The 54,193-nt window shown below is 71.3% G+C and carries 47 protein-coding genes, 1 tRNA gene, 1 pseudogene and 1 riboswitch (1 of these 50 cut by a window edge); of the genes and pseudogenes, 24 read left to right on the top strand and 25 right to left on the bottom strand.

The features are described from left to right. Positions 1 to 369: 369 nt before the first annotated feature. Positions 370 to 2,340: a glycosyl hydrolase family 28-related protein gene (locus ABZ434_RS24180; RefSeq protein ID WP_359140510.1), complete on the bottom strand. Its 1,971-nt coding sequence runs from the start codon at positions 2,338 to 2,340 to the stop codon at positions 370 to 372. Between the two features lie 435 nt (positions 2,341 to 2,775). Here ABZ434_RS24180 and ABZ434_RS24175 point away from each other — a divergent pair. Both ABZ434_RS24175 and ABZ434_RS24170 read left to right on the top strand, forming a co-directional pair. After that, positions 2,776 to 3,155, top strand: a pseudogene (locus ABZ434_RS24175) (hypothetical protein); the annotation flags it as partial. Between the two features lie 139 nt (positions 3,156 to 3,294). Then, entirely contained in the window at positions 3,295 to 5,094 is a 1,800-nt protein-coding gene (locus ABZ434_RS24170; protein WP_359140507.1) for a DUF4157 domain-containing protein, read from the top strand. 171 nt (positions 5,095 to 5,265) lie between these two features. On the opposite strand, the gene ABZ434_RS24165 is transcribed toward ABZ434_RS24170, so the two are convergent. Together ABZ434_RS24165 and ABZ434_RS24160 are read right to left on the bottom strand one after the other, a co-directional pair. Then, positions 5,266 to 5,481, bottom strand: a complete 216-nt coding sequence (locus tag ABZ434_RS24165) for a DUF6243 family protein (protein WP_359140504.1) — start codon at positions 5,479 to 5,481, stop codon at positions 5,266 to 5,268. Positions 5,482 to 5,789: 308 nt separating this feature from the next. Further along, positions 5,790 to 7,472, bottom strand: a complete 1,683-nt coding sequence (locus tag ABZ434_RS24160) for a CocE/NonD family hydrolase (RefSeq protein ID WP_359140501.1) — start codon at positions 7,470 to 7,472, stop codon at positions 5,790 to 5,792. A gap of 104 nt (positions 7,473 to 7,576) precedes the next feature. Between ABZ434_RS24160 and ABZ434_RS24155 the strand changes: the two genes are divergently transcribed. Continuing rightward, positions 7,577 to 8,293: a TetR/AcrR family transcriptional regulator gene (locus ABZ434_RS24155; RefSeq protein WP_359140498.1), complete on the top strand. Its 717-nt coding sequence runs from the start codon at positions 7,577 to 7,579 to the stop codon at positions 8,291 to 8,293. Positions 8,294 to 8,434: 141 nt separating this feature from the next. Here ABZ434_RS24155 and groL read toward each other — a convergent pair whose 3' ends face one another. The 4 genes from groL to thrC all read right to left on the bottom strand — a co-directional run bounded on the left by groL (position 8,435) and on the right by thrC (position 12,697). Beyond that, complete coding sequence (groL, locus tag ABZ434_RS24150; protein ID WP_123524516.1) at positions 8,435 to 10,060, bottom strand: chaperonin GroEL; 1,626 nt, start codon at positions 10,058 to 10,060, stop codon at positions 8,435 to 8,437. A 362-nt stretch (positions 10,061 to 10,422) separates the two neighbouring features. Further along, the gene (locus ABZ434_RS24145) at positions 10,423 to 10,629 is read right to left on the bottom strand and encodes a cold-shock protein (RefSeq protein WP_003967346.1); all 207 of its coding nucleotides are present in this window, start codon (positions 10,627 to 10,629) and stop codon (positions 10,423 to 10,425) included. Positions 10,630 to 11,074: 445 nt separating this feature from the next. Then, positions 11,075 to 11,353 (bottom strand): MoaD/ThiS family protein, encoded by a 279-nt coding sequence (locus ABZ434_RS24140; protein ID WP_219573635.1) that lies wholly within the window; start codon positions 11,351 to 11,353, stop codon positions 11,075 to 11,077. Between the two features lie 39 nt (positions 11,354 to 11,392). Then, positions 11,393 to 12,697, bottom strand: coding sequence for a threonine synthase (thrC, locus tag ABZ434_RS24135; protein ID WP_359140493.1), 1,305 nt, complete (start codon positions 12,695 to 12,697; stop codon positions 11,393 to 11,395). A gap of 17 nt (positions 12,698 to 12,714) precedes the next feature. Then, positions 12,715 to 12,841, bottom strand: a riboswitch (SAM riboswitch). A 153-nt stretch (positions 12,842 to 12,994) separates the two neighbouring features. Here thrC and ABZ434_RS24130 point away from each other — a divergent pair. Further along, complete coding sequence (locus tag ABZ434_RS24130; RefSeq protein ID WP_359140490.1) at positions 12,995 to 13,942, top strand: glucosyl-3-phosphoglycerate synthase; 948 nt, start codon at positions 12,995 to 12,997, stop codon at positions 13,940 to 13,942. 107 nt (positions 13,943 to 14,049) lie between these two features. Beyond that, positions 14,050 to 15,441 carry a trehalose-6-phosphate synthase gene (locus tag ABZ434_RS24125; protein ID WP_359140487.1) on the top strand — a complete coding sequence of 464 codons (1,392 nt, stop codon included), beginning with the start codon at positions 14,050 to 14,052 and terminating at the stop codon, positions 15,439 to 15,441. Here the strand turns inward: ABZ434_RS24125 and otsB are convergent. The 3 genes from otsB to ABZ434_RS24110 all read right to left on the bottom strand — a co-directional run bounded on the left by otsB (position 15,418) and on the right by ABZ434_RS24110 (position 17,908). Then, on the bottom strand, positions 15,418 to 16,272 hold the full coding sequence (gene otsB / locus ABZ434_RS24120) for a trehalose-phosphatase (protein ID WP_359140484.1): 855 nt from the start codon (positions 16,270 to 16,272) through the stop codon (positions 15,418 to 15,420). The two genes, ABZ434_RS24125 and otsB, sit on opposite strands and share 24 nt — an antisense overlap. A gap of 116 nt (positions 16,273 to 16,388) precedes the next feature. Beyond that, positions 16,389 to 16,658 carry a DUF3263 domain-containing protein gene (locus ABZ434_RS24115; RefSeq protein WP_359140482.1) on the bottom strand — a complete coding sequence of 90 codons (270 nt, stop codon included), beginning with the start codon at positions 16,656 to 16,658 and terminating at the stop codon, positions 16,389 to 16,391. A 32-nt stretch (positions 16,659 to 16,690) separates the two neighbouring features. Next, a complete protein-coding gene (locus ABZ434_RS24110; RefSeq protein WP_359140531.1) occupies positions 16,691 to 17,908 on the bottom strand; it encodes an extracellular solute-binding protein in 1,218 nt (405 codons plus the stop codon). A gap of 353 nt (positions 17,909 to 18,261) precedes the next feature. On the opposite strand from ABZ434_RS24110, the gene ABZ434_RS24105 reads away from it, so the two are divergent. From ABZ434_RS24105 to ABZ434_RS24085, 5 genes are all read left to right on the top strand, one after another. Beyond that, on the top strand, positions 18,262 to 19,170 hold the full coding sequence (locus tag ABZ434_RS24105; RefSeq protein WP_359140479.1) for a sugar isomerase: 909 nt from the start codon (positions 18,262 to 18,264) through the stop codon (positions 19,168 to 19,170). Positions 19,171 to 19,291: 121 nt separating this feature from the next. Next, positions 19,292 to 20,224, top strand: coding sequence for an ROK family protein (locus ABZ434_RS24100; RefSeq protein WP_359140476.1), 933 nt, complete (start codon positions 19,292 to 19,294; stop codon positions 20,222 to 20,224). Further along, positions 20,224 to 21,378, top strand: coding sequence for an N-acetylglucosamine-6-phosphate deacetylase (gene nagA / locus ABZ434_RS24095; RefSeq protein WP_359140473.1), 1,155 nt, complete (start codon positions 20,224 to 20,226; stop codon positions 21,376 to 21,378). The genes ABZ434_RS24100 and nagA overlap by 1 nt, the downstream gene beginning before the upstream one ends. A gap of 174 nt (positions 21,379 to 21,552) precedes the next feature. Continuing rightward, entirely contained in the window at positions 21,553 to 22,494 is a 942-nt protein-coding gene (locus ABZ434_RS24090) for a 1-phosphofructokinase family hexose kinase (protein WP_359140470.1), read from the top strand. Positions 22,495 to 22,550: 56 nt separating this feature from the next. After that, entirely contained in the window at positions 22,551 to 23,414 is an 864-nt protein-coding gene (locus tag ABZ434_RS24085) for a class II fructose-bisphosphate aldolase (protein WP_359140467.1), read from the top strand. Positions 23,415 to 23,523: 109 nt separating this feature from the next. Here ABZ434_RS24085 and ABZ434_RS24080 read toward each other — a convergent pair whose 3' ends face one another. After that, a complete protein-coding gene (locus tag ABZ434_RS24080; RefSeq protein ID WP_359140464.1) occupies positions 23,524 to 24,513 on the bottom strand; it encodes a CBM35 domain-containing protein in 990 nt (329 codons plus the stop codon). Positions 24,514 to 24,677: 164 nt separating this feature from the next. Continuing rightward, positions 24,678 to 26,327, bottom strand: a complete 1,650-nt coding sequence (gene cdgB, locus ABZ434_RS24075) for a diguanylate cyclase CdgB (protein WP_359140461.1) — start codon at positions 26,325 to 26,327, stop codon at positions 24,678 to 24,680. 373 nt (positions 26,328 to 26,700) lie between these two features. Between cdgB and ABZ434_RS24070 the strand changes: the two genes are divergently transcribed. Next, positions 26,701 to 27,207, top strand: coding sequence for a flavin reductase family protein (locus ABZ434_RS24070; protein ID WP_359140458.1), 507 nt, complete (start codon positions 26,701 to 26,703; stop codon positions 27,205 to 27,207). Positions 27,208 to 27,356: 149 nt separating this feature from the next. On the opposite strand, the gene arfB is transcribed toward ABZ434_RS24070, so the two are convergent. Further along, positions 27,357 to 27,782, bottom strand: a complete 426-nt coding sequence (gene arfB, locus ABZ434_RS24065) for an alternative ribosome rescue aminoacyl-tRNA hydrolase ArfB (RefSeq protein WP_326737765.1) — start codon at positions 27,780 to 27,782, stop codon at positions 27,357 to 27,359. A gap of 201 nt (positions 27,783 to 27,983) precedes the next feature. Between arfB and ABZ434_RS24060 the strand changes: the two genes are divergently transcribed. Both ABZ434_RS24060 and ABZ434_RS24055 read left to right on the top strand, forming a co-directional pair. Beyond that, complete coding sequence (locus ABZ434_RS24060; RefSeq protein ID WP_328895462.1) at positions 27,984 to 28,559, top strand: TerD family protein; 576 nt, start codon at positions 27,984 to 27,986, stop codon at positions 28,557 to 28,559. 277 nt (positions 28,560 to 28,836) lie between these two features. Continuing rightward, entirely contained in the window at positions 28,837 to 30,420 is a 1,584-nt protein-coding gene (locus ABZ434_RS24055; RefSeq protein ID WP_359140454.1) for a M4 family metallopeptidase, read from the top strand. 27 nt (positions 30,421 to 30,447) lie between these two features. On the opposite strand, the gene ABZ434_RS24050 is transcribed toward ABZ434_RS24055, so the two are convergent. The 3 genes from ABZ434_RS24050 to ABZ434_RS24040 form a co-directional block, all read right to left on the bottom strand. Then, on the bottom strand, positions 30,448 to 31,824 hold the full coding sequence (locus ABZ434_RS24050) for a M1 family metallopeptidase (protein ID WP_359140528.1): 1,377 nt from the start codon (positions 31,822 to 31,824) through the stop codon (positions 30,448 to 30,450). Between the two features lie 391 nt (positions 31,825 to 32,215). Beyond that, positions 32,216 to 32,812 (bottom strand): ankyrin repeat domain-containing protein, encoded by a 597-nt coding sequence (locus tag ABZ434_RS24045; protein ID WP_359140451.1) that lies wholly within the window; start codon positions 32,810 to 32,812, stop codon positions 32,216 to 32,218. 26 nt (positions 32,813 to 32,838) lie between these two features. Beyond that, positions 32,839 to 33,396: a heme-binding protein gene (locus ABZ434_RS24040; RefSeq protein ID WP_359140448.1), complete on the bottom strand. Its 558-nt coding sequence runs from the start codon at positions 33,394 to 33,396 to the stop codon at positions 32,839 to 32,841. Between the two features lie 260 nt (positions 33,397 to 33,656). On the opposite strand from ABZ434_RS24040, the gene ABZ434_RS24035 reads away from it, so the two are divergent. The 3 genes from ABZ434_RS24035 to ABZ434_RS24025 all read left to right on the top strand — a co-directional run bounded on the left by ABZ434_RS24035 (position 33,657) and on the right by ABZ434_RS24025 (position 36,095). Next, positions 33,657 to 34,880: a sensor histidine kinase gene (locus ABZ434_RS24035; RefSeq protein WP_359140525.1), complete on the top strand. Its 1,224-nt coding sequence runs from the start codon at positions 33,657 to 33,659 to the stop codon at positions 34,878 to 34,880. After that, a complete protein-coding gene (locus ABZ434_RS24030; RefSeq protein ID WP_359140445.1) occupies positions 34,877 to 35,515 on the top strand; it encodes a response regulator transcription factor in 639 nt (212 codons plus the stop codon). The genes ABZ434_RS24035 and ABZ434_RS24030 overlap by 4 nt, the downstream gene beginning before the upstream one ends. An 82-nt stretch (positions 35,516 to 35,597) precedes the next feature. Then, positions 35,598 to 36,095, top strand: a complete 498-nt coding sequence (locus ABZ434_RS24025; RefSeq protein ID WP_148019387.1) for a hypothetical protein — start codon at positions 35,598 to 35,600, stop codon at positions 36,093 to 36,095. A gap of 16 nt (positions 36,096 to 36,111) precedes the next feature. On the opposite strand, the gene ABZ434_RS24020 is transcribed toward ABZ434_RS24025, so the two are convergent. Then, positions 36,112 to 36,801 carry a pentapeptide repeat-containing protein gene (locus ABZ434_RS24020; RefSeq protein WP_359140441.1) on the bottom strand — a complete coding sequence of 230 codons (690 nt, stop codon included), beginning with the start codon at positions 36,799 to 36,801 and terminating at the stop codon, positions 36,112 to 36,114. A 110-nt stretch (positions 36,802 to 36,911) separates the two neighbouring features. On the opposite strand from ABZ434_RS24020, the gene ABZ434_RS24015 reads away from it, so the two are divergent. Both ABZ434_RS24015 and ABZ434_RS24010 read left to right on the top strand, forming a co-directional pair. Next, positions 36,912 to 38,111 carry an NAD(P)-binding protein gene (locus ABZ434_RS24015; RefSeq protein ID WP_359140438.1) on the top strand — a complete coding sequence of 400 codons (1,200 nt, stop codon included), beginning with the start codon at positions 36,912 to 36,914 and terminating at the stop codon, positions 38,109 to 38,111. A 46-nt stretch (positions 38,112 to 38,157) separates the two neighbouring features. Then, a complete protein-coding gene (locus ABZ434_RS24010) occupies positions 38,158 to 39,159 on the top strand; it encodes a zinc-binding dehydrogenase (RefSeq protein ID WP_359140436.1) in 1,002 nt (333 codons plus the stop codon). A 12-nt stretch (positions 39,160 to 39,171) separates the two neighbouring features. Here the strand turns inward: ABZ434_RS24010 and ABZ434_RS24005 are convergent, their stop codons facing one another. Further along, positions 39,172 to 39,645, bottom strand: a complete 474-nt coding sequence (locus tag ABZ434_RS24005) for a GNAT family N-acetyltransferase (RefSeq protein WP_359140433.1) — start codon at positions 39,643 to 39,645, stop codon at positions 39,172 to 39,174. 31 nt (positions 39,646 to 39,676) lie between these two features. Then, positions 39,677 to 40,579, bottom strand: coding sequence for an aminoglycoside phosphotransferase family protein (locus ABZ434_RS24000; RefSeq protein WP_359140431.1), 903 nt, complete (start codon positions 40,577 to 40,579; stop codon positions 39,677 to 39,679). Between the two features lie 33 nt (positions 40,580 to 40,612). Between ABZ434_RS24000 and ABZ434_RS23995 the strand changes: the two genes are divergently transcribed. Together ABZ434_RS23995 and ABZ434_RS23990 are read left to right on the top strand one after the other, a co-directional pair. Continuing rightward, entirely contained in the window at positions 40,613 to 41,287 is a 675-nt protein-coding gene (locus tag ABZ434_RS23995) for a rhomboid-like protein (RefSeq protein ID WP_359140522.1), read from the top strand. Positions 41,288 to 41,332: 45 nt separating this feature from the next. Beyond that, positions 41,333 to 42,733, top strand: a complete 1,401-nt coding sequence (locus tag ABZ434_RS23990) for an FAD-dependent oxidoreductase (RefSeq protein ID WP_359140428.1) — start codon at positions 41,333 to 41,335, stop codon at positions 42,731 to 42,733. Between the two features lie 110 nt (positions 42,734 to 42,843). Here ABZ434_RS23990 and ABZ434_RS23985 read toward each other — a convergent pair whose 3' ends face one another. The 4 genes from ABZ434_RS23985 to ABZ434_RS23970 all read right to left on the bottom strand — a co-directional run bounded on the left by ABZ434_RS23985 (position 42,844) and on the right by ABZ434_RS23970 (position 47,516). After that, positions 42,844 to 44,607, bottom strand: coding sequence for a thiamine pyrophosphate-dependent enzyme (locus ABZ434_RS23985; protein WP_359140425.1), 1,764 nt, complete (start codon positions 44,605 to 44,607; stop codon positions 42,844 to 42,846). 13 nt (positions 44,608 to 44,620) lie between these two features. Then, the gene (locus ABZ434_RS23980; protein ID WP_359140422.1) at positions 44,621 to 46,204 is read right to left on the bottom strand and encodes an FMN-binding glutamate synthase family protein; all 1,584 of its coding nucleotides are present in this window, start codon (positions 46,202 to 46,204) and stop codon (positions 44,621 to 44,623) included. A gap of 139 nt (positions 46,205 to 46,343) precedes the next feature. After that, positions 46,344 to 47,330, bottom strand: coding sequence for a transcriptional regulator (locus ABZ434_RS23975; RefSeq protein ID WP_359140419.1), 987 nt, complete (start codon positions 47,328 to 47,330; stop codon positions 46,344 to 46,346). Positions 47,331 to 47,443: 113 nt separating this feature from the next. After that, positions 47,444 to 47,516, bottom strand: a tRNA-Thr gene (locus tag ABZ434_RS23970). Positions 47,517 to 47,671: 155 nt separating this feature from the next. Between ABZ434_RS23970 and ABZ434_RS23965 the strand changes: the two genes are divergently transcribed. From ABZ434_RS23965 to ABZ434_RS23950, 4 genes are all read left to right on the top strand, one after another. Beyond that, complete coding sequence (locus tag ABZ434_RS23965) at positions 47,672 to 49,066, top strand: RNA-guided endonuclease TnpB family protein (protein ID WP_359140416.1); 1,395 nt, start codon at positions 47,672 to 47,674, stop codon at positions 49,064 to 49,066. A gap of 381 nt (positions 49,067 to 49,447) precedes the next feature. Next, positions 49,448 to 50,584 carry a sn-glycerol-3-phosphate ABC transporter ATP-binding protein UgpC gene (ugpC, locus tag ABZ434_RS23960; protein WP_359140413.1) on the top strand — a complete coding sequence of 379 codons (1,137 nt, stop codon included), beginning with the start codon at positions 49,448 to 49,450 and terminating at the stop codon, positions 50,582 to 50,584. 207 nt (positions 50,585 to 50,791) lie between these two features. Further along, the gene (locus ABZ434_RS23955) at positions 50,792 to 51,205 is read left to right on the top strand and encodes a hypothetical protein (RefSeq protein WP_359140410.1); all 414 of its coding nucleotides are present in this window, start codon (positions 50,792 to 50,794) and stop codon (positions 51,203 to 51,205) included. A 35-nt stretch (positions 51,206 to 51,240) separates the two neighbouring features. Next, a complete protein-coding gene (locus ABZ434_RS23950) occupies positions 51,241 to 51,951 on the top strand; it encodes a nucleotidyltransferase family protein (protein ID WP_359140408.1) in 711 nt (236 codons plus the stop codon). Between the two features lie 99 nt (positions 51,952 to 52,050). Here the strand turns inward: ABZ434_RS23950 and ABZ434_RS23945 are convergent, their stop codons facing one another. Both ABZ434_RS23945 and rlmB read right to left on the bottom strand, forming a co-directional pair. Beyond that, a complete protein-coding gene (locus tag ABZ434_RS23945) occupies positions 52,051 to 53,667 on the bottom strand; it encodes a DoxX family membrane protein (protein ID WP_359140405.1) in 1,617 nt (538 codons plus the stop codon). Between the two features lie 210 nt (positions 53,668 to 53,877). Continuing rightward, on the bottom strand, positions 53,878 to 54,193 hold the end of the coding sequence (gene rlmB, locus ABZ434_RS23940; RefSeq protein ID WP_359140402.1) for a 23S rRNA (guanosine(2251)-2'-O)-methyltransferase RlmB. Its footprint extends 641 nt past the window's final position; only the last 316 of its 957 coding nucleotides appear in the window; the start codon falls outside the window, past its right edge; the stop codon is at positions 53,878 to 53,880.

The raw sequence follows: 54,193 nt of genomic DNA, 5'->3' as shown, positions 1-54,193 counted from the left end.
CCGCCACCTCCCGCACCGCCGCCGCACAGTCCGCCACCAGCCGGCGCTCCCCCGCATACACCAACCGCCCCGCCACCCCCCGCGCAGCCTCCACCATCCGCGCCGCCGCGGGGGGGGGGGGGGGGGGGCGCGCGCCCCCCCCCCCCCCCCCCACCCGCCCCCAGCCCCGCGCGGGGGGCGCCCCCCCCCCCGGCCGGGCCACCTCGGCGCGTGCGGGTGTGCGCGGGGCGGCCGGTGCTTCCCGGCCTCGGCGACCCGCGCGCGGCTGAACGGTGCGCGGGGACCTCGCAGGCCTCCCGCGCGCCGATCACGGCGAGACCGGCGCCCTGCACTGCCCGGCCCCTCGCGGGCGGTGGCGGCTTTCGGCTGTCACCACGCCCCCGGCGCCGGCGGCGGGACGACCGGCGGGCGGTCGTCGCAGGTGACCGTGTTGGGCAGCAGCCAGGGAGCGAGCCAGCCGCCGCCGTTGCCTCCCAGGTCCGTGAGGGAGAACTCCGAACCCGTCGCGGGGAAGTTGAACGAACCGCAGTTGTTGACGCCGACGGCGCCCACGTTGCGCGCGTCCACGTTCTCGAAGCTCGCCCCGCCCGCCGCGCGGGCGCTCAGCACCGAGGTGCCCGTACCGTCGACCCTGATGTCCTTGAAGTGGACGCCCTCGATGTCGTACCGGTCCTTCACGGCCCAGTCGGAGACGAGCATGACCGCGTTGTAGGTGCTGTCGAGGTAGTGGTCACCGGTGACCCGGATGTCCGCGGTGTCGATGCTCCTGTCCAGGGCGAAGATCCACAGGGCGCCGAGCCCGATCTTCCAGTTCAGCTCGTACGTACCGGCACGCACCGTCGTGTTGTCGTCGAGGTTCAGCTTTCCCGTGAACGGCTCGGCGCCGAAGCGGGAGCCGATGTGCAGAGCGCTGCCCTCGCGGACGGGGTCGGCGACCAGGTTGTTCGACACGGTGTTGTCGGTGCCGCCGTAGACCGCGATGCCGTTGGCGAGGACCGGGCTCTGGACGGTGTTGTGGTCGATGGTGTTGCGGGCGTTCGCCGTCCTCTCGGACCACATCGCCAGACCGTCGTCGCCGGAGTTGCGTACGAAGGTGTGGGTGATCCGCGAATCGGTCACCCCTGTATGGAAGTTGATGGCGTCGGCGATCTGGTCGACGATGATGTTGCCGCGGACCCGCAGGTTCTTCATCGGCCCGTCGAACCACATGCCGACCTTGGTGTGCCTGATGTGCAGGCCCTCGATGGTCGAGTCGCTCATCGCGCCGCCGATGCCGTTGACCTGGTCGGTGTCGATGCGTGTCCGTACGTCGCCCTCGATGGCGAAGCCGGACAGGTGGACGTTGCGACTGCCGCCGTCGGCCGCGTCCTTGCCGTAGAAGCCGACCCCGGTGTGGACGGACCCGTCGGCGGCCGGCTCGTCGAGCGTCACCTCGCGGCCCTTGATCTTCGTGTACCAGTTGCCCGCGCCGGTGATCGTGACGTCGTCGACGACGATGTGCCGGTCGACGCGGTACGTACCCGGCGGGATGTACACCGTGAGATGGGTGCGCCGGGCGAAGGCGATGGCCTTCTCGATCGCGTCCGCCGCGTCCCGCCGCCCGGTCGGATCGGCCCCGAAGGCAAGGACGTCGGCGGCAAGGAGTTCGACGTGCGGCCGGCCGACGAGCTCCGAGTCCAGCAGGTCGACGACCGTCCACGCGGCCCGGCTCCCGGCGGGAACGGTCAGTCGGACGGTGTCGCCCGCACGGTAGGTGCGGCCGAGCAGAAGGCGCTGCTCGTCGTAGAAGTGGCTGGGCCGGAAGGGCTTCTCGATCACCGGGGCGGGGCTCGTGGCGGCGGGTACGCAGGAGCACTCGGTGATCCACCAGTCGGGGTGGAGCAGTTCGGCGCCGGGGTCGTCGGAGAACGGGTACTGGTTGTACAACCAGGAGTACTGCGAGGTCAGCGTCATCGTGGAGCGCTTCTTGCCGTTCACCGCGACGTCCAGCGGTGCCGTGATCCCGCCGCCGCCCGGCGCGTCCGGGATGCTGTAGCGGACCGTGATCGCGTTGGCGGCGCTCGGGAGCGTGAACTCGACGTGCTCGCCCGGGGTGAGCTCGACCGCCTTACGGCCGGACGCCTCGGCGGGAAGCGTGTACGCGGTGCGGTCCGGGCCGATGACCGTGCCGTCGGTGGCCGCGTTCTCCGCCTCCTGCTCGGCGAACGCCACGCTCGCGCCCCGCCCCGCGACGAGCGCGGGGTCCAGGGCGGCCCGGGTGACGACGGGGGTGGGGGCGGCGGAGTGAGCACCCGCAGGCGTACCGGCCAGCACACCGAGGCCGACGGCGGCCGCGGTCATCGAGGCAACGGCAGCCGCGTACAGCCCCGTTCGGCTCTGCGGTCTTCGCAGCCGCGCTCCGGCACCGGTGAACTTCCGTGACATCGCAGGCCCGTTTCTCTGAGGAGGGTGAGGCGGGGGTGAACGACCGGGATGTCCCGGTGGGGCGGCCGCCGAGAAGGTGAGCCGACAGTAGGACCCGTACGCCTCGCCCCACAAGACATCTGCCAGAGAATATCGACGTGTTGTGATTCACCTGCGCAATCTCGTCGGTTTTTTGCGCGCACCCACTCGCGTCGTTGCGATGCCCCTCGCACCCACCGGGACAGCTGCCGACCACTGAGCTACCCGGTGCGCACCGGGCAGTCACGGGCATCCCGAGGGATGCCGGACACGCCTCCGCACACCTCGAACCGGCCCTCCTCGCCCGGCCCCGCACCCACACTCGACCATCCGATGGCAACCCCCGGATACGGCAAGCGTTCGGCCCCGGACCAACGCCCGCGCAACGGTTGCGACTTCGCCCGCCTCCTCCCCCGCGACGCGGCCATCGCCGCGTACATCGACGGGCTGTGCGACGGCGCCGACATCTCCGTGAAGACTCTCGCCAAGGCGCTCCCGTACGGGCAGTGCGCGCTGCGGACCACGTCGAACCGCCTCCAGAAAGCGGGCATCTGCGCCGGGGCAGCGAATGCGTCGCCACCGAGAAGGCCCTGCTCTGGGTCACCCGTACGTTCTTCTCCCGTACCGCGCGCGACGACGAGTGGTGAGCGGCGTTCACCCGGGGCGACGTACCGCCCACCCAACGGCCCACCCGTTCCAGGGCGTTCGTGCTGGGCCCAGGACCGGCGCCTCGCCATGACCCTTCGCCGCCCCCGTCGGGCAACGCTCTCTGCCCTCGGGGGACCTGTCCCCGCCCGGTATGTCCCGGGTATACAAGGAAGGTTCGCTCCGTCCAGCCCGGAAGGTCACCGGATGCGCCCGCACGCCTCCAAGCCCGCCCACGACGACGCCGGAACCGGTCGTCCGGTGGCGCGCAAGCCCGCTCCCGCACCGGAGAGGGCCGGGAGCGCCGGCCCCCAGGGGCTGCTGCCGCTTCCGCGCGCGGCCGGGAACGCGGCCGTGGTCCAGCTGCTGCGCCAAGCGGGCCACGCCGGAGCCGAGGAGACGCACCGGCACGGCACGGACTGCGGGCACGAGCAGGGCGGGCCGGTCTCGGTGCAGCGCTCGGCGGTACACGACGTACTGCGCTCCGCCGGACAGCCCTTGGACAACGGGACCCGTACGGACATGGAGGCCCGGTTCGGCGCCGACTTCACCGATGTACGTCTCCACACCGGCGGCGCGGCCCGTACCTCCGCCGCCGAGATCGGTGCTCGCGCGTACACCTCGGGGAACCACATCGTGCTGGGCGACGGCGGGGGCGACCGGCATACCCTGGCCCATGAGCTGACCCACGTCATCCAGCAGCGCCAGGGACCGGTGAGCGGCACCGACAACGGCGGCGGCCTCCGGGTCTCCGACCCCTCCGACCGGTTCGAGCGGGAGGCGGAGGAGCAGGCGACGCGCGTCCTGTCCCGCAGTGCCCCGGCCCGTGAATCGGCGGAGGCGACAGCCCCCGCGCCCGGCTCCGGTGCCCCATCGGTGCAGCGGATGCGCAGCGACAACCCCCACGCCGCCGGCGGCGCGCACAACGGGTGGGAACTGACCGCGCACCACGTCGTCGCCCACTCCCAGCTGAGCGGAGCGCTGGACTCCGTGGACGCCGAGAAACGGGCAGCCCTGCTCCGCCAGGCGGTGCCCCAGGTGATCACCGACACGATGCTGGCGAATCTGAAGGTCGAGATCCCGCCGCACATGAACCGGGACGACTTCCGCACCAGGCTGCGCACCGCACTGGTCAAGACGGGCGGGGGCGGCACAGCCGAATTCCTGGGGAACAACCTCAACGAGATCCGCTACGCCTTCTACGAATGGCAGGGCGGAAATCAGTTCCTGGGGCCCAACACCGGTCTCCGCGCGGAACCGACCGGCAGCGGAGAGGACACGGACTACGACGGCCGGAGCTTCTCCGCGCTCGGGGATGCCCAGTTCACGAGTCTCACCGCTCTGGGGGACGAGCTGAAGGCCGCGAACGCGGCCCAGGACAAGAAGAAGCAGGCACGGCTTCTGCGCGAGATCCTGAACATCACCGTGAACGCCACCCCGCGTCCCTTCGACGCCACCGCCTGGACCGAGGTGACCTCGGTGGGAGAGGTGGACCGGCTGGCCGGCGCCCTGGGCAGGGCGCACATGCGGGACTACACCTACTTCATGATGCGGATGGACGACATCGGGAGGGGGAGGTACACCGGGATCTCCCAGAACGAGGAGAAGACGAAGTTCTTCTACTACGGTCAGCCGATCCACCCCATGGAGATCAAGGGCTCCTTCATCTACGTCAAACTGAACACCGCGCAGGAAACAGTCGTCACGAAGGAGAAGGTGTCGCTCGCCGAACTCCTCCCCGAGGCCCGGCCCGTCGGCGGGTCCATGGAATTCGACCTGCCCGCCGACGGTCGCGTCGTCAATGGAGCTCTCACCCTGCCCGGGTACGCGGGATCGATCCCCGTCGAGGAAGTCACGCCCACCCGCTACCGGATCGGCCAGAACATCTATCGGAACCGGAAGGTCGACACCGACGCCGCGGGGATGAGACTTTCCGACTTCTGCGAGGAGGTCGGTGTCCCGACCTCCACCTTCCTGCCCCGCGTCCTGGTGGAGGCGCTGGCCTGAAGGGGCTGACGGCCGGCTACGGGCGCACCTTCGAATCTGCGGCTGCCCCGGCCGGCCGAGTTCCCGGCGGGACCGGCCGCGCCCCGGAGCCCCGGTACGGCGGAGGGCCCGGAACCGCGCGTCGCGGTCCGGGCCCATCCCCTGCGGTGCCACCCCTGCGGCGGCGGTGCGTCAGCTCTGTGCGGTGTCGTCGTCCGCCTGCCCGGTGCCCTCGGCCGCGCCCGTCTTCTCGCGCATCTTGCGCACCAGCTCCGCCTTCTGGTCGGCGGCACCCTTGCGGTCGAGGTTGCGGTGCGGACCGTTGTTCTGCCGCTCGGCGCGGGACAGCCGCTTGCGCTGGCCGCCGCCCATGCCCACGGGGTTGTTGATGTTCTTGCTCACGGTCATGGGTTCTCCCGGTCATGATGTGAAGTGATCTACGGATTCATCGGTGGTGAGGGGCGGCGACGTCGAAGGCCGTCAGCGGGGGCCCATCACGCTCTTCCTCGTAAATCGACGCTGGAAGAACATGACAAAGACGTTACCCGCTTCCGTCGGCCCCGCACACCATCCTTCTCGCCGCCCCCGCACCGGCCGGGCCCGCGGCGTGCGCGCGGGGTGAGCCGTCCCTCCGGAAACCCCAGTCGCCCACCGTGTCGTGGCACCGGTCGACTCCGTGGCTCAGGACGGCGTGCTCCATGGAAGGCCGCGCCCTCTCACTCCTCACCCTGCGGCAGCATGATCAAGGAATCCGCGTGGACGGTGACCCGCACCGGGACGAACTCCCGTGCCTCGACCCTGGACTCGCCCGTGCCGGGGTTCCGCGCATACCGCGGGTGCGCGCCCGCGCTGATCTGCCAGCGAATGCGGTGGCCCGCGGCGAAGCGGTACGCGGTGACGCTCATCGGGACCGTGACGTGGGCCGGATCCTCGCCTGCCGTAAGCACCCGGGCGAGTCCGTCACAGACGTTGGTGGAGCGGCCCGCCGCGTCCACGTCGCACAGCCGGGTGAAGACGTCCGCGTGCCCGGTGTCCGTGGACACGCTGATCCTCGCGGAGACGGCGCCCAGCACCGTGACGGGTGCGGTCAGGACCGGGCCGGTGAAGGTGAGGACGTCGTCGCGGGACTCCAGCGTGCCGTTGTTCCGGGCACCCGCCGTGGCGGAGAGCAGCGGACCGCCGAGGGAGGGGGCGGGGGCGGCGGGGTCGTGGCGGAAGGAGGCCAGGGGGGCGGCGTCCGTGGGCGGCTGCTCGGTGAGGTGGCCGTCGGCGGTCGGGAACCACGAGGTGGTGGCAGGGGTGAGGGGCCACGCGTCGAGGTCCTGCCATGCCGCGTCCGCGCCGCCCCTGTGGATGCGTACGGGGGTGGGGCGCAGCTCCGAGGGGTCGTCGCACAGGTGGGCGCGGAGCCAGGCCAGGCTCTCGGCGAACACCTCGGGCCAGCCCCTCGTCAGGGCGGAGGTGTGCGTCCACGGGCCGACGAGCAGGGCAGCCTCGCCGCCCGCCCGCCGCAGCCGTGCGTACTGCTGGAAGGTCTGGTCGACGAGGGCGTCGTGCCAGCCGGTGACGAGGGCGGTGGGGATGCCCGGCCGGTCGGCCGCCCCGCCTGCCGACGCGCCCCGCCAGTACGGGGCATCGGCGTCCGGGTGCGTCATCACGTCGTCGAGCCAGGGCACTTGCTGCCCGAGGGCGGCCGTGTACGCCCCCTTGAGCGGGCGCGCGTCGACGATGTCCTTCAGGTGGCGCCTCAGGCGCATCGTCGCCTTGACGAACGGCCTCATGCCGCGGTGCTGGTAGGTCATTCCGGCGCCCACGAGGAGCGCGTTCTCCAGGTGGAGCACGCCGTCCGTGTGGAAGAGGGCGTACGGGTCGTGCAGGCCGACCTGGACCACCATGGCCTTCAGCTCCGGCGGCGGGTCCAGGGCGAGCGCCCACTGGACGTAGCCGAGGTAGCTGGGTCCGACCGTGCCCAGGGTGCCGTCGAACCAGGGCTGTTCACGCAGCCAGTTCACCGTGGCGAGGCCGTCGACGGCCTCGTTGCGCCAGAGGTCGAAGGTGCCGCCCGAGCCGCCGGTGCCGCGGCAGCTCTGCAGGATCACGTGGAAGCCCTGTTCGGCGAAGAGCATGCCGTACTGGGGGGACCAGGGCACGCCCCGGCCGTAGGGCGAGCGCACGAGAAGGGTGGGGAAGTCACCCGCGTCACGGGGGAAGTAGTGGTCCGTGATCAGGGCGCTGCCGTCGGCGGCGGGGACGGTGAGGCCCGGCTCCCACCCGGCCTTGTGCCGTGCGGCGGGCAGCCCGCGCCAGGTGGCCCGCATCAGCCGTGCCGACAGCGGCGGCTTGGCCGACGGCAGGGTCCGGGCGGGCCTCGGCAGGGCGTCGTGCGTGGGTGATGTCATCGTTCGCCTCCGTCGCTCACTCATTCTCGTACCGTGTACGAGAATAGTCGATGCTTGGATGGACGGGACAGGAGCCGCAGCGTGACGAAGGGAACAGCAGGACCGTGACCCGTGACGAAGGGACCGGCGCCACCGGCGTCGACCCCCGCGAACTCTGGCTGGCCCCGGACCGGCCCCGCCGGGGGCGCAGGCCCGCCTTCAGCCGTGAGGCGATCACGGTGGCGGCCGTCGCCCTGGCCGACGCCGAGGGGATCGACGCGGTCACCATGCGGCGGGTCGCCGCGGAGGTGGGCGCCGGCGTCATGTCGCTCTACAGCTACGCCCCCGACAAGGAGACGCTGCTGGACCTGATGATCGACCACGTCAACGGCGAGCTCGCGACCCACGCCCCCCTCACCGGCGACTGGCGCGCCGACCTCAAGGGCATCGGGCACCTCCAGCGCGACCACATGTTGCGCCACCCCTGGCTGGCCACCGCCGTGCCCGCCCGCCGGACACTCGGCCCCCGCACCCTCGCCTTCCTGGAACACGCCCTGGCCGCCCTGCGCCCCAGCGGCCTCGACGGCGGCGCCCGGCTGGAGGTCTTCGCCCAGCTCACCGCGTTCGTGGCCGGACACGTGGCCCACGAGGTGGCGCAGGCCGAGGCCGCGCAGGACCCCGGCCGGGCCACGGCCGAGGCGCTCTACCTCGCCACCGTCGCCGCGGACGGCCACCACCCCGAGCTGGCCGAGGCCCTCGCCTCGGCCGGACGCCCGGTCACCCCCGACGCGACGTTCGCCCGCTTCCTGAACCGCCTGGTCGACGGCCTGGACGCGGACTGACCGCGCGGCCCCGCGCCCTACCAGGTGCGGCGCGGGCACGCGGGCCGTACGACGCGCGCACACGAACGACGCCGGCCCCCGGGGATCGCTCCCCGGGGGCCGGCGTCGTACAGCTGTGCAGGAACTACCGATCCGTCAGGATCAGAAGTCCATGTCACCGCCCGGCATGCCGCCCGGAGCGCCGCCGGCAGCGGCCTTCTCCGGCTTGTCGGCGATGACGGCCTCGGTGGTGAGGAAGAGCGCGGCGATGGACGCGGCGTTCTGCAGGGCGGAGCGCGTGACCTTCGCCGGGTCGAGAATGCCCTCGGCGATCATGTCGACGTACTCGCCGGTCGCGGCGTTGAGGCCGTGACCGATCGGCAGGTTGCGCACCTTCTCGACGACGACGCCACCCTCGAGACCACCGTTGACGGCGATCTGCTTGAGCGGGGCCTCCAGCGCCAGCTTGACGGCGTTGGCGCCGGTCGCCTCGTCACCCGAGAGCTCGAGCTTCTCGAAGACGGCCGAGGCCTGGAGCAGAGCCACGCCACCACCGGCGACGATGCCCTCCTCGACGGCGGCCTTGGCGTTGCGCACCGCGTCCTCGATGCGGTGCTTGCGCTCCTTGAGCTCGACCTCGGTCGCGGCACCGGCCTTGATGACGGCCACGCCGCCGGCCAGCTTCGCGAGGCGCTCCTGGAGCTTCTCGCGGTCGTAGTCCGAGTCGGAGTTCTCGATCTCGGCACGGATCTGGTTGACGCGGCCCTGAACCTGGTCGCTGTCACCGGCGCCGTCGACGATCGTCGTCTCGTCCTTGGTGATGACGACCTTGCGGGCGCGGCCGAGCAGGTCGAGACCGGCGTTCTCCAGCTTGAGGCCGACCTCTTCGGAGATGACGGTGCCACCGGTGAGGATGGCGATGTCGCCGAGCATGGCCTTGCGGCGGTCACCGAAGCCCGGAGCCTTGACGGCAACGGACTTGAAGGTGCCACGGATCTTGTTGACGACCAGGGTCGACAGGGCCTCGCCCTCGACGTCCTCGGCGATGATCAGCAGCGGCTTGCCGGACTGCATGACCTTCTCGAGCAGCGGAAGGAGGTCCTTCACGTTGCTGATCTTCGAGTTCACGATCAGGATGTACGGGTCGTCCAGGGACGACTCCATGCGCTCCATGTCCGTGGCGAAGTACGCCGAGATGTAGCCCTTGTCGAAGCGCATACCCTCGGTGAGCTCGAGCTCCAGACCGAAGGTCTGGGACTCCTCGACGGTGATGACGCCTTCCTTGCCGACCTTGTCCATGGCCTCGGCGATGAGCTCGCCGATCTGGGTGTCGGCGGCGGAGATGGAGGCCGTCGAAGCGATCTGCTCCTTGGTCTCCACGTCCTTGGCCTGCTCCAGGAGGGCGGCGGAGACGGCCTCGACGGCCTTCTCGATGCCCCGCTTGAGAGCCATCGGGTTCGCGCCCGCGGCCACGTTGCGAAGGCCCTCGCGGACGAGTGCCTGAGCGAGAACGGTGGCGGTGGTCGTACCGTCGCCGGCGACGTCGTCCGTCTTCTTGGCGACCTCCTTGACCAGCTCCGCACCGATCTTCTCGTACGGGTCCTCCAGCTCGATCTCCTTGGCGATGGAAACACCATCGTTGGTGATCGTGGGGGCGCCCCACTTCTTCTCAAGGACGACGTTGCGGCCCTTGGGGCCGAGGGTGACCTTGACGGCGTCGGCGAGCTGGTTCATGCCGCGCTCAAGACCGCGCCGGGCCTCCTCGTCGAAGGCGATGATCTTGGCCATATGAAGTGGTCCTCCCGGACAGGGGTGGATTTCTCCGGACCGAGAGGCGCCCGCGACGGACGGCCTGCGTGTCTGCCGGTTCCTTGCCCCGGCAGACCTGCGGGCCTCACCGGCCCGGTCCAAGTTTCTGTCACTCTCACCCAGAGAGTGCTAAGCCAATAATTAGCACTCGACCCCCGAGAGTGCAAGCGTCCACCTCGGAGTGTGGACAGCCGCGGGGGCCGTCCCGCCGAAGCGGGCCCAGGGTGCGCGGCACGTCCCCGCCGCGACGGCCCGGGACGCACGAAGGGCCCGTACCTCTCGGGTACGGGCCCTTCGTGCGTGAGTAGTGTCGTTGACCGACTGCGTCGTGGCCGGCGGGCTCAGCCGACGGCGAGCTTGACCATGTCCGCCTGCGGCCCCTTCTGGCCCTGCGAGATCTCGAATTCAACTCGCTGACCCTCTTCGAGGGTGCGGTACCCGTCCATCTGGATCGCGCTGTAGTGGACGAAAACATCCGCACCACCGTCGACCGCGATGAAGCCGTACCCCTTCTCCGCGTTGAACCACTTGACGGTGCCCTGAGCCATGCCTAACTCCCCTATTACTGGCCCTTGCACAGGACCGCACTTCGCGGGCCCGGGTCAGAACTCACCCTCCGACAGGAGAGGGTGGGTGCGCCGGAACGCGTCGACCGCGGCCGAATGTATCTGCCCAACTGCCCTCTGCAACAGGTCAATCGGACGAGAATTCTGAGCAGAACCGATCGCCCGAATGTGAGGAATTCATGAGGATCCTGGGCAACTCGGGCCAGGCAAAGGCGACTTATGACGCAAGGAGCTCGCACACTTTGGCTGCATCTTGTCGTGGCCCGGCGCATTCTCATATGCGGGGGGCACGGGCAGCGGAGGGGGCTTCCCTCACCCTACCCCGCTCAACCATGCAGAATTGCCCCCTCCGCTTCTCTTGCGGAGGGGGCAATCGTGGTCACGCTGTGAAGTCGGCCCGGCGGCCTCCGGGGCCCGGGCCGCGGGCTCAGCAGCCGCCGGCGACGGCCGGGATGATCGAGATGCCGGCGCCGTCCGGCGTGGCCGCGTCCAGGCCGCCCTCGAAGCGCACGTCGTCGTCGTTGACGTACACGTTCACGAAGCGGCGCAGCTTGCCCTGGTCGTCCAGGACGCGGGCGGCGATGCCCGGGTGGTCCTTCTCCAGGGACTCGATGACCTGGGAGAGGGTCGCGCCCTCGGCCGGGACCTCGGCCTGGCCGCCCGTGTAGGTGCGGAGGATGGTGGGGATACGGACCTTGACGCTCATGGTGTGCCCTTCCTGAAGTCTCGGGTGGTCAAAAGCTTCTCAGCCGGTGGCGAGGCCCGAGGCGAGGCCGGCGGCACGGAAGGCGTCCAGGCTCGGACGGATCGTGGCGCTCGCCTGCGAGGTGGCGGCCACGGCGTCCAGCGTCTTGAGGCCGTCACCCGTGTTCAGGACGACGGTGGTGAGCGTCGGGTCGAGCACACCGGCGTCGATCAGCTTCTTCGTCACGCCGACCGTCACCCCGCCCGCGGTCTCCGCGAAGATGCCCTCGGTGCGGGCCAGCAGCTTGATCGCGTCGACGACCTGCTCGTCGTCGACGTCCTCGACGGCTCCACCGGTGCGGCGCGCGATGTCCAGGACGTACGGGCCGTCGGCCGGATTGCCGATCGCCAGGGACTTGGCGATCGTGTTCGGCTTCTGCGGCCGCACGACGTCGTGCCCGGCCTTGAAGGCGGCGGAGACCGGGGAGCAGCCCTCGGCCTGGGCGCCGAAGATCTTGTAGGGCTTGTCCTCGACCAGGCCGAGCTTGATCAGCTCCTGGAGGCCCTTGTCGATCTTCGTGAGCTGTGAGCCGGACGCGATCGGAATGACGATCTGGTCGGGCAGCCGCCAGCCGAGCTGCTCGCAGATCTCGTAGGCGAGGGTCTTGGAGCCTTCGCCGTAGTACGGACGCAGGTTGACGTTGACGAATCCCCAGCCCTCGCCGAGCGGGTCGCCGATGAGCTCGGAGCAGAAGCGGTTGACGTCGTCGTAGTTGCCCTCGATGCCGACCAGCTCGCCGCCGTACACCGCGGCCATGACGACCTTGCCCTGCTCCAGGTCGTGCGGGATGAACACGCACGAACGCAGGCCGGCCCGGGCGGCGGCGGCACCCACGGCACCGGCGAGGTTGCCGGTGGAGGAGCAGGAGAGGGTGGTGAAGCCGAAGGCGCGGGCGGCCTCGACGGCGATCGCGACGACGCGGTCCTTGAAGGAGTGCGTCGGGTTGCCGGAGTCGTCCTTGACGTACAGACCGCCGGTGACGCCCAGCTCGCGGGCGAGGTTGTCGGCCTTGACCAGCTTGGTGAAGCCGGGGTTGATGTTGGGCTTGTCCGCGACATCGGAGGGGACCGGCAGCAGCGGCGCGTAGCGCCAGATGTTGTCGGGTCCGGCCTCGATGCGCTTCTTCAGCTCTTCGGGGGAGCCGCTCGGCAGGTCGTACGCCACTTCGAGCGGCCCGAAACAGGACGCGCAGGCGAAAATGGGGCCGAGTGCGAATCGCTCTCCGCATTCGCGGCAGGAAAGCGCCGCGGCGGGACCGAGATCCACGGAAGCTTCGGTGTGTGCTGCAACAGTCTCAACAGCCATGATGGCGAGGCCCTTTCTCCTCATCTTCCTCGCGACGCATTTCGTCACGAGACGGAATTGGCACCTTCCCCACCTGACCTCGCGGTCGGCGGGAGGGTTGCCGGGACTTCAACGGGCCGTTCCCTCTGTCCCTCTGGATGAGCGCTGTGGCACTGGACCATGGATCCAGGCGTTTATCGGCGGACGGACCCCGGCATGCGACGGCCATCTGCGTTGTTCAAGACTGTAACCGAAGCACCGGACTGTTGAGATAGTCGTCCGAACCGCGAGATGGATCACATACAGGGAGTATCGACCGTGCTGGAAGAGGTCGAACGCTGGCTGACCAGGCGTTCCTGGTCAGCCGCCGACCGTCCGCTGGACCGTCTGCTGGCGGCCAGGAACGACGCGCACGGCACGAGCGTGAGTGTGGTGCTGCCCGCGCTGAACGAGGCGGAGACGGTCGGGGACATCGTCACGACGATCCGGCGCGAGCTCATGGAGAAGGTCCGGCTGGTCGACGAGCTCGTGGTGATCGATTCCGGTTCGACGGACGCCACGACCGAGGTCGCCCGCCGGGCGGGCGCCCGGGTGGTCCACCGGGACACGATCCTGCCCCGCATCCCGGCCGTCCCCGGCAAGGGCGAGGTGCTCTGGCGGTCACTGCTGGTGACCGGCGGTGACATCGTCTGCTTCATCGACGCGGACCTGAAGGACTTCTCGGCGGACTTCGTCTCCGGCATCGTCGGCCCGCTGCTGACCGATCCCTCGGTGCAGTTCGTCAAGGCGATGTACGACCGCCCGTTCGGCGACACCACGGGCCAGGGCGGCCGGGTCACCGAAATGGTGGCACGCCCGCTGCTCAATCTGCACTGGCCGCAGCTGGCCGGTTTCGTCCAGCCGCTCGGCGGCGAGTACGCCGTGCGGCGCTCGCTGCTGGAGCGGCTGCCGTTCCCCGTCGGTTACGGAGTGGAGCTGGGCCTGCTCGTGGACGCCCTGCACACGGTCGGCCTGGACGCGCTCGCCCAGGTCGACGTCGGCGTCAGGAAGCACCGCCACCAGGACGGCCAGGCGCTCGGCCGGATGGCGGCCGCCATCTACCGGACCGCTCAACTCCGCCTCTCCCGCGGGCATCTGGTCCGCCCGTCGCTGACCCAGTTCGAGCGCGGCGAGCACGGATTCGTCCCGCACACCTACCCGGTGGACACCGAGGAGCGGCCGCCGATGCGCGAGATCGAGGAGTACGTCTCACGCCGCGCGGCGTGAGGCGGGGAAGGCGACCGGCGCCGTGGGGAGTGCGTTTCACGCCTGGTGACGGGACCTGGCAGGGCTTCGCACGTTTGGGCGGTTCGTGATCGGGCTAGATTCCGCCCATGGTCTCCGAGCACGCCCCCCAGCCCGCTGCCCAGGTACTCGTCGCGTCCAACCGCGGCCCGGTCTCGTACGCGCTGCGCGAGGACGGCTCCCTCGACGCCAAGCGCGGCGGGGGCGGACTCGTCTCCGGCCTGAGCGCGGTCGACGACAAGATGTGGGTCTGCGCCGCCCTGGGTGACGGTGACCGTGCGGCGGTCCAGCGAGGGGTCGGCGAGCCGGGTGTCCGGATGCTCGACATCGACGCGGAAGTGCACGCCGACGCGTACAACGGGATCGCCAACTCGGTGCTGTGGTTCGTCCACCACCTGCTCTACCAGACGCCCGTCGAACCGGTCTTCGACGCGGAGTTCCGCCGGCAGTGGGCCTCCTTCGAGACGTACAACCGGGCCTTCGCGGAGGCGCTCGCCGAGGAGGCGGGCGAGGGTGCGGCGGTCCTCGTGCAGGACTACCACCTGGCGCTGGTGCCCGGCATGCTCCGCGAGCTCCGCCCCGACCTGCGGATCGGCCACTTCTCGCACACCCCGTGGGCCCCCGTCGACTACTTCCGGCTGCTGCCCGACGACATCGCCGAACAGCTGCTGCGCGGCATCCTCGGCGCCGACCGGGCGGCCTTCCTGACCCGCCGCTGGGCGGACGCGTTCATCGGCTGCTGCACGGAGATCCTCGGCGGCACCGGCCGCACCCGGATCGGGGTGCACGGCCTCGGCGCCGACGCGGACTTCCTGCGCCGCCGCGCGCACGAGGCGGATGTGGACGAGCGGATGGCGGCGCTGCGGGAGCAGGTGGGCCCCGGCCGGAGGACGATCGTGCGGGTCGACCGTACGGAACTGTCCAAGAACATCGTCCGCGGCCTGCACGCCTACCGAGCCCTGCTCGACGAGCGGCCCGAGTGGCGCGGGCGCGTCGTCCACATCGCGTTCGCCTACCCCTCGCGGCAGGACCTCGCGGTCTACCGGGAGTACACGGCCGAGGTGCAGCGCGTCGCCGACGGGATCAACGAGGCGTACGGGACGGCGGACTGGACGCCGGTCGTCCTGCACGTCAAGGACGACTTCGCCCGCTCGCTGGCGGCGTACCGGCTGGCGGACGTGGCGCTCGTCAACCCGATCCGGGACGGGATGAACCTGGTCGCCAAGGAGGTCCCGGTCGTCTCCGACGACGGCTGCGCGCTGGTGCTGTCGCGGGAGGCGGGGGCGTACGAGGAGCTGGGCGCCGACGCGATCACGGTGAACCCGTACGACGTGTCCGCCACCGCCGCGGCCCTGCACGAGGCGCTGACGATGACGGACGACGAGCGGACGGCCCGCACGGAGCGGCTGGCCGCTGCGGCGACCGCACTGCCGCCGCAGCAGTGGTTCCTCGACCAGCTAGAGGCGCTGCGCCAGGGCTGACAGGAACGCGACGACGGCCCCCGGCCCCGGCAGCAGCAGGTCGGCACGGTCGGCCAGTTCGGGTACTTCCGTGCCGCTGCAGACCAGCAGGCCGGGGGTGCCGTCGGGGCCCTCGGTGCGCAGTTTCTCCACGGCGGCGTACGCGGCGAGGTCGCCCAGGTCGTCGCCGGCGTAGAGCACGGAGCCGGCGCCGGTCTCGTGCACGTACTGGGTGAGGGCGACGCCCTTGTCCATGCCGGAGGGGCGCAACTCCAGGACCAGGCGGCCGGGTTCGACGATCAGGCCGTGCCGGGAAGCGAGCTCGCCCAGGGGGCCGCGCAGGGCCTCGAAGGCGGCCTGCGGGTCGGCGGCACGGCGGGTGTGGACGGCGAGCGCCTGGCCCTTCTCCTCTATCCAGGTGCCCCGCCAGGAGTCGTATTTGTCGAGGAAGCCGGGGAGTTCGGCCCGGACGGCGGCGACGCCGGGGTGCGGGGCGGGGGCGTGGACGGTGCCGGAGACGGCGTCCCAGCGTTCGGCGCCGTAGTGGCCGAGGACGACGAGCCGGTCGAGCCCCGTGACACCGGCGAAGCCGCCGTAGCGGACGGCGACACCGGCCGGGCGGCCGGTGATCACGGCGATCGACGCGACCTTGGGGGCGAGTGCGGCCAGTGCCTCGACGGCGCCGGGGTGGGCACGGGCCTGTTCGGGGTCCGGGACGATGTCGGCGAGCGTGCCGTCGAAATCGAGTGCGATCACGGCGCGGTCGGGCCGGGCGAGGAGAGCGGCGAGGCCCTCCTGGCCGGCGGGGGTGGCCGGGGCCGGCAGGGGTGGGGTGTGCGGAGTGCTGCCCATGGGGCGAGCCTATAGGCGGCGGGTCCCGGGCGGGGCCTGTCGCGGGGCGACCGGCACTCCGCCGGACGCCGCGGCCCGGTCGCCGAAGGGGCTGGATCCTGCCGGAGCCGCGGGGCTCAGCGGCGCCCGCGCCTGGCCTCCCGTACCCGGCGCAGACGATTGACCGTCACCGGGTCCGCCTCCAGGGCCCGCCGGTCGTCCAGCAGCGCGTTCAGCAGCTGGTAGTAGCGGGTCGGGGAGATGCCGAGCTGTTCCCTGATCGCCCGCTCCTTCGCCCCGGGCCCCGCCCACGACTGACGCTCGACCGCGAGGACCGCACGGTCCCGGTCGGAGAGTCCGGCGGGAGGAGCGGGCTCGTCGGGGCCGTTCGGAGGGAGGACGGTCATATCAGCCAATATATTGCGCGGGCCGCGGGCCGCTACTCCGCGCTCTCGGCCGCGGCGGACTCCTGCGCGATGTGCTGGAGGACGCTCTCCGGATTCGCGCCCGGCTCGACCGCCCTGCCGATGTTCTCCTTGATCGACTCACTGGCCTGGGCCCAGGACGTCTTGCCGAACGGGTAGAACTCCGCGCCCTGCAGCGCGGTCAGGAACTGGTGCAGCGGCTTGGACTTGGGGTCGTCCTCCATCGCCGCCGAAGCGCTGTCCGTGACGGGCAGCAGGTCGTACTTGTCGACGAACGCGATGACGTTCTCGTCGCTGAACATGAAGTCGAAGAACTTGCCCATCTCGACCCGGTGGCCGTTCTGCTTGAACCCCATGATCCAGTCGGCCACGCCCATCGATGCCCTGGTGGGGCCGTCGGCGCCGGGCAGCTGCACCATGCCGAAGTTCACGCCCTGCTTCTGGGCCTCCTCCATCAGGGTGGGGTGGCCGTTGAGCATGCCGACATCGCCCTGGGTGAACGCCGCGAAGGCCTTGGCCCGGTCGAGCTTGCCGGGGGCGACGGGGCCGACGAGCCCCTTGTCGACGAGGTTCGACTTCAGCCAGTCGAAGGTCTGGACGTTCTCCGTCGAGTCGATGTCGTACGAGCCGACGTCGTCGGTGTAGCCGCCACCGCCGCTGAGCAGCCACATCATGGTCTCGGCCTGGGACTCCTCCTGGCCCAGCGGCAGGGCGAACGGGTACTTCACCCCGCGCTGCTTGAGCGCCGCGGCGTCGGTGGCTATGTCGTCCCAGGTCTGCGGGGCCTTGAGGCCCGCCTGGGAGAAGAGGTCCTTGTTGTAGAAGAGCAGCCGGGTGCTGGCGACGAACGGCAGCCCGTACTGGATACGGCTGACCCGGCCGGCCTCCGCGAGCTTCGGCAGGAAGTTCGCCTGGGTGGGGATGCTGAGCATCTGGTCGGCGGAGTAGAGCTTGCCGGCCTTGGCATAGTCCGCGTACGCGCCGATCTGCGCGATGTCGGGGGCCTTCCCGTCCTTCACCATCTCGGCGACCTTGCGGTCGACGTCCGTCCACGGGTAGACGGTCACGTCGACCTTGATGCCGGGGTGGGAGGCCTCGAAGCTCCGGGCGACCTCGTCCCAGTACGTCTGGGACTTGTTGGCCTCACCGGTGCCGTAGTCGGCCGCGACCAGTTTCAGTGTGACGTCGCCCGAGCCTCCGTCGCCGCCGCAGCCCGCCAGCGCGACCGTCATGCCCAGTGCGGCGACAGCCGCCGTCAGTCCCAAGTAACGCCGCTGCACAGCTCAGTCCGTCCTCGTCGATTGCGCCACCCGCGGCACCCACGTCGGCGTGGGGGCCCTCCGGATGAGCTGCGATTTTGCACCACCCACGAGAAGGAGGTCTACACCACCGGGGTATCGCTTCCGCAACACAGCAGCATTGCACGCGACGCGGAGCGACTGCTAAGGAGGTCTCGGCCGGGCACGATCCGGCCCTCGCCCTCTATTGGTCCAGACCTCCCGGCCGCCGTGTCGGGCAGATCCGCACGCATACGGTGCCACCCGAGCCGCACCGGCCACCGCCCAGCCGCAAGGAGCCGTCGAGCATGTCCCGTACCGCATCAGAAATTGCCACCCAGCCCAGCTGCTGGCGTCGCGCCGCAGAGGCGGGTGCCGCCTTCGAGGGGCTGCCGCGTCCGGGCGAACGGGTCGCCGTGACCGGGTGCGGCACCTCCTGGTTCATGGCCATCGCCTACGCGGCGCTGCGGGAGGCGGCGGGCCAGGGCGAGACCGACGCGTACGCCTCCTCGGAGTTCCCCGCCGGGCGGGCGTACGACCGGGTCGTGGCGATCACCCGCTCCGGCACGACGAGCGAGGTGCTGGCGCTGCTGGGCGAACTGCGCGGCAGGACGGCCACCGTCGCGCTGACCGCCGACCCGAGGACGCCGGTCATGGAGGCCGCCGACACGGTGGCCGTACTGGACTGGGCGGACGAGGAGTCGGTCGTCCAGACCCGGTTCGCCACCACCGCGCTCGCCTTCCTGCGGGCCGGCCTGGAGGCGGCGGGCCCGCTCCCGGCCGGGGTGAAGACGGTGGCCGAGGCGGCCGTCGACGCGGAACTGGCGGTGACCGAGCCGCTGGACGAGACGGTGGTCGCGGCCGAGCAGTGGACGTTCCTGGGGCGCGGCTGGACCTATGGGCTGGCACAGGAGGCCGGACTGAAGATGCGTGAGGCGGCGGGCGCGTGGACCGAGTCCTACCCCGCGATGGAGTACCGGCACGGCCCGATCGCGATCACCGGCGCGAACCGGGTGGCCTGGGTCTTCGGCCCGCTGCCCGAGGGGCTCGCCGGTGAGGTCGCGGCGGTCGGCGGGACGCTCGTCGCCCACCGGTCGGCGGACCCGATGGCCGACCTGATCCGGGCGCAGCGGCTCGCGGTGGTCCTGGCGGAGTCGAAGGGCTACGACCCGGACCACCCGCGCAACCTGTCGCGCAGCGTGATCCTTCCGGGATAGGGCCCTTGTCGGCGGGTTGCGGCCGGTTGCCGCCGGTTGCGCCCCCGATTTTGTATGGATGCGCAACAAACAGCGATAGTGGACTAGACCTTTTGGGGTTCGTCGGGCGAAACTGTTTCCCGTGAAACACGTCATCGCCCTCGATGTGGGCGGCACCGGAATGAAGGCCGCACTGGTCGGGGCCGACGGCACCCTGCTGTACGAGGCGCGGCGCGCGACCGGCAGACAGCGGGGACCCGACGCCGTCGTGGAGTCGGTCCTCGCCTTCGCGGCGGACCTGCGCGCGTACGGCGAGGAGCACTTCGGCGAGAGCGCCGTCGCGGCCGGCGTCGCGGTGCCCGGCATCGTCGACGCCGAGAACGGGATCGCCGTCTACGCGGCGAACCTGGGCTGGCGCGACGTACCCATGCGCCGGCTGCTCGGCGAACGGCTCGGCGGTGTACCCGTGGCCCTCGGTCACGACGTCAGGACCGGCGGACTCGCCGAGGGCCGGATCGGCGCGGGCAAGGGCGCCGACCGCTTCCTGTTCGTGCCGCTGGGCACCGGGATCGCCGGCGCCATCGGCATCGCCGGCACCATCGAGGCGGGCGCCCACGGCTACGCGGGCGAGATCGGCCACATCGTGGTCCGGCCGGACGGCCCGGACTGCCCCTGCGGCCAGCGCGGCTGCCTGGAGACGCTGGCCTCCGCGGCCGCCGTCAGCCGGGCCTGGGCCGCCGCGTCCGGCGACCCGGAGGCCGATGCCGCCGACTGCGCCAAGGCCGTCGAATCGGGCGACCCCAGGGCCGTCGAGGTGTGGCGCGACGCCGTCGACGCGCTCGCCGCCGGGCTCGTCACCGCGCTCACCCTGCTCGACCCCCGCACACTCATCATCGGTGGCGGTCTCGCCGAGGCCGGGGAAACCTTGTTCACACCACTCCGTGCGGCCGTCGAGGAACGTGTCACGTTCCAGAAGCTGCCCCACATCGTCCCGGCGGCCCTCGGGGACACCGCCGGATGCCTGGGCGCAGGGCTGCTCGCCTGGGATCTTCTCTCCACGGAGGTATCCGCCTGATGGCCGGACGCGCAGACAGCACCGTTCTCGCAGGCGCCCGGGTGGTGCTCCCCACCGGGACCGTCGAGGACGGCCGGGTGATCATCGAGGGCACCCGCATCGCCGGCAGCCGGGCCGAGGACGCCCGCACCGTCGACCTGTCCGGCCACTGGATCGTCCCCGGCTTCGTGGACATGCACAACCACGGCGGCGGCGGCGCGTCCTTCACCTCCGGCACCGTGGACGAGGTCCTCACCGGTGTCCGCACCCACCGCGAGCACGGCACCACCACCCTGGTGGCCTCCACCGTCACCGGCGAGATGGACTTCCTCGCCGAGCGGGCCGGCATCCTCTCCGAGCTCGTCGAACAGGGCGACCTGGCCGGCATCCACTTCGAGGGCCCCTTCATCTCCCCGTGCCGCAAGGGCGCCCACAGCGAGGGCCTGCTGCGCCACCCGGACCCGGCCGAGGTCCGCAAGCTGATGGACGCGGCGCGCGGCACCGCCAAGATGTTCACGCTCGCCACCGAACTGCCCGGCGGCATCGACTCCGTACGGCTGCTCGCCGAGCACGGCGTCATCGCCGCGATCGGGCACACGGACGCCACGTACGAGCAGACGGTCGAGGCGATCGACGCCGGCGCCACGGTCGCCACGCACCTCTACAACGCGATGCCCGCCCTCGGTCACCGCGCACCCGGCCCCATCGCGGCCCTCCTGGAGGACGAGCGGATCACCGTCGAGCTCATCAACGACGGCACGCATCTGCACCCGGCCGCTCTGGAGCTCGCCTACCACCACGCGGGCGCGCACCGCGTCGCGCTGATCACCGACGCCATGGACGCGGCCGGTTTCGGCGACGGCCAGTACCAGCTCGGCCCGCTCGCCGTGGAGGTCAAGGACGGCGTCGCCCGGCTCGTCGAGGGCGGCTCCATCGCGGGCTCCACGCTCACCCTGGACACCGCTTTCCACCGGGCCGTCACCATCGACCGCATCCCGGTCGGCGACGTGGTGCAGTCCATCTCCGCCAACCCGGCCCGCCTCCTCGGCGTGTACGACCGGGTCGGCTCGCTGGAGCCCGGAAAGGACGCCGACCTCGTCGTCCTGGACGAGGACTTCCGGCTCAAGGGCGTCATGCGCAAGGGCGAGTGGATCATTCAGCCGCAGACGGTCTGACGTCCGTCCACGCAGTACGTGGACCGAGGACCGGCTACGTAACGAAGAGACGGCGGTTGGTGCCGACGTCTGGGCCGACTGCCGTCTCTTTGACATGATCGCGTGGGAAACAGGCAGGGAAAGCGCGTTCCGGCAAGAGATCCGCGCTCTTTACGGATCAAGGGGGCGGCCGAGTTGATCCTGACGGTCACGCTGAACACGGCACTCGACCTGACGTACGGGGTACCGGCACTCGTCCCGCACTCCAGTCACCGCGTCACCGACCTCTCCGAGCGCCCCGGCGGCAAGGGCGTCAACGTCGCCCGGGTCCTCGCCGCCCTCGGCCACGACAGCGTCGTCACCGGCTTCGCCGGAGGCGCCACCGGAGCCGTACTGCGCGAACTGCTCGCCGCACTCCCCCGCGGGGCCGCGGCCGTCACCGACGCACTCGTGCCCGTGGCCGGCGACACCCGCCGCACCCTGGCCGTCGTCGACCGGACCACCGGGGACACCACCCAGTTCAACGAACCCGGGCCGCACGTCACCGCCGACGAGTGGACCGCGTTCCTCACCTCGTACGGGCAACTGCTCGGCACGGCCGACGCCGTCGCCCTGTGCGGGAGCCTGCCGCCGGGCATCCACGTGGGCGCCTACGCCGAACTGGTCCGCCTCGCCCGCACCGCCGGCGTCCCCGTCCTCCTGGACACCAGCGGCGAACCGCTGCGCCGCGGCATCGCGGCCCGTCCCGACCTCATCAAGCCGAACGCCGACGAGCTCGCCCAGCTCACCGGCTCCCGCGAACCCCTGCGCGGCGCCCGCGACGCCCGCCGCCGCGGGGCCCACGGGGTGATCGCCTCACTGGGACCCGACGGCATGCTGGCGGTCTCCCCCGACGGCAACTGGCAGGCGTCCCCACCCGCGCCCGTCAAGGGCAATCCGACCGGAGCGGGCGACTCCGCGGTGGCCGGACTGCTGTCCGGGCTCGTGGAGGGCCTGGACTGGCCGGACCGGCTGCGACGGGCGGTGGCACTGTCGACGGCGACCGTGCTCTCCCCCACGGCCGGTGACTTCGATCGTGCGGCGTACGAGGAGCTGCTGCCGCGCGTCGGTATCGAGGAACACGCAGACGCGGCCTGAACGCCGCGCCCCCACCGGGCCCGCCCGCCGGGCCCGAGGAAGCCACAGAGGTCAGCATGCCGCTCGTCAGCACCGGTGAACTCGTCTCCGCCGCCCAGGCCCGGGGACACGGGATCGCCGCCTTCAACGTCATCACGCTGGAGCACGCCGAGGCGATCGCCGCCGGTGCCGAGCGCGCCGGCGCCCCCGCCATCCTCCAGATCTCCGAGAACGCCGTGAAGTTCCACGGCGGCCGGCTCGCACCCATCGCCGCCGCGGCCGCGGCCGTCGCCCGCACCTCCGGCGCCCCGCTCGCCCTCCACCTCGACCACGTCGAGTCCGTCGACCTGCTGCACCGGGCCCACGACGAGGGCTTCGGCTCGGTGATGTTCGACGCCTCCAAGCTGAGTTACGAGGAGAACGTACGGACCACCGCCGCGGCGGTCGCCTGGGGGCACGAGCGCGGCGTCTGGATCGAAGCCGAACTCGGCAAGGTCGGCGGCAAGGAGGGCGAGGCACCCCTCGACGCCCACGCCCCCGGTGTCCGCACCGACCCGGCCGAGGCCGCCGCGTACGTCCGCGCCACCGGCGTCGACGCCCTGGCCGTCGCGGTCGGCTCCTCGCACGCCATGACCGAGCGCACCGCCGCCCTGGATCACGAGCTGATCGGCCGGCTGCGCGACGCCGTCCCCGTCCCGCTGGTGCTGCACGGCTCCAGCGGCGTCCCGGACGAGGAGATCCGGCGGGCCGTCACGGCCTCCGGGATGGTCAAGATCAACGTGGGTACGGCACTGAACACCGCGTTCACCGGAGCCGTGCGCGCCCACCTCGCCGAGAACACCACCGGCGTGGACCCGCGCAAGTACATCGCACCGGGCCGCGAGGCGATGGCCGACGTGATCCATCACTTCCTGGGACTCGTCTCCGGCACCACCCGCTGACCCGGACCAGCGAAACGGGCCCCGCCCCACGCGCTCGGCGTGGGGCGGGGCCCGGTGTTCTCCGTCAGCCGGCACGCGCCCCCGCAGGACGGGGGCGCCTCGGGAGGACTCAGCCCTTCGCGGGGGTGACCTCGACCCAGTCCAGGATCACGTCGCACTGATTTCCGTCCTGGCACGAGATGCTGATCTCGTTCTCACCCTTGACCAGATCGACGGGCGCCCAGGTGGTCTGCCAGTTCTTCTCCCAGTTCGGGTCCGAGGACTGGATGAAGTCCTTGAGCCCGATCGGCTGCGAGTTCGGCTTCCCGTTGACCGTCAGCGTCGCATTGGCGTCCTTGTCCGGGATCGCGTAGCGCACGGTCAGCCGGTACCCACCGGCGTTCTCCATGTTGGCCCGCCACGTCACGGACGATCCGACGGCATTGAAACCGGAGACGTACGATCCGTCGGGGCCCTCGGCCCCCTTGACGCTCTTGTCCACGGCCGCCGTACCGCCGAGCTTCAACGACGCCGCGTCCTGCTTCGGGAGCTCGACCGGGGTCTCGGCGCTCTTGGACTGCTCAGGCGTCGGGGACTGCTCGACCTCACCGGCCGGGCCTGATGAGGACGTCGCCTCGTCCTTCTTCCCACCCTTGTCGTCGTCGTCCGTCATCAGCGCGACTCCGATGCCGATGAGTACGACCGCGACCACCGCGAGCGCCCCGATCAGCAGGCCCTTGTTGTTCGGACCGCTCCGGCCGGGGCCGCCGCCACTGCCGCGACCGCCCTGGTGCGGCACCTGCGCGGTGGCGGCGCCACCGGGGTACGTCTCCGGGGCCGCGTACTGCGCGTTCGGCTGGCCGTACTGCGCGTTCGGCTGACCGTAGGGCGCCTGGTGCTGCCCGTACGCCTGCTGCGGCGGCACCTGCCCGTACTGGCGCTCGCCGACGGTCCGCACCTGGTTGTACGAGGTGCGGGGCACGCCCGGCTGCGCGGCAGGACCCGGGTAGCCGTATCCGCCCTGCCCCGGCGGCTGCGCGCCGGCTGCCTGCCCGTCCTCGTAGAGGTAGCCGAACGGATCGTCGTCCTCGGGTGTGCTCGCGCCGTTGTTCCCGGCCATCCCTGGGTCACTCCTCACCATGTCGCCAGCCGTCGCCACATCTCGCCAGCCGTCGCCGACCGGCCGAGCCTACCCCGAACGGACCACGCCAAGAATTGCCGGAGGCGGGGCGGCGACCGGGGTGAGGCAGGCCACGTGCCCCCGGAACGACGGCGCGGCGAACGTCAGCCGGCTCGCCGGTGAACCTTGGACCGGGACCGCTTCTCGACGTACATCCGCTGGTCGGCGGAGCGCAGCACCTCTTCCGCGGTCATGCCGCAGGAGGCCCAGCCGATGCCGAAACTGGCCCCGACCCGCACCGCCCGGCCGTCGACCCGAATGGGCGGAATGATGGCGTTACGCAGGCGTACAGCCAGGTCCGCGGCGTCTGCGGCGCCGAGTCCGTCCGCGAGAACGACGAATTCGTCACCCCCGAGCCGGGCGACGGTGTCCCCGTCCCGGACACACGTGGTGAGCCGGCGGGCGACCTCGATGAGAACCGCGTCACCCGTGTGATGTCCGAAGCGGTCGTTGATCGACTTGAAGCCGTCCAGGTCGCAGAAGAGGACCGCGAGCCCCTTCGACCCGTCGTCGTTCGCCGTGTCCGGTGCGACGGAATGCACATGGTGGTCGTACGGGCCGACACCCCGGCCCGCGTCGAACCCGTCGGCGGGGAACCCGTGCACCCTGGTCTCGTCGACATCGCCGTACGCCGCGTCCAGTGCCTCCACGTCACTGGACGCCACCGAGTGCGGGCGCTCGCACAGCCGCGCGCTGAGCCGGGCCCGCAGCTCCGCACTGTTGGGCAGCCCGGTCAGGGCGTCGTGCGAGGCGCGGTGGGCCAGGTTCAGCTCGTGGCGCTTGCGCTCCTCTATGTCCTCGACGTGCGTGAGGAGGAAGCGCGGCCCGTCCGCGGTGTCCGCGACGACGGAGTTGCGCAGCGAGACCCACAGATAGGTGCCGTCCCGGCGGCCCAGCCGCAGCTCGGCACGGCCGCCCTCGGCGGAGGTGCGGAGCAGGGTGCCGATGTCCTCGGGGTGGACCAGGTCGGCGAAGGAGTAGCGGCGCAGCACCGAGGCGGGACGGCCCAGGAGGCGGCACAGGGCGTCGTTGGTACGCAGCAGCCTGCCGTGCTGGTCGCCGCCCATCTCGGCGATGGCCATGCCGCTGGGGGCGTACTCGAAGGCCTGACGGAAGGATTCCTCGCTGGCCCGCAGCGCCTGCTGTTCACGCTCCAGGCGGACCAGGGCGCGCTGCATGTTTGCCCGGAGCCTGGCGTTGCTGATCGCAATGGCCGACTGGGACGCGTACATCTGGAGCGCCTCACGGCCCCAGGCACCGGGGCGGCGGCCGTTGCGGGGGCGGTCGACGGATATGACGCCGAGGAGGTCGCTGCCGCCGCCCGAGGCGTACATCGGGGCGTAGAGCCGGTCCTGCGGGTGCCACTCGTCCTCGAAGCGGGGCTCGGGGCCCTCGGTGTGCCACTGCGGGACGTCGTCGTCGAGGAGGACCCAGCCGTCGGTGTGGGGTATGAAACGGAGTTCGTCCCAGATCTCACCCATGGCCAGCCGCCGCTCCCAGGAGATACGGGAGCCCACGCGGCCGGTGATCAGGGCCTCGGCGGCGCTGTTGCCGGCGAAGGCCGCGACGACGAGATCACCGTCGGGACGGACGAGGTTGACGCAGGCGAGCTCGTAGCCGAGACCGGCGACGATTCCGTCCGCGACGGTCTGCAGTGTGTCGGCCAGGCTCCGCGCCGTGTTGAGATCGGCCACGGCCTGGTGCAGCTGCCGCATCGTCGCAAGACGGACGTACGGCTCCGACTCGGCCTCCATCGCTCGCACTCCCCGAGACCTCGACAGCACTCCAGATTTCATATCGACGCACTTGACGTACTTACTGCAGTGTCACGGCCACTGAATCACAGTGAGCTGTGCACCCGGTACACAGGGTCAACAAATATTGCACTCTGTGACTCAAGTCACAACAGATGGTGAAGGGTCCTCAGGTCCACCCCTCAGTGGTCCGTCCTTTTCTTGAACGCAAAACGCAAACCTCCCCGACACCGGGCCCGGAACGGGCAGGTCCTAGGACCCGGCTGGTCCCCTGGCCCGATGCGGGGGCCCACCGTACGCGGCTAGCGTTCCCGGTGTGTTGCAGACGAAGCCCCCCACCCCGCGTACCGAAACCGTCCCCCATGCTGAGGGGGTGAGCAACGACGAGTTCCGCGGCGCCCTCGCCCGGCTGGCAGCCGGAGTGGTCCTGATCACCGCACAGGAGCCCCCGCTCGACGAGCACGGACGCGGCGAGGACGTGGGGATGACGGCGACCGCCTTCATGTCGGTGTCGCTCGACCCGCCGCTGGTCATGGTGAGCCTGCGCAACGACTCCCGGATGGACGACCTGCTGGCGGAACAGCCCCTGTGGGCCGTCTCCGTACTGTCGGAGAGCCAGCGTCACATCGCGGGGCGGTTCGCCATGAAGGGGCGGATCAGCGACCGGCTGCTCTTCGAGGACATCCCCTATGTAAGGGGCGAGGTGACCGGCGCGCCCCTGGTCGGCGGCGCGCTCGCGACGCTGGAGTGCCGCACCGAGCAGCGGATCACGGCGGGCGACCACACCCTGGTGATCGGCCGGGTGCTCGGTGCGCAGCTGCCGAGCGGGGACGGCGGCCCGCTGACGTACTTCCGCGGGCGCTACCGGCAGCTGGGCTGACGGCGGCACGGGCAGCGACGGCACGGGGGCCGTCGGCGGGGGCAGCGGTGCGGCGGACCGCGGGCGGCGACGCGGGGGCCGTGCGGCGGGCAGCGGTGCGGCGAGCGGCGATGCGGGGCCGTGCGGCGGACCGCGGGCGCCGTCCGTGACTACCAGTCGCGACCGGAGCGGCCTCGTTTGGTGTCGCCGCGCTGCTTCTTCTCGCGCAGTCGGCGTTCGTTGATCCCGCGCGGGATCTTGCGCTTGACGCGTGGCTTGGGCGGCGGCGCCGTGGCCTCGGCCAGCAGGGCCGTGAGCCGCACGGCGGCGGTCTCCCGGTTGCGCCACTGCGAGCGGTGCTCCGAGGAGCGGACCGACACGACGCCGTTCACGAGGCGGCTCGCCAGCCGCTCCAGCGCACGCTCCTTCCACACCTCGGGCAGCGACTCGGTCGCCGCGAGGTCGAAGCGCAGCTCCACCTGGGAGTCGCTGGTGTTGACGTGCTGCCCGCCGGGCCCGGAGGACCGCGAGAAACGCCACATGAGCTCGGCCTCCGGTAGGGAGACCGCACCGCGGATGACATAGGGCCCGGACATGACACCCATGTTCCCCGCCCCACGGGGGGTTCGTCACCTCCTTTTGGCGCCCGCCTTCCTCCGTCTGCCCGCACCCCGTCATCAGTTCGGTAAAGAAAGTAAAGGCGGAAGGAACCTCACGGTCCCCTGCCTGCGTTATGAACTGTGACGGTAGCTTCGTGATGGCACGAAGCCCGCAGCGACAGATGAAAGGGACTTCCCATGGCAGTAAGCCTGTCCAAGGGCGGCAACGTCTCCCTCACCAAGGAGGCCCCCGGCCTCACCGCCGTCACGGTCGGCCTCGGCTGGGACGTCCGTACCACCACCGGCACCGACTTCGACCTCGACGCCTCGGCGATCGCGGTCAACGCGGCGGGGAAGGTCTTCTCCGACGGGCACTTCGTCTTCTTCAACAACAAGGCGACGCCGGACCAGACCATCGTGCACACCGGTGACAACGTCACGGGTGAGGGCGAGGGTGACGACGAGCAGATCAACGTCAACCTGGCGGGCCTGCCGGCCGACATCGACAAGATCGTCTTCCCGGTGTCGATCTACGACGCCGAGACCCGCAGCCAGAACTTCGGCCAGGTGCGCAACGCCTACATCCGCATCCTCAACCAGGCCGGCGGCGCCGAGATCGCGCGCTACGACCTGAGCGAGGACGCCGCGACCGAGACCGCCATGGTCTTCGGTGAGCTGTACCGCAACGGCGCCGAGTGGAAGTTCCGCGCCGTGGGCCAGGGTTACGCCTCGGGCCTGCGCGGCATCGCGCAGGACTTCGGCGTCAACCTCTGACGCTCAGCACAAACGCTTCACGGGAGCCCCCGGCCGAACGTCCTGCGGCCGGGGGCTCCCGCGTGTCCGCTTACCACTGAGCGCTCCCAACAGGGCCTACGACACGCAGTGTTGCCCCGTCGATGGAAATCCGCCGGATAGCGGACACGGACGCATCCCAGTCGGACAAGAAACGGTCAAAGAATTGTGAGGTAATTGTTGGTACACCGTCAAAACTGGTCATTCGGTGGCACGCTCTCCGCTCGTAACCCCCCACGGAACGAGCAACGGAGAACGCATGACCCCCCACATGAACACTCGTCGCGCCGCAGCCCTGGCCGCCGTGGCCGCGATGGTCGTCGTCGGAGTGCAGACCGGTGCGGCGAACGCCACGCCGGGCTCCTCCGACGGCGGTTCCTCCGCCTCCCCCCGCACCGCGTCCCCCGCCTTCAGCAGCGCCTCCGCGCGCACCGGCGCCATCAAGTCGGCCCAGACCGAGGCCGCTTCGGCCGCCGACACCCTGGGGCTCGGCTCCCAGGAGAAGCTGATCGTCCGTGATGTGATCAAGGACGCCAACGGCACCGTCCACACCCGCTACGAGCGCACCTACGCCGGACTGCCCGTCCTCGGCGGCGACCTCGTCACCCACACCACGAGCAGCGGCAAGCTCAAGGGCGTCACCAAAGCGGTGAAGACCCGGATATCCGTGCCGTCCACGACGGCGAAGATCAAGACGGCGGCGAGCGCCCGCAAGGTGATCTGGGCGCGCGGCGGCACGCCCGTCCTCGCCTTCGAAACCGTGAAGACCGGTGTGCAGAAGGACGGCACCCCGAGCCGGATGCACATCATCACGGACGCCACCACCGGCAAGAAGCTGCACAGCTACGAGGCGATCGAGACGGCCGGCGTCGGCAACAGCCAGTACAGCGGCAAGGTCGACCTCTCCACCACCGCCTCCGGCTCGGGCTTCGAGCTGACCGACGGCGACCGCGGCGGCCACAAGACGTACGACCTCAACCAGGGCGAGAGCGGCACCGGCGACCTCGTCACCGACGACGACGACACCTGGGGCAACGGCGCGGGCGACGACCGCCAGACCGCCGCGGTCGACGCCCACTACGGCGCCGCGAAGACCTGGGACTTCTACAAGTCGGCCCTGGGCCGCGACGGCATCGCCGGTGACGGCAAGGCCGCCTACTCCCGGGTCCACTACGGCGACGCGTACGTCAACGCGTTCTGGGACGACAGCTGCTTCTGCATGACCTACGGCGACGGCGCCGACAACAAGAGCGCCCTCACCGGCCTCGACGTCGCGGGCCACGAGATGAGCCACGGCCTGACCGCCGCCACCGCCAACCTCGACTACGCCGGAGAGTCCGGCGGCCTCAACGAGGCGACCAGCGACATCTTCGGCACCTCCGTGGAGTTCTTCGCCGACAACGCCACCGACGTCGGCGACTACCTCATCGGCGAGAAGATCGACATCAACGGCGACGGCACCCCGCTGCGCTACATGGACAAGCCCAGCAAGGACGGCGGCTCGGCCGACTACTGGGACAGCGCCGTCGGCGACCAGGACGTGCACTACTCGTCGGGTGTCGCCAACCACTTCTTCTACCTGCTGGCCGAGGGCAGCGGCGCGAAGACCATCAACGGTGTGGACTACGACTCCCCGACCTCCGACGGCTCCACCGTCACCGGCATCGGCCGGGACAAGGCCGTCCAGATCTGGTACAAGGCCCTCTCCACGTACATGACCTCGACCACCGACTACGCGGCCGCCCGCGTCGCGACCGAGAAGGCGGCGACGGACCTGTACGGGGCGGACAGCGCCGAACTCAAGGCCGTCGACGCCGCCTGGACCGGCGTCAACGTGAAGTAACGCGCGCCGTACCGCATGCGGAGCCGGTCAGCCGTCCGCGGCCGGCCGGCTCCTGCCGTACAGCCAGTCCTCCCACAGCTCCGACAGGTCCTCCCCCGTCGCCTCCTCCACATAGGCGGTGAAGTCCGCCGTCGAGGCGTTGCCGTGCCGGTGCGCTTTCGTCCAGCCGGCGAGCAGCGCGAAGAACTCCTCGTCGTCGTCGACCACCTCGCGGATCTTGTGGACGACCATGGCCCCGCGCCCGTACACCGGCTGCTCCGAGATGTCCGCGGCGCTCGGCGGATCGGCGGGCGGGAAGTCCCAGTTGTCCTCGTCCTCGTAGGCCTCGTCGAAGGACTCCTGGGCGGGGGTGTCCTCCTTCTCCTCCTCCCACAGCCACTCCGCGTACGTCGCCAAACCCTCGTTGAGCCACATGTCGCGCCAGGTCGCCGGCGTCACCGAGTCTCCGAACCACTGGTGCGCCATCTCGTGGACGAGCAGCCCGATGCTCGGCGGGCCGGGGAAGAACGGCCGGTTCTGCGTCTCCAGCGCATAGCCGGAGTCCCCCTTGCGGTCCACGATCGCGCCCGTGGCGGAGAAGGGGTACGGGCCGAAGTGCTCGGCCCCCCACCTCACCACCTCGGGGATCCGGGCCAGCGTCCGCGCGCTCGCCTTCGCCGACTGCGGGTCCACGGCGGTGAACACCGTGATGCCGCCCGCCGTCGTCGAGGACTTCGTCTCGAAGCGGCCCACGGCCAGCGTCGCGAGGTAGCTCGCCATCGGCTCGGCCGTGTGCCAGCGGTAGGTGGTGCGCTCCCCCGCCGTCGTCGGCGGTCCGGCCGGCACCCCGTTGGAGACCGCGGCCAGCCCCTTGGGGACGGTGACCACCAGGTCGTACGAGGCCTTGTCGCTCGGGTGGTGATTGCCCGGGAACCACGCCATCGAGCCCGTCGGCTCACCGAGGGCGAGCGCGCCGTCGTCGGTCGGCAGCCAGCCCTCCTCGGACTCGTCCGCGTCGGTGATGGTGCGGGGCGAGCCCGAGTAGCGGATGACGGTACGGAACGTCTCGCCCCGGTGGAGCCGGTCCTCGACCTTCGCGTCCGTACGCAGCGTCAGCTCGTTGCCCGCCCGGTTGACGGCGGCCGGACGGCCCTCCACGGTGGCCGAGTCCACGGTCAGACCGGCGAGGTCCAGGTTGAAGGAGCTCAGGTCCTGCGTGGCCCGCGCGGTGATCACGGCGGTCCCGCGCAGCGTCTGCTCGTCCGGGTCGACGTCGAGCGTGAGGTCGTAGTGCGTCACGTCGTAGCCGCCGTTGCCGAGCTTGGGGAAGTACGGGTCCCGCAGACCGGAGGCCCCGGGTTTCCCCTCCACCCCGCCCGTTCCGGAGGTGCAGGCGGGGGCGAGGACGGCGAGGGCGAGGAGCAGGGCGGCGGGCCCGGCCTTCCTGCGGGCGCCGCGCACCGGGCCGCCTGCCGCGTCGCTTGCCGGGGGTCGGTGATCCACACCGGTGATCCTATGTGCGGAATGTCGGAGTCCGGGAACTCCGGGGCAGGGCCCGGGTGGTCCGGTGCTCGGACACCGCGATGCGATGCGGGATCCCGGAGCCCGGCACTCCCGGGCGGGACCCGGCGCTCCCGGGCGGGACCCGGAGACCCGGAACGGGACCGGAGGCCCGGAGCGGGACCCGGCACTCCCGGGCGGGACCGGAGGCCCGGAGCGGAACCCCGGGCCCGGAGCGGGACCCGGAGACCCGGAGTCGCGGGTGGTCCCGGGGTCCCGGGACCCCGGGGTCCCGGGGCTCCGGGGTGACGGGTGGTCACGGGACCTCCCGCAGCAGGGCCGCGATCTCCGCGAAGCCCCGGCGCTCCGCGTGGGCCAGGGCCGTGACGCCGTCGCCGTCCGGCAGCCCGGGCGTCGCCCCGGCGGCCAGCAGCAGCTCCACGATCTGTTGGTGCGCCCGGCCGCCGTCGCCGAGGATCACCGCCTCCAGCAGGGCCGTCCAACCCAGCCGGTTGACGTGGTCAACGTCGATGTCGGTGACCCGGAGCAGCTCCCGCACGTATCCGACGTGGCCCCGCTCGCTCGCCGGGATCAGCGCGATGCCGCCGAACCGGTTGCGGAGCTTCAGGTCCGGCCCGGCCGGCAGCAGGACGTGGAGCATCGCGACGCTGCCTGTGACACCCGTGGCCAGCCAGGGGCTCTCCTCGCGGCTGTCCTGCGCGTCGGGGTCGGCACCCGCGTCGACGAGCAGCCGGGCCGCCTCCACATGGCCGCCGTGGACGGCCAGGAGCAGGGGGGTGCGCAGCTCCTCGTCGCGGACGTCCACCCGGGCACCGCCCTCGACCGCGGTCCGCACGGAATCGGTGTCACCGGTGCGCGCGGCGTCGAGCAGCTCCTGATCGAGGGCATTCATATCCGTCTCCCGTGAGGTGGTGACGACTACTTGGCGAGGGCGGCCACGCCGGCTCGGGCGAACTTCTCGTCGAGGTCGCCGCTGGGCGCTCCGGCCACGCCGATGCCCGCCACCGGAGCACCCTTGACCTGGACCGGGGCGCCGCCCGCGAGGAACAGGGTGCCAGGGATGTCCTTCAGGTTCGGGGCCTGGGCGAGCCGCCCGGCCAGCTCGGACGTCGGGGCGTTCCAGGACACGGCGGTGTACGCCTTCTTCTCGGCCGACTCGTACGCCTGCGGGCCCGAGCCGTCGCCGCGCAGCGTCAGGATGGTGTTGCCGTTGCGGTCGACGACCGAGACGGCGACGCGCTGGTTCTCCTTCTCCGCGGCGTCGAGAGCGGCCTGCGCGGCCTTCGAGGCGGCGTCCACGGTCAGGTGCGTGGACTGCTGGAGGTTGCGGTTCGCGGTGTCCGCCTTGACGGTGGCGGCGGGCGCGGCGGCCGGGGTGGAGGCGTTCGCGGACATGGCGCCGAAGGTGCCGGCCCCGAGGGCGGCGGCGGCGACGGTACCGGTCAGGACACGGGTGCGCAGCGACATCTTCTTCATGGTGGGTTCCTCCGGAGTGGCTGGGGGCGGTTCCTGCGTTCTGAGATCAATCCTCCGGCCGGATCCGGGGCCGTACGGTCGGCGTACCGGCTCGACGCCGCGCGCGGGACGGCTGACGGCCCCATCGGCCGATCGGTTGATGCGGGGGTGGCCCTTCGGGGTGACGATGAGATGTCCGCGCAGGTCAGGAGCAGGGGTACGAGGTGGAGCAGGGGTACGAGGTGGAGCAGGGGTACGAGGTGGAGCAGCGAAACCGGTCGGTGCGCGGCGCGGGGCAGACCGGCGTCCCGGGCACCCGTGGTCTGGCGCTGCTCATGCACGCCGCGTTCTTCCTGCTGCTGGGCGCCTCGCTGACGCGCTTCCTGCTCCGTCACCCCGGCGAGACGCGCACCCCGTGGATCATCGGGCTGTCCATCGCCCTGGCCGTCCTCTACGTCCTCGGCCCCGTCCTCGGCTCCCGCCCGACCCCGCGCAGCCTCGTCTGGCTCGGAGTGCTCGTCGCCGTGTGGATGGTGCTGGTCGTCCTCGCGCCGAGCTTCGCCTGGTGCGCGGTCCCGCTCTTCTACACCGGGCTGCGCATCCTGCCGCCGCGTGCCGCGCTCGCACTGGTCGCGCTGCTCACTCTGTTCGTCGTCGCCGCGCAACTGCGGCTGGCCGACGGCTTCGACCCGAACCTGGTCCTCGCCCCGCCCGCCGTCGCCGCGGTCGCGACCGCCGTCTTCGTCCACATGCAGCGCCAGACCGTCACCCAGGGCGAACTCATCGACGACCTGCTGCGCACCCGCCGTGAACTGGCCGCCACAGAACGGCGCGAAGGCACCCTCGCCGAGCGCCAGCGGCTCTCCATGGAGATCCACGACACCCTGGCCCAGGGCCTGTCCAGCCAGCAGATGCTGCTCCAGGCCGCCGACCGCACCTGGGACGCCGACCCGGCGACGGCCCGCCGGCACGTACGCACCGCCACCGGCATCGCGGAACGCAACCTCGCCGAGGCCCGCCGCTTCGTCCACGACCTGGCACCCGCCGATCTCGCCGAGGGCGGCGGCCTGGAGGCGGCGCTGCACGCCCTCGCCGCCCGTGAGACCGCGCAGGCCCAGGGCCGGCTCAGCGTCCGCTGCCATGTCGAGGGCACACCGCACTCCGCCCTGCCCGACCGCGTGCAGTCCGCACTGCTGCGGATCGCCCAGGGCGCCCTGGCCAACGTCACCGAGCACGCGGGCGCCACCGAAGCCGCCCTGACCCTCACCCACCTCGACGACCGGACCGTCCTCGACATCGCCGACAACGGCCACGGCTTCACCCCCGGCGCCGGACCGCCCGACGGGGTGCGCGGGCACGGGCTGCCCGCCATGCGCGCCCGGCTCCAGCAGCTCGGCGGCACCCTGGCCATCGAGTCCGCCCCCGGCGAGGGCACCGTGGTGACCGCCGCCGTCCCCCTCACCGGCGAACCGCCCACCGCCCCCGGCCCTCAGGAGTCCCCATGACGCCTTCGCACCCGCCCGTCCGGATCCTGCTCTGCGACGACCACGCGGTCGTGCGCGCCGGACTCCTCGCCCTCCTCGGCAGCGAGCCCGACATCGAGGTCGTCGGCGAGGCCGGCAGCGGCGAGGAAGCCGTCGCCCTCGCCGCCAGGCTCACCCCCGACGTCGTCCTGATGGACCTCCAGCTCGGCGAGGGCATCGACGGCGTCGAAACCACCCGCCGCATCGTGACCGGCACCGACAACGCCCACGTCCTCGTCCTGACGACGTTTGACACCGACGCCGACATCACCCGGGCCATCGAGGCGGGCGCCACCGGCTACCTGCTGAAGGCGGAACGCCCCGAAGAACTCTTCGCCGCGATCCGCTCCGCCGCCCAGGGCCGCACCACCCTGTCCCCGCCCGTCGCCAGCCGCGTCATGGCCCGCATGCGCAAACCACTGCCCACCCTCACCGACCGCGAACGCGACATCCTCGGACAGCTCTCCCAAGGCCTGGGCAACCGCGACATCGCCCGCGCCCTCTTCATCAGCGAGGCCACCGTCAAGACGCACTTGGGCCGCATCTACGACAAGCTCGGCGTCGACACCCGCGCCGGTGCGGTCTCCGTGGCCAAGGAACAGCGGCTGCTGTCCTGAGCACCCCGCCCACGCCCCGCACACCCCCTGTCGCGGATCCGCTGGTGCGGAAGCGGCACGCCGGGCATGACACCATCGAACCGTGCTCGACATCGGCTACTCCCTCTCCCGACGCTTCCCCGATCCCCCGCAGACCGACTACCGCCGAGCGGACGTCCACGCGCTGCGCCACGATCTGTTCTCCGGGGACGTCTACCTCGCGGACACCAAGGAGGACCGCGAAGTATCCACAGCCTGGGGATGGGTACCGGTGCTCGACTTCGCCTGGGCACTGTGCGACATCGTCGAAAAGATCGACCAGGACCCCCGCGGCAACCGCTCGCACCGCCGCCAGTTCGCCGAACTCGACTTCACCGAGTCCTCCGACCGCATGCTCTTCGAGCGCCGCTTCGGCTGGGTCGACGTCGAAGCCGACTGGATGCCCGCCGAGGAAGCACCCCTCACCTTCAGCCACTCCCTGCTCCGCCGCGAGGCCCGCGACTTCCTGCACGACCTGATCGCCGACCTCGCCGACATGCACGAGGGCCTCGCCGACAACCCCACCGTCTGGGACATCCAGGCCCGCTTCCCCCGCCTCTGAGCGAGCCCGGGCCCCCTCACGCCTCCACCCGCACCCCGATCTGCGCCGCGAACGCCGGAGCCAGCTCCACCAGCTGCGCCGGACTGATCACCGCCCCGGCCAGCCGCTCCACCCCCCGGGCGATGTCCAGCTCAGCGACCGCCCGCAGATCCACCGACTCCATCCGCACCGCACTGAAGTCGGCCCGCTTCAGCACACAGTCCCGGAACTCCACCCGGGACAGCTGCGCACCCCCGAAATCCGGCTCCGCCAGCACACACCCCTCGAACACCACGTCCTTCAGCCGGGCCTTGCGCAGATTCAGGTAGTCGATCTTCCCGCCCCTGATCAGGACCCGCTCCAGCACCGCCCCGTGCATCTGCACCCCGCCCAGACGCGCGTCCACGATCTCCACGTCCCGCAACGACACCCCCGCGAGATCGGTGCCCACCCCCCGCACCCCCGTCAGCACCGAATCGATGAACCGGGCCCTGACCAGCTCCGTACGGTCCAGAGCGCAGCCGTCCAGCGCACAGTCCATGAAACGCGCCCCCGGACCCGACTCGTCCGCCAGGTCCACGGCATCGAACCGCACCCCGTCGTAATCCCCGTCCGGCTCCAGCCCACCGCCCCCGTACGCCACCAGCGGCGGCAGCCGCACCTCCGGGCGCCGCGCCTCGGCGACCCCGCCCCTGCCGCCCCTGCCCGTACCGCTGCTCCGCACCATGCCCCCATCGTGACGCACACCACTGACAACGCCCCGTCGCCGATGTCACAACCCCGCCCCCGCCGCACGTCCCGTCACCAGACGCACCTCCCGCGAAGGAGACCCGGACCATGCAGCGCATCCACGTCATCGGCGGCGGCCTCGCCGGATTCACCGCAGCCATCACCGCAGCCGAATCCGGCGCGCCGGTCACCATCCACGAGGCCCACCACACCCTCGGCGGACGGGCCAGGACCGCCGAAGGCCCCTACCGCACCAACGACGGCCCGCACGCCCTCTACCGCCACGGCCCCCACCGCGCCTGGCTCCACCGCCGCAACCTCCTCGGCCCCACCGTCACCGTGCCACCCCTCGAAGCCACCCGCCTGCGCTTCCGTCACCGCGGCACCCTGCGCCGCACCCCGCCGCTCGCCGTCCTGCGCCTCAGCCGCCGCGACGCCGCCCACGCACCGGTCGACGCCGACTTCCGCACCTGGGCCACCGCACAGACCGGCGAGGAGGGCGCCCGCGCCGCCGCGCACTACGCCGCCGTCGCGCTCTACCACCACGACCCCGGCAGCCTCTCCGCCGCGTTCGTCCAGGAACGGCTCCGCCGCGCCGCCGCCCTGCCTCCCGAAGCCCGCTACCCCGTCGGCGGCTGGGACCGGATCGTCGACCGGATGGCCTCCCGCGCCTGGAACCTCGGCGTCCGCATCGAGACCGCGTCCCGTATCGACACCGCCCGGCTCCACTCCCTCGCCCGCACCGGCCCCGTCGTCGTCGCCACCTCGCTCGACGCCGCCCGCAGCCTCCTCGGCGACCCCACGCTCACCTGGCCCTCCGGCCGCACCGCCCTCATCGACCTCGCCGTACGGCGCCGCCGCGGCGACGCGTTCGCCGTCTCCGACCTCGACGCCCCCGGCTGGATCGAGCGCTTCACCGCCCAGGACCGCACCCTCGCCCCCGCGGGCCTCCAACTCGTCCAGGGACAGTTCCCCGTCGGCCCCGACGAGAGCAGGGCCACCGGCACCGCCCGCGCCGAACACCTCCTCGACCTGGCCTTCCCCGGCTGGCGCGAACGCACCGAATGGCGCCGCGACGCCCTCGCCTCCGGCCGCACCGGAGCCGTCGACCACCCCGGCACCACCTGGCGCGACCGGCCCGCCATCGACCGCGGCGACGGCATCTACCTCGCCGGGGACCAGGTCGCCGCCCCCGGCCTCCTCAGCGAGGTCTCCTTCACCAGCGGCATCGAGGCAGCCCTCCTCGCCCTCGGAGCCACCACGGACCGCACCGCACCCGGCACACCGCTTGACCTCAAGCGCACCTGAGGTCGGAGGGTGGACCCACCCAGACCCACACCCCGGGGAGCCCACCATGCACGCCGTCCGCCTCCACGCCTTCGGCCCCGCCGAGAACCTCACCTACGAACACACCGACGACCCCGTCCCCGGCCCCGGCCAGGTCCGCATCGCCGTCCGCGCCGCCGGCGTACACCTCCTCGACACCGCCCTGCGCCAGGGCCTGACCGGCCCCTTCCCGGCGCCCACCGAACTGCCCACCGTCCCGGGCCGGGAAGTCGCCGGGACGGTCGAATCACTGGGCGAGGGCACCGACCCCGACTGGCTCGGCCGCCGCGTCGTCGCCCACCTCGGCGCAGCCCCCGGCGGCTACGCCGAACTCGCCGTCACCGAAGCGGAGAAACTCCACACCCTCCCGGAGGGACTGGACGAGTCCGAAGCCGTCGCCATGATCGGCACCGGCCGCACCACCCTCGGCATCCTCGGATTCACCCCACTCGGCCCGGACTCCGTCGTCCTCGTCACCGCGGCCGCCGGCGGCATCGGCACCCTGCTCGTGCAGTACGCCAAGAACGCCGGAGCCACCGTCATCGGCCTCGCCGGCGGCCCCGCCAAGGTCGCCCAAGTCCACGCCAACGGCGCCGAACTCGCCGTCGACTACACCCTCCCCGACTGGCCACGCCACGTCCGCACCCATCTCGACACCCTCGGCCGACGCGCCACCGTCGTGTACGACGCCGTCGGCTCCACCACCGCCCGCGCCGCCGTCGACCTCCTCGGCAAGGGCGGACAGCACGTCGTCTACGGCTGGTCCGGCAGCGGACTCCAGAACGGCCGCCCCCTCACCTTCACCGACGACGAACTCGCCGCACGCGGCATCACCTCCGAACACGTCCTCGGCCCCGCCATGCTGGAGCGCGGCGGCGGCCTGCGCGCCCTCGAGACCCGCGCCCTCGCCGAAGCCGCCGCCGGCCGGCTGCGCCCCGCCGTCCAGCGCTACCCGCTCGCCCGTGCCGCCGCGGCACACCGGGACCTGGAGACCCGCGGCACGACCGGCAAGGTCGTCCTCATCCCCTGAAGCGGGCAGCCGTCAGCCCCCGAGCTCCGCCAACGCCCCGTCCGTCAGCCGGTACACCGTCCACTCGTCCTGCGGCCGCGCACCCAGCGACTCGTAGAACGCGATGGACGGGGCGTTCCAGTTCAGCACCGACCACTCCAGACGCTCGTAACCACGCTCCACACAGATCCGCGCCAGCTCCGTCAGCAGCGCCTTCCCGTGCCCGCCGCCACGGCGGTCGGGACGCACGTACAGGTCCTCCAGATAGATGCCGTGCACCCCGCGCCACGTCGAGAAGTTCAGGAACCACAGGGCGAAACCGACGACCTCACCGTCCTCGTCCGACACGGCGATGTGCGCGTACGCGGCGGGCCGCTCACCGAACAACGCCTCGTGCAGCTGCTCCTCCGTGGCCTTCGCCTCGTGCAGCGCCTTCTCGTAATCGGCGAGCTCACGGACCATCGCGTGAATCGCGGGGACATCGGCAGCGGTAGCGGTACGAATCATGGGGGCAGCGTAGACAGCTCCCGCCCGCCCCCTACCCCCGCCCCAGCAGCAGCCGCGCGACCTCGGCCTGCTCCGGCACCAGCCGCCGCCCGCCCTCCCCGGTGTCCCAGCACGCGTTCTGCAGCACCCGCCCCAGCGTCCACGCCCGTGCCCGCCCCCGGTCCAGCCCCAACACCTCCGTCAGCAGATCGAACCGCCACACCACGTCCGCCGCCTCGAACCGGTCGACCAGCGCCGGAAACAACTCGAAGCCCGCATCCCCCACCAACGGCTTCGGATCGATCGCCACCCACCGCCCGCCCCGCCCCGCCAGCACGTTCCCGAAATGCAGATCCCAGTGCAGCAACCGGTCCCCCGGATCCCCCGCCACCTCCCGCACCGCCGCCGCACAGTCCGCCACCAGCCGGCGCTCCCCCGCATCCACCAACCGCCCCGCCACCCCCGGCGCAGCCTCCACCATCCGCGCCGCCGCCTCCCCCAGCCCCCGCAGCCCCGACCCCTCCGCGACCCGCACCGACGTCAGCCCCGCCAACAACTCCGCGACGACCCCCACCGCCTCCCGCGCATCCGCCACCCCCGACAGCGCACGCTGCCCGTCCAACCGCTCCAGCAGCATCGTCCCCGTCACCGCGTCGTGGTCCAGCAACCGCACCGCACCCGCCGACACACCGCCCCACAGCCGCAGCGCGACCGGCTCCCCCACCGTCTCCTCATCCACCGGCTGCAACTTCAACGCCGCCCGGCACCCGTCCGCCACCCGCACCACCGGCAGAACCAGCGCACACACCCCGTACGACGAAGCGCCGTCCGGCCTCAGCCCCCACCGCTCCAGGAAATCCTCGGCCATCCCCGGCAGCGCGGCGATGAACGCCCGCCCCGCCTCGCCGTTGTACGTGGACTGTGTGGCGATCAGCGCATCCGGAATGTCAATCACGCCACCGATCCTAGGAGCGTGCGTCAATCGGCTATGACCCCGAGCCACCCCGCCCCGCCCACACGGCCCCGCCCCGCGCCCGCCACGTGGATCCGCGGCGCCGGCTCATGGATCCGCAGCGCCCCCGGCACCTACATCTGGCTGACCGTCCTCTTCGTCACCACCGTCATCGTCCACCAGATGTCACCCGCCTTCGAGGAGGACTTCCTCCGCCAGCGGTCCACCAACATCCATGAACTCTCCCAGAACCCCGTCCGCGTCCTCATCAGCAGCGCCTTCTGGATCGACGGCGGCACCTGGCTCCCGTACGCCGTCCTCTACACCGTCTTCCACGCCCCCGCCGAACGCCGCCTCGGCACCCTGCGCTGGCTCACCGTCGCCGCCACCGCCCACGTCCTCGCCACCCTCGTCAGCGAAGGCGTCCTCGCCTGGGCCATCCGCCAGGGCCACGCGCCCCAGACCGCCGTCAACACCCTCGACGTCGGCGTCAGTTACGCCCTCGCGGGCGTCGTCGCCGTCCTCACCTACTACGTCGTACGCCCCTGGCGGTACGTCTACCTCTTCGCCGTCCTCGTCATCTACGCCGTCCCCCTCGTCACCGGCGCCACCTTCACCGACGTCGGCCACTTCACCGCCGCCCTCATCGGCCTGGCCTGCTACCCGCTCACCCGCGCCCGCCCCGAGACGAAACCGGCCCCGGCGAAGTAGCGTCCCGCCAGGAGCACCTCACCCATACGGACAAGCAGGGGCAACATGAGCACCGTCAGCACCGTCAACGGCGGCATATCCTTCTGGTACGCAGACCGGGGCACCCCGGCCCCCCGCGAGCCCCTGCCCGGCGACAGCACCGCCGACGTCTGCATCGTCGGCGGCGGGTACACCGGACTCTGGACGGCGTACTACCTCAAGAAGGCCGTCCCCTTCCTCAACATCACCGTCCTGGAAGCCAAGTTCTGCGGCTACGGGGCCTCCGGACGCAACGGCGGCTGGCTCTACAACGGAATCGCCGGCCGCGACCGCTACGCGAAACTCCACGGCCACGACGCAGCCGTCCGCCTCCAGCAGGCCATGAACGACACCGTCGACGAGGTCATCCGCGTCGCGGCCGAAGAGAAGATCGACGCCGACATCCACCGGGGCGGCGTCCTCGAAGTGGCCTACACCCCGGCCCAACTCGCCCGCCTCAAGGACTTCCACACCGTCGAGATCGCCTTCGGCGAAACCGACCGCACCCTGCACGGCGCCCGCGAAACCTCGAGACGCATCCGCGTCAACGGCGCCGTCGGCTCCACCTGGACCCCGCACGGCGCCCGCCTGCACCCCGCCAAACTCGTCACCGGCCTCGCCGACACCGTCGAGGCACTCGGCGTCACGATCCACGAATCGACCCCCGTCACCGAGATCAGGCCCAAGCACGCCGTCACCCCCTACGGCACCGTCCGCGCCCCGTACGTCCTGCGCTGCACCGAAGGCTTCACCGCCGCCCTCAAGGGCCAGAAGCGCACCTGGCTCCCGATGAACTCCTCCATGATCGTCACCGATCCCCTCCCCGCCTCCGTCTGGGACACCATCGGCTGGAACGGCCGCGAAACCCTCGGCGACATGGCCCACGCCTACATGTACGCCCAGCGCACCGCCGACGACCGCATCGCCCTCGGCGGCCGCGGAGTCCCCTACCGCTACGGCTCGGCCACCGACAACGACGGCCGCACCCAGCCCGCCACCATCGAGGCCCTGCGCGAACTCCTGATCCGTCTCTTCCCCACCACCGCGGGGACCCCCATCGCCCACGCCTGGTCCGGCGTCCTCGGCGTCCCCCGCGACTGGTGCGCCACCGCCACCCTCGACCGCTCCACCGGCCTCGGCTGGGCCGGCGGCTACGTCGGCTCCGGCGTCGCCACCACCAACCTCGCCGCCCGCACCCTGCGCGACCTCATCCAGCAGGACTCCGGCCAGTCCGGCCCCACGGAGCTGACCACCCTGCCCTGGGTCAACCACCGCGTCCGCCGCTGGGAACCCGAACCCCTGCGCTGGCTCGGCGTCCACGGCATGTACGCCGCCTACCGCGCCGCCGACCGCCGCGAACTCACCTCATCGCGCCCCGGCACCGACCGGATCGCGAAGATCGCGGACCGGCTGTCGGGGCGGGGTTGAACGGCTGACGAGGCGGGGGCGAGAGGCTGACCGGCTGACGGCGTGCCGAGCCGGGTGACCATCTGGGCAGGACGCCTGCCCACGTGACGACCTGCCCGGCGACGACCCGCTCAGCTCCCGTCCGGGTCCCCGTCGCTGCGGATGGCCTCCTTCATCTTGGCCACCGCGAAGCCCCAGCCCTGCTCGACGGTCGGCTTGGCCGGGACCGCGATCTCATCCGGGTTGGTGAGCACGTCGAGCAGGACCGGCCCCGGAGTACTGAAGGCCCGCCGTACCGACTCCTCCAGGTCGTCCGGGTCCGTCACGCGGATACCGGTGAGACCGAGGGCCGTGGCGACGGCCGCGAAGTCGGGGTTGTCCAGCACCGTGCCGAACTCGGGCAACCCCGCCTGCTCCTGCTCCAGTTTCACCATGCCGAGACGGCGGTTGTCGAACACGACCAGCTTGACCGGGAGCCGGCACGTCTTCAGTGTCATGAGGTCGCCGAGGAGCATGCTCAGACCGCCGTCACCGCAGAACGCCACGACCTGGCGCTCCCGGTCCAGGCACTGCGCGCCGAGCGCGTGCGGCATGGCGTTGGCCATCGAACCGAGGTTGAACGAGCCGATCAGCCGCCGGTCGCCGCGCATCTCGACGAACCGGGAGAGCCAGACCGTCGCCATTCCCGTGTCGGAGGTGAAGACGGCGTCCTCGGCGGCGACCCGGTCCACCACGGCGGCCAGGGCCTCGGGGCGGATGTCGTGCGAGCGGTTGTCCAGCGCGGAACGGATCCGCCCGACCAGGCCCTTGTCGTGCCCCGGCTCAGCGAGCCGGGCCTGGCCCGCACGCCACCGTTCGAAGCCCTTGCGCGCGTTCTCCAGGTGCGAGCGGTCCCGGGCCCCCTCCGTTCCGGGCGGCGGGGCGCCGACCTGGGTGAGAAGATCCCGGACCGTCGCGCCCGTGTCACCGACGAGCCCGACCTCGACCGGCACCCGGCGCCCGATGTGCGCGGCTTCCGTGTCCACCTGGATCACCGTCCGGCCCTCCGGGTACCACTCCCGGTAGGGGAAGTCGGTGCCCAGCAGCAGGAGCGTGTCCGCGTCGTGCAGCGCCGAGGCTGCTGCGGGGTTGCCGATCAGCCCGGTCTGACCCACCTGGAACTCGTTGGATTCGCCCTCGAAGCCCTCCTTGGCCTTGAGGGTGAGCACCATGGGCGCGGCCAGGCGGTCGGCGAGGGCCAGGACGTCCTCACGCGCGGCAGCCGCGCCCCGTCCGACGAGCAGCGTGATCCGCTCCGCGCCGTCGAGCAGCTCCGCGGCCCGGCGCACGGCCGACTCCTCCGGCCGGCTCACGGGCATCGTCAGGGAGAAGCGGGCCGGCCGGTCCGTGCCGAGCTCCCGGTCGCCGAGATCGCCCGGCACGCTGAGGACGGCGACGCCCTTGCGGCCCAGCGCGTTGCGCACGGCCGTCTCCAGCAACTGCGGCAGCTGGTCCGGAGAGGTGACCGTGGCGCGGAAGACCGCCACGTCATCGAAGAGCGCGTCGTTGTCGATCTCCTGGAAGGTGTCGCTGCCGAGATCGGCAAGCGGCACCTGGCCCGCGATCGCCAGGACCGGGGTCCGGCTCTTGGCCGCGTCGTACAGTCCGTTGAGCAGGTGCACGGACCCTGGGCCGACCGTGCCCATGCACACCCCGAGGGTGCCGCTGAGCTGCGACTGGGCACTCGCGGCGAACGCCGCGGCCTCCTCGTGCCGGCAGCCCACCCACTCGATGTCCTCGGTCGTGCGGATGGCGTCGGTCAGCGGGTTCAGCGCGTCGCCGACGACGCCGAACACCTGGCTCACGCCCAGCTCGCTCAGGGCGTCCACGATGGTGCGGGCAACGGTTCGTGCCACGGGATCCTCCAGATCACACGGTGAAGCGGTCGGGGTCGGCCGCCGCCCAGTCGGCCGCCCAGAGCGCGGGCGGCCCGGCCAGCAACTGCCCCGGCTCCAGCCATTCGTAGAGCTCCTCGTAGGAGCGGATGGTGTATGGATCGATGCGCCGATGGAGCATGTGGGGCCGCAGCTGCGCCGGATCGGTGACGCCCATGGACGCCATGAGCTTCAGCGCGCTCGCCACGGTCGCCTCCTGGAGGCGCTGTACGCGGGCCGTCTTGTCGCCGACGTCGAGGGCGCGGGCACGTCGGGGATCCTGGGTCGTGACACCGGTGGGGCAGGTGTTGGTGTGGCACCGCTGCGCCTGGATGCAGCCCACCGCGAACATCATCGCCCTGGCCGCGTTGCCGTAGTCGGCGCCTTGCAGCAGGCGCTTGACCAGGTCGGTGCCGGTGGCGATCTTGCCGCTCGCCCCGACCCGGATCCGGTCGCGCAGCCCCGCCCCGACGAGGGCGTTGTGCACCATGATCAGCCCCTCGGTGAGCGGGGTGCCGACGTGGTCGGCGAACTCCAGCGGCGCCGCGCCGGTGCCGCCCTCCGCCCCGTCCACCACGATGAAGTCCGGCGTCGTACCCTCGTCCACCATCGCCTTGCACACGGCGAGGAACTGCCGGCGGGAGCCCGGACAGATCTTGAAGCCGGTCGGCTTCCCACCGGACAGCTCGCGCAACGTGGCAAGGAAACGGACCAGTTCACGCGGGGTGGAGAACACCCGGTGGTACGGGGGTGAGATCACCGTCCGCCCCTCGGGCACGCCCCGTACCCGCGCGATCTCGGCATTGACCTTCGCGCCGGGCAGGACTCCGCCGATCCCGGGCTTGGCGCCCTGGGAGAGCTTGAGGGACACGCACCTCACGTGCTCGTGCGCGGCCTTGTCGGCGAACTGCCGGGGGTCGAACCCGCCGTCCTCCGTACGGCAGCCGAAGTACCCGGTGCCGATCTCCCAGACGAGGTCACCGCCCGGTCCCAGGTGGTATTCCGACAGCCCTCCCTCACCGGTGTCGTGCGCGAAGCCTCCGGCGGCAGCGCCCCCGTTGAGGGCGAGGATCGCGTTCGACGACAGGGAGCCGAAGCTCATCGCCGACACGTTCAGCAGCGCCATGTCGTACGGACGGGAGCAGTCGGGTCCGCCGATCCGCACCCGCGGCGGCTCCTCCGGCATCCCGACGGGTTTCATGGACGGGATCAGGAACTCGTATCCGGGCAGGTAGACGTCCCGCTCCGTGCCGAAGGGCTGCTCGGCATCGGTGCCTTTCGCCCGCTCGTACACGATGCTGCGGACATCCCGGTCGAAGGGGCGGCCGTCGAAGTTGCGCTCCACGAAGTACTGCTGGAGTTCGGGCCGGACCCGCTCCAGGAGGAAGCGCGCGTGCCCGACCACGGGATAGTTGCGCAGCACCGAGTGACGCCGCTGCAGCAGGTCCCACCCACCCAGCACACCCAGCAGAACGCCCGGAACCGCGGCGCACCACCACCATGGTGAGAAGCGCACCGCGGCGACGGCCGAGGCGAGTCCCGCGGCCAGGGTGAGGAGAACCGATCCGATACGTGTCACGCAGGACTACTTGCCTGCCGGACGGACCCCATGTGCCGCCATCCGGTCAAGAGATCGTCAACGGACAGGCACGGACCGGATCGCGAAGAGCGCTGACCGGTTGCCGCCTCCTGTCGCCCCGCTGCTACGGTCGTGGCAGTCAGCGGACACCCAGGGGTACTCCCGCTGCATGGGCCAGTCCACGCAGGCGACCCACGGACACGCCGGCCAGGCGGGAGATGATCACGCTGGGCAGCATCTGGTGCTGCACCCAGCCGGGCGCCATGCCGCACACGGCTTCGAGGGTGTCGGCGGCCTGGTCCCAGCGGCGGCATTCCACATGAGTCAGGGCCACATCGAGGCCGTACCGGGCCCGGGTGGCGAGAGGGACGGTGTCGTCGAGCTTGACGGTATCCATGAGGCGCAGCGCTCCAGGGATGTCGCCGAGAGCAACGGCGATGCTCATGGCCTGGGTGGCGGCGTAGAGGGGACCGTAGGGCTGCGCGTGCCCTCCACGGGCGTGTTCGGAACCGAGCCGTGCACCGACGGCGTGAGCCTGAGAAAGGTACTCGCGGGCGGTCTCGGCGGAGGAGCCGCCTCGGGAAGCCGCTACAGCTGCATCGGTGACGAGCTGGCCGTAGACCGCCAGCCGATCCGGGTCGTGTTCCGACATCTTCGGCTCGATCCGGTCCGCCTGGGTGGCGGCGAGCGAGAACCCCTGCGCGGTCCGACCGTCGCGGAGGTCGACCCATGCGGTGGTGGCGGCGAGGTGCGCGTCACGAAGGTCGTCGCCCGCCTGTACGGCGATCTGTCGGCCGTAGGTGAGCGCCGCGTATGCAAGGTCCCGTGAGCCCCAGACGTTCGCGGCCATAGCGGCGGTCTGGAAGACGTCGGCCAGGACGCCGGCGGCTGCCGTCTTCTCGTCGGTGTTCGATGCGTCGTACCGTGCGCGGGCCTCGGGCAGCAGCGCGCCGAGCAGAACCCCCAGTTCGGCGTACCGACCCGCCCAGTAGGCGGCGTCGGCGTCCTGTACAACGGCCCGGAGCTCGTCGACCGTCCCCGGTTCGACCTCGGCCGGGATACCGAGGGCGGCGTCGTGGGTGGCTCCGGACAGGGACCGCAGGGCCGCTCGCTCGTCGCGACTCACCGCGCCCTTGCACGGTCCCGATCGCGGGGATCGCGGACCGCTTGTCGGGGCGGGGCTGAGCGGGTACGGGCATAGAAAAATCCCAGGTCAGCATCACGCTGACCTGGGGATTGAGCCGCCTGTCGGAATCGAACCGACGACCTTCGGATTACAAAGCCGGAGCTCTACCAACTGAGCTAAGGCGGCGTTGCGCACGCGAAATCACGCGCGCGACCCTCACTTTACACAGCACCCAGTCCACCGATCCATGAAGTTCCGCCACCCCCGTAACCGCCCGAGCACCCGTGCGTTAAGAACACTGACGTGCTGATCCGGATATCAGACAGTCGGGGGAGGGGGGCATGATGGACACTGCAGACCAGCCGACACGGGTGGCGGGCGACGAGGCCAAGCGCATCAAGCGCGAGGCTCTGGGCATCGCCGACCGCAAGAAGCACCACGGTCGGGCGGCGGTCGCCATGAAGAGCCGGGCCAAGGAGCCCGGCACACAGCAGCGCGTGTACCGGTTCTATCCGACCCCGTCGCAGGCCGAGCAGTTGGAGAAGACCTTCGGAGCCTGCCGCTGGGTCTACAACGAGGGGCTGGCGCTCCGGGTGGGTGCCTGGGAGCGGCATCGCGTTTCGGTGGGGTTCGCTGAGACCTGCCGGGCGTTGACGGGGTGGCGGCAGGCTTCGGAGACGTCGTGGCTGCGCGAGGTGTCCTCGACGGTGTTGCAGCAGTCGTTGCGCCATCTGGACGGTGCGTTCACGCGGTTCTTCAAACAGTTGGCGAAGTACCCGCAGCGAAAGGCGAAACGCCGGTCGCGGGATTCGGCGACGTACGTACGGACCGGTTTCCGCTGGGCGGAGGATCCCGAGCGGCCCGGCACGGGGCTGGTGACGTTGGCGAAGCAGACGGTGCCCCTGGACGTGCGGTGGTCGCGGCCGTTGCCGGCCGGGGTGACACCCGTGACGTTGTCGGTGACGCGGGACCGTGCGGGCCGGTACTTCGTGGCGATGCTGGTCGAGGAGCGGATCGATCCCCTGCCCGCCGCCTTCGTACCGGGCGGACGCGCGCCGAAAGCCGTGGGGATCGATCTGGGGCTGGCTGCGCTGGTGACACTGGACGACGGAACGAAGGTGGATCACCCGCGCCTGCTGAAGAAGTACGAAAGGGAGCTGGCTCGGCTGCAGCGGGGGCTGCATCGCAAGACGAAGGGGTCCAAGAACCGGGGGAAGGCCCGAGAGCGCATCGCCCGTCTGTACGCCCTGATCAGCGACGTACGCAGAGACATGCTGGACCAGCTGACCACCCGCCTCGTGCGCGAGAACCAAGTGCTCGTGGTGGAAGATCTGGCCATCATGAATCTGCTGCGTCCGGGTGTCGGAAAGGGGCGTCGGCGCAAGGCCCGACTGAGTAGCTCGATCATCGATGCCGCCTGGGGCGAACTGATCCGGCAGTTGCGCTACAAGTGCGCCTGGTACGGGCGGACGCTGGTGATCGTGGACCGCTTCTTCCCGTCGACGCGTCGGTGCTCCGACTGCCACGCCAAGGGGCCGTCGCTCGACGTGTCCGTACGGGAGTGGACGTGCGCGGAGTGCGGTGCGGTGCACGACCGCGACGTGAATGCGGCGCGGAATCTCCGGGAGGAAGGCATGCGGCTGTACTGGCTCGTGGCCTCCGCACTCCCGCCGGGGCGAATGCCTCCGTCTGTGATCAAGGCATCGGAGCTGGCAGACGTACTGCTGGCTGCGTGAAGTAGTGAAGGACTGCGGTACGGACCGACGGGCCGTCGGCCACAAGGCCTGTGGAGCCCATGTAAGACCGGCCGGACGCACCCCCCGGGGGTGCGTCGGGGCGGCAGGGGTGATGAAGCAGGAAGCGCCGCGATCGCGGCAGGGTCAGAAGTGCTTTGCTCTGCCTGCACAAGGCGCGAGGTCAAAAGTATGCCGCTCCCCATCATGCGGCCAGCGGCAGATTGTTCCTCATGACGACCAGGAGATATTCCTCCCCAGAGAACTACTGACAGATCCGAAATCGCCAGGTAGCGTCGCTGAAGGTTCACTCAGTTGGACCAGACCACTCCCTTTACAACGGATCGTCCGGCACGTTCCTGCCGGTTGAGGAGAAGATTCAGCATGGCCAGTGTCACGTTCGACAAGGCGTCCCGCGTCTACCCCGGCTCCACGAAGCCGGCCGTCGACCAGCTCGAGATCGACATCGCGGACGGTGAGTTCCTCGTCCTCGTCGGTCCTTCCGGTTGTGGCAAGTCGACCTCCCTGCGCATGCTCGCGGGTCTCGAGGACGTCAACGGTGGCGCCATCCGCATCGGTGACCGCGACGTCACGCACCTGCCGCCGAAGGACCGGGACATCGCCATGGTGTTCCAGAACTACGCGCTCTACCCGCACATGTCCGTCGCGGACAACATGGGCTTCGCGCTGAAGATCGCCGGTATCAACAAGACCGAGATCCGGGCGAAGGTCGAAGAGGCCGCCAAGATGCTGGACCTCACCGACTACCTGGACCGCAAGCCGAAGGCGCTCTCCGGTGGTCAGCGTCAGCGTGTGGCGATGGGCCGCGCGATCGTGCGTGAGCCGCAGGTCTTCCTCATGGACGAGCCGCTGTCGAACCTCGACGCCAAGCTCCGTGTCTCCACCCGTACGCAGATCGCCTCGCTCCAGCGCCGTCTGGGCATCACGACCGTGTACGTCACGCACGACCAGGTCGAGGCCCTCACCATGGGCGACCGTGTCGCGGTCCTCAAGGACGGTCTCCTCCAGCAGGTCGACTCGCCGCGCAACATGTACGACCGCCCGGCGAACCTCTTCGTGGCCGGCTTCATCGGCTCCCCGGCCATGAACCTGGTCGAGGTCCCGATCACCGACGGTGGCGTGAAGTTCGGCAACAGCGTCGTCCCGGTCTCCCGCGAGGCGCTCACCGCCGCCGCGGACCGCGGTGACCGCACCGTCACGGTCGGCATCCGTCCCGAGCACTTCGACATCGTCGAGCACGGCGGCGCCGCCGCGACCGGCCTCTCCAAGGCCTCCTCCGACGCCCCGGCCGGCCTGGCCGTCTCGGTCAACGTCGTCGAGGAGCTCGGCGCCGACGGCTTCGTCTACGGCGCTGCCGAGGTCGGCGGCGAGCACAAGGACCTGGTCGTCCGCGTCGGCGGCCGTGCCGTCCCGGAGAAGGGCACCAAGCTCCACGTCGTGCCGCGCCCGGACGAGCTGCACGTCTTCGCGACGTCGACGGGTGAGCGTCTCACCGACTGATCCCGCAACACGCACCGCGACAGCCCCGCACGCTCTCCGTGCGGGGCTGTCGCGCGTTCGGGGTTTGGGGCGGCCGGGGCAAATTCCCCGGCACAACGGTCATTTCACTCCGGGTCGTCAACACGGGATTCGAAAAGCGCACTCGAACCATCGCTCGCGAGAGTGACGTAATGTCGCCAATTCATCACCGCCCGCTACGCTCGCTGCGTGACCCACACCGCGCGCCGTATCGGCCGAACTCTCGCTTTCGTACTGCCTGTCGTCATGGTCCTGTCCGGGACCCTCGCGGTCACCGCCGTGCCGTGGGCAACGCACAACTCCGACTCGACGATGCTCACCGCATCGGCACAGACCGTCTCCAAGCGCGCCAAGGCGCGTACTCCGCAGGACATTCTGCGCGACAAGCTTCTCCTGGAGCTCCAGGAGAAGGACCCGGGCGTCGCGTTGACGGATCTCCAGCGCGCCGTGGAAGGGCGTCCCTCGCTCGCGCGGCACTGCATGTCCATCGCGAAGGCGTTGGGCAAGGCCGCGGTCGAGCAGTACGGTCCGACGCGGGCCCACCGGTTCTCTCGTCCGGTCTGTGACACGTCGTTCGCCTCAGGTGTCGCGCAGTTCAGCTGACCGTTCCCGGCCGGGCACGGCATATCGTGCCTGGCATGCATACGTTTCCGACGCAGGCCGTGATCCTGGCGGGTGGCCAGGGGTCACGGCTGCGCCCGTACACCGATGACCGCCCCAAGCCGATGGTCGAGATCCCGGGCACCGGGACGCCGATCATCGGCCATCAGCTTGCCTGGCTGGCTGCCGAGGGCGTGACCGACGCCGTGGTGTCGTGCGGGCATCTCGCCGAGGTGCTGCAGGAATGGCTGGACGCGGCGGTGCTGCCGCTGCGGGTGACGACGGTCGTGGAGTCCGAACCGCTCGGCCGCGGCGGCGGGCTGAAGTACGCGGCCACCCGGCTGCCCGATCCGGAGCAGCCCTGGTACGCGACCAACGGCGACATCTGGACGCGTTTCTCGTTGCGCGAGATGGCCGCCTTCCATGCGGAGCGTGATGCGACCGCGACGCTGGCGCTGGCCCGGCCCCGCATTCCGTGGGGTGCGGTGGAGACGGATGCGTTCGGGCACATCACGGACTTCATCGAGTCCCCGCCGTCGCCGTATCTGATCAACGCGGGTGTGTACGTGTTCTCTCCGGCGTTCACGGCGATGCTGCCGGACCGGGGCGACCATGAGCGAACGACGTTCCCGAGGCTGGCGCGCGAGCGCAGCCTGGCCGGGTATCCGTTGCCGCACGGGGCGTACTGGCGGGCCATCGACACGGCGAAGGATCTGACGGAGGCGGCCAAGGAGCTGGACGGGCGGTAGTGGCCCCGCCCTCTTTCTCTGCGTCACCTTGCCGCGTCGGAAGGGGCGGGCACCGGAATCAATCCCGGTGCCCGCCCCTTCCGCGTGGCGTGGTGGGTGTCAGCCGAGGAGGCCGCCGATGGGGTTGCGGCCGCCACCGCCACCACTGGTGCCGCCCGTGGAGCCGGTGCCGGGGTCCGTGCCGCCGGTGGTGGAACCGCCGGTGGGGCCGGAGGAGCTGGGGCCGGAGCTGCTGGCGGGGGGCTGCTGGGGGGTGGTCTGCTGCGGGGTGCTCCGTCCGGTGCCCTGGGTCTGGCTGGGCTGTCCGGTGCCGGCTGCCTGGCCGGACTCGCGGACGCTGTCCGTGGCGGGTGTGGAGGCCTTGGCGGACGGGGTGCGGGGGGCGGTGGTGCGGGAGGGGGTGGGGCGCTGTCCGGTGGGGGTGTGGGAGGCCTTGCCGCTGCGGGACTTCTCGGGGAGCGGGGTGCCGGGGAGCTGGTTGGTGGGGACGCCGTTCGGTCCGGGGACGGTGACGACTTCGGAGGAGCGGACGGCTCCGCCGAGCATGGAGCCGATGAGGAGGGTGAGCCCGACGACGACGGTGGCGACGACGGCGCCGCGGCGCAGGACGCGCCGGCGGAGGTCCCAGATCTCGGAGCGGGGGCCGAGCTTGCGCCAGGCCTCTCCGGCGAGGCGTCCGTCGACGGAGTAGACGGGGGCGCCCGCGATGATCAGGGGGCTCCAGGCGGCGAGGTAGATGATGTCGGGCGCGTCGTAGGCGGCGACGGTGCGCCAGCTGACGGTGACCAGGAGTGCGGCGGACAGGAGGGCGCCGATGGAGGCGGCGACGCGCTGCCAGAGGCCGAGGACGGTGAGGACTCCGACGACGACCTGGAGGAAGGCGATGGTGAGGCCCGCGCCGACGGGGTGGGAGAGCGCGAAGTCCCGGAGGGGTTCCGCGAGCGCCCAGGGGTGGAGCGAGGTCAGCCACTTGACCATGGAGCCGCGGTCGCCGCCGTCGAAGTAGACGGGGTCGCAGAGTTTGCCCATCCCGGCGTAGATGGAAATGAAGCCGAGGAAGACGCGCATGGGCAGGAGGACGACGCCGAGGTTCATGCGGCGGCCCGGGTAGTACGCGTGCCGGACGTTGTCGCCGGGGCGTCGCTCGCGGGTCTCGGTGATGTCGTAGGCGTCGGGGTCGCGTCCGTCGGTGTCGTACGGGCCGGGCTCGACGGGGTCGTAGGCGCCGACGGCCTGGCGCATGGGGGGCAGCAGCGGGCCGCCGGGGCGGCGGGGCTGGTGCGGGGCGGTGATGACGGGGTTGGGCTGGGTCTCTTCGAGGCGCGGGATGACCTGGGTGCCGGAGCCTGCGCGTCCGCTGTCGAGCTCGTAGGAGGCGTACGGCTCGTAGGGGTCGTACGACGCGGTGTCGGGCAGGCCCGCGGTGGAGTTCCGTACGGCCTGGAGGAGTCCGCTGGCGCCGGGGTCGCCGGGGGCTGACCTGCCGCTCCACACGACGGGGGCGCGTCGGCCGCGTCCGGCTCCGGTGCCGCTCATGGCGGGGATCCTGGGTGCTCCGGCGGGTGCCGCACCGCGCAGCCGTGCGCGCTGGCCGGGGGCGAGCTGCACCCGGAAGCTGGCGTGGTTGACGATGACCTGCGCGGGGTCGCAGTCCACCTTGGCCATGCTCAGGGCGGGTTGTTCGTCGAACCGAGGCGTTCTGGTGTCCACACTCATCTAACCGAGTGATGTGTGTTTAGGACACTGCCTTGACGGTGTCGAAGTGTCCGAGGCCCGTCAACAGGTGGTGGCGGGGTGCGCCGGGGCGTGCGTACGTCCGGATGCGCCCCCGTTCGGAGGCCGTCCGAGGGCGGCGTCCGGCGGAGCTGTCCTCCGTCGGCCGCCGCCCGTGCGGGTGGTCCTGCGGGCCGCAGGACCGGTGCCGGATCAGGCGCGCCGGCGTGCGACCTCGTACATCACGATGCCGGCGGCGACACCGGCGTTGAGGGACTCGGCGCCGCCCGGCATGGAGATGCGGACGCGGTAGTCGCAGGTCTCGCCGACGAGGCGGCCGAGGCCCTTGCCCTCGCTGCCGATGACGATGACGACGGGGCCGCCGAGGGCTTCGAGGTCCTCGACGGTGTGCTCGCCGTCGGCGGCGAGGCCGACGACCGCGATGCCTTCCTTCTTGTACGCCTCGAGCGCGCGGGTCAGGTTGGTGACCCGGGAGACGGGTGTGCGGGCGGCGGTACCGGCGGAGGAC

The organism is Streptomyces sp. NPDC005761, assembly GCF_040630635.1.
In the GTDB taxonomy this organism is placed as follows: domain Bacteria; phylum Actinomycetota; class Actinomycetes; order Streptomycetales; family Streptomycetaceae; genus Streptomyces.
The sequence above is the reverse complement of the archived record's forward strand: the minus strand, read 5'-3'. Positions and strand labels throughout refer to the sequence as shown.

Bases quoted from the DNA above. Each gene is read 5' to 3' on its own strand.
- ABZ434_RS24145 (WP_003967346.1), bottom strand. From the start codon at position 10,629: ATGGCTCAGGGCACCGTCAAGTGGTTCAACGCGGAGAAGGGGTACGGC.
- thrC (WP_359140493.1), bottom strand. From the start codon at position 12,697: ATGGCTGTTGAGACTGTTGCAGCACACACCGAAGCTTCCGTGGATCTC.
- ABZ434_RS24085 (WP_359140467.1), top strand. From the start codon at position 22,551: ATGCCGCTCGTCAGCACCGGTGAACTCGTCTCCGCCGCCCAGGCCCGG.
- ABZ434_RS23995 (WP_359140522.1), top strand. From the start codon at position 40,613: ATGACCCCGAGCCACCCCGCCCCGCCCACACGGCCCCGCCCCGCGCCC.
- ABZ434_RS23990 (WP_359140428.1), top strand. From the start codon at position 41,333: ATGAGCACCGTCAGCACCGTCAACGGCGGCATATCCTTCTGGTACGCA.
- ABZ434_RS24115 (WP_359140482.1), bottom strand. From the start codon at position 16,658: ATGACCGTCCTCCCTCCGAACGGCCCCGACGAGCCCGCTCCTCCCGCC.
- ABZ434_RS24140 (WP_219573635.1), bottom strand. From the start codon at position 11,353: ATGAGCGTCAAGGTCCGTATCCCCACCATCCTCCGCACCTACACGGGC.
- groL (WP_123524516.1), bottom strand. From the start codon at position 10,060: ATGGCCAAGATCATCGCCTTCGACGAGGAGGCCCGGCGCGGTCTTGAG.
- ABZ434_RS23945 (WP_359140405.1), bottom strand. From the start codon at position 53,667: ATGAGTGTGGACACCAGAACGCCTCGGTTCGACGAACAACCCGCCCTG.
- ABZ434_RS24080 (WP_359140464.1), bottom strand. From the start codon at position 24,513: ATGGCCGGGAACAACGGCGCGAGCACACCCGAGGACGACGATCCGTTC.
- ABZ434_RS24110 (WP_359140531.1), bottom strand. From the start codon at position 17,908: ATGACGGTCGCGCTGGCGGGCTGCGGCGGCGACGGAGGCTCGGGCGAC.
- ugpC (WP_359140413.1), top strand. From the start codon at position 49,448: ATGGCCAGTGTCACGTTCGACAAGGCGTCCCGCGTCTACCCCGGCTCC.
- ABZ434_RS24020 (WP_359140441.1), bottom strand. From the start codon at position 36,801: ATGGTGCGGAGCAGCGGTACGGGCAGGGGCGGCAGGGGCGGGGTCGCC.
- ABZ434_RS24160 (WP_359140501.1), bottom strand. From the start codon at position 7,472: ATGACATCACCCACGCACGACGCCCTGCCGAGGCCCGCCCGGACCCTG.
- ABZ434_RS23965 (WP_359140416.1), top strand. From the start codon at position 47,672: ATGATGGACACTGCAGACCAGCCGACACGGGTGGCGGGCGACGAGGCC.
- ABZ434_RS24015 (WP_359140438.1), top strand. From the start codon at position 36,912: ATGCAGCGCATCCACGTCATCGGCGGCGGCCTCGCCGGATTCACCGCA.
- ABZ434_RS24010 (WP_359140436.1), top strand. From the start codon at position 38,158: ATGCACGCCGTCCGCCTCCACGCCTTCGGCCCCGCCGAGAACCTCACC.
- ABZ434_RS24125 (WP_359140487.1), top strand. From the start codon at position 14,050: ATGGTCTCCGAGCACGCCCCCCAGCCCGCTGCCCAGGTACTCGTCGCG.
- ABZ434_RS24030 (WP_359140445.1), top strand. From the start codon at position 34,877: ATGACGCCTTCGCACCCGCCCGTCCGGATCCTGCTCTGCGACGACCAC.
- ABZ434_RS24005 (WP_359140433.1), bottom strand. From the start codon at position 39,645: ATGATTCGTACCGCTACCGCTGCCGATGTCCCCGCGATTCACGCGATG.
- nagA (WP_359140473.1), top strand. From the start codon at position 20,224: ATGGCCGGACGCGCAGACAGCACCGTTCTCGCAGGCGCCCGGGTGGTG.
- ABZ434_RS24170 (WP_359140507.1), top strand. From the start codon at position 3,295: ATGCGCCCGCACGCCTCCAAGCCCGCCCACGACGACGCCGGAACCGGT.
- arfB (WP_326737765.1), bottom strand. From the start codon at position 27,782: ATGTCCGGGCCCTATGTCATCCGCGGTGCGGTCTCCCTACCGGAGGCC.
- ABZ434_RS24040 (WP_359140448.1), bottom strand. From the start codon at position 33,396: ATGAAGAAGATGTCGCTGCGCACCCGTGTCCTGACCGGTACCGTCGCC.
- ABZ434_RS24055 (WP_359140454.1), top strand. From the start codon at position 28,837: ATGACCCCCCACATGAACACTCGTCGCGCCGCAGCCCTGGCCGCCGTG.
- ABZ434_RS24180 (WP_359140510.1), bottom strand. From the start codon at position 2,340: ATGACCGCGGCCGCCGTCGGCCTCGGTGTGCTGGCCGGTACGCCTGCG.
- ABZ434_RS24165 (WP_359140504.1), bottom strand. From the start codon at position 5,481: ATGACCGTGAGCAAGAACATCAACAACCCCGTGGGCATGGGCGGCGGC.
- ABZ434_RS23950 (WP_359140408.1), top strand. From the start codon at position 51,241: ATGCATACGTTTCCGACGCAGGCCGTGATCCTGGCGGGTGGCCAGGGG.
- ABZ434_RS24060 (WP_328895462.1), top strand. From the start codon at position 27,984: ATGGCAGTAAGCCTGTCCAAGGGCGGCAACGTCTCCCTCACCAAGGAG.
- ABZ434_RS24105 (WP_359140479.1), top strand. From the start codon at position 18,262: ATGTCCCGTACCGCATCAGAAATTGCCACCCAGCCCAGCTGCTGGCGT.
- otsB (WP_359140484.1), bottom strand. From the start codon at position 16,272: ATGGGCAGCACTCCGCACACCCCACCCCTGCCGGCCCCGGCCACCCCC.
- ABZ434_RS24045 (WP_359140451.1), bottom strand. From the start codon at position 32,812: ATGAATGCCCTCGATCAGGAGCTGCTCGACGCCGCGCGCACCGGTGAC.
- cdgB (WP_359140461.1), bottom strand. From the start codon at position 26,327: ATGGAGGCCGAGTCGGAGCCGTACGTCCGTCTTGCGACGATGCGGCAG.